Consider the following 57671-nt stretch of genomic DNA (forward strand, 5'->3'; position numbering starts at 1 on the left):
CGCTGCCGACTCGAGGAGGTCGCCGCGGAACTTCGGGATGATGACGCCGCGCGATATCTCGCCCACGGAATGACCGGCGCGGCCAACGCGTTGGATGCCGGCCGCAACGCTCGGCGGAGCCTCGACCTGCAGCACGAGGTCGACGGCGCCCATGTCGATGCCCAGCTCGAGGCTGGAGGTCGCGACGAGTCCGGGTAGCCGGCCGGCCTTGAGCGCATCCTCTACAAGGAGGCGCTGCTCCTTGGCGATCGATCCGTGATGGGCACGGACCAGTTCCTCGCCTGCCAGCTCGTTGATCGCCGCGGCCAGCCGCTCCGCCAGGCGGCGGGAATTCACGAAGATGATGGTCGAGCGGTGCTCGCGAACCAACTCGAGAATGCGGGGATGGATCGCCGGCCAGATGCTGCGGCGCGGTCCTTCCTGCTCAGCCCCAATCACGGCTGCGGGCCCACTGTACGTTTCAGTTCCCCGCTCGAGGTCCGCCATATCGTCGACGGGGACCTCGACCGTGATTTCCATCGGCTTGACGCGACCGGCATCGACGATGGTCACCTCGCGGTTGGTGCCGCCGAGGAAGCGCGCCGTTTCCGACAGCGGGCGCTGGGTTGCCGAGAGCCCGATGCGTTGCGGCTCGGTCTTCGTCAGCGCCGCCAACCGTTCCAGGCTCAGCGCGAGGTGCGCCCCGCGCTTTGTGTCGGCCATCGAGTGGATCTCGTCGACAATCACCCACCGGATGCTCGGCAGGATCTGACGGGCCGCGCTCGTCAGCAGGAGGAACAGGGACTCCGGGGTGGTGATGAGAATGTCCGGCGGATGGCGCTCGATCTGCCGGCGCTCGCGCGGCGGCGTGTCGCCGGTGCGGATCGCGATATTGAGCGGCGATAGCTTGAGACCCAGGCGCTCGGCCTGCAGCCCGATGCCACGAAGGGGGGCCTGGAGGTTCCGCTCGATATCAACCGTCAGGGCCTTGAGCGGGGACACATAGAGCACCCGACACCGCTCGGCCTCGGCCGGCACCGGCTCCGTCGCGAGCCGGTCGATGCACCAGAAGAAGGCGGCAAGCGTCTTCCCACTGCCAGTGGGTGCCGACATCAGGGTGTGCTGCCCGGCGGCGACAGCCCGCCAGCCGCCTTCCTGGACTTCGGTTGGCGCCGGGAAGGCGCCCGCGAACCAGGCCCGCGCCGCAGGCGAAAACAGGTCCAGGACAGTGGGCATAGGCTTAGTTTATTGCGGCGGGTCGGTGGGTCAAAACCTGAAGTGCTGTAGCAGCTCCTCTGGGCTCAGGTGGCGCCCGGTGGCGAAAACCGCCCGGCCTTGCTCCAGCAATCCGGTGTTGTATGGCGTCAGGCGGCCAATCTGTTTGCCGAGAGTGACGATCTCGCCGTTCAGGTAATCGAGCTCGCTACTCGAACCACGCTGAATGCTCTGCAGGGTTGACGGGCCATAGGTGCTGTCGGGTGGGAAATTGCCAGCGAGCCGCTTGCGGGAGATGCGGTAGCTGAGGGACATGGGAAGCGTCGACATCAGCCGAAAGGTCCGGGCCCGGCGGCTCTGGTCGAGACCGAACCCACCAAGCTGCGCCGTTCTGACACCTTCGCGAATCGTCGCGATCGAGAGCCGGGCGAGCCCTGGATGGCGAAGCGCTTTTCCGATCGGCAACCCGGTAATCGCCATGATCGCGTTGTTCAAGTTGGCCATCAGCTTGGTCCAACGGGCGCGGGCGATATCCGGGACGATCTCAACCCTCATAGCAGGGCTGAGCAGCGCCACCACCGGGTCGACCCGCGCGGCGGCCTCGGGAAAGGGCGCTCCCACCTGAAAGAACTCGCGGGTGTTCTGCTCGACCACGCCCGGTTCGAGATATGTCGCACTGATATTGAGGACGCAACCCACCACCCGACTACGTCCAAGGATGTCGGCCGCCTCGCGGTCCGACCGGACGCCATTCTGCATCGTGACGACAGTGGCATTCGAATTCTTCTGGGCAATGACCCGGCAGGCGTCCTGAACATCTTGAGACTTGACCGTGAGCAGAATGATGTCGGCTGCCCCCTCCAGCGTCGTCGTGGCAGGCAGTTGGACGACGTGCGACCCCTCAAGCGCTTTGACCAAAAGCCCTTTCGCGCGGATCGCGTTGACCTGAGCCTCGCGTCCGATCAGCTGGACACCGACGCCAGCATCGTGGAGTCGTGCTCCTACCAAACTCCCGATCGCGCCGGCGCCGTAGACGACAACCGTTTCAGGCATTTCCCCCTACAACTTACCGAAGCCTGGGACTGTGCCTCTTCACAACCCTTTGCTTGACCACCTGGCGCGGGGGGCGTAGAAGGGTAGGACACCTAGGGAAGGGTCGATCGTTAGAGGGGCAATCCATGGCGGGCACTGTGCCAGCATCGTTGCGGAGACGCTCGCGGCAATTGTTGGTGGGGATCACGGCCATCTCCTTACTGTCTGCCGTGTTGCCGCAGCCCGCACGGGCTAACTCGACGTCACATCTTGTACTGCGCGGAACAATTACAGGAGTCACCGTCAACCCCAACCTCAGTCTTACGCTCGCAGTCGACCGCACCACCGCGATTCCAGGCGACCGTCTGGCGTATTCGGGTTCCGTCACCCACACGGGAATCACTGCTTGCATTACCGGCAGCCTCACCGCCCAGAACACCGGGAGCGCCACTGCAACCATCGGCTCCTACTTCGAAGAGCTCGACTACTGGGATTCCAACGCGCTCAAATGGACGCCCGTCGTTGGGGTCCAAAACACCCAGACAGCGTTCGTTCCGGTGGTCACCCCCGCGGTTACCACTGGGATCACGCTGACCGTTGTAAGCGCGCCGGCCACCGGCGTGACCTATCCCACCCAGGGCGACCCGATCCTTGGCGCTCAGATTGGGTCTGGAGCGACTGCAGCCTGGTCCGGACAGGCGTGCCTGACACTAACGGCCGCGCAACTCGCCTCCATCCAGGCGTCGCCAAAACTACGCCTCCGCGAACATGCCGAGGATAGCCCAGGGGATCCCGCCGGTGAACGGTGGACCGACCAGCCAGAATGTCCCAACCCGATTCGGGCGGGTTTCTTCAACGCTCGAAATGTCATGGTCACGGTCACTCCGCCATCCGGTAGCGCCGTCCAGATCACAAAGACAACTGTGCCCGCGTTCTCTTCCCTGGCACCGGGAGCATCGGCCAACTATTCGACGAGCTACCAGGTTCCCGTACCCGCCGCCAAGGGAGCCTCGGAAACGGATACGGCCTACTTCACCCGGTTGAGTGCGCTCGACGTATCGACGCTCACCGCGACGGCGAGCGTTCGCGCGGATGGCCCAACGGGCCCGGTATCGGCAGCTGCGCCTCCCGCCGCAACCCTTGAACACTTGCCAATCGTCGGAATTACGAAAGCTGGCCCCGCCACCGCTGACGCGGGGAGCACGGCCACATACCCGCTCACCCTGAAAAACAGCGGCGGGGCGGTGGCGAGCAAATTGGCTATCATCGACGCTTTGCCCGGTGGGGCGACCGGAACGGTTTCCGGCGTGCCGCCGACGCTAGCCGCCGGCGCGAGCGGCACCGCGCAGGCGACCTACGCGATCCCGTCGAATCAGCAGCCTGGCAACCTGATTGACATCGCGGCGGTTACGTGGCAGGACGGCAACGGCAACGCATACGGCCCGGTATCGAGCAGCTTCAGCACATCGATCAACAACTCGCTGGTGGGCGCAACTCTCGCCCTCTCACCCAGGGCTGCAGGGCCGATCCTCACTGGCAATACCCAAGCGATGCAGGCGACCTTGCTCAATCGTTTCAGTCTCCCGGTTGCCAACCGCGCCGTCAGCTTCACCGTTGCGGGCGTCAACCCGACAACCGGCACCGCCACGACTGATACCAACGGCATAGCGGTCTTCACGTACACGGGGGCAAACGTTGGTTCGGACGCAGTGCTGGCTACAGTGCCATCGACCTCGCCCCCGTTGCAATCGAACACGGCGACTGTGTCCTGGGTCGCCTTGACGCGCCCGGTCACCACGTCGCCGGTGCAAGGCAACTTCTACGACCTTAACTTCGGCTACTCGATTGCGATCAATCCAACCTACACGCCGGCCTTCGGCCAAACGTTCCCGAACATCGCCTTCAATCCCCCACCGGGGATCGTGCCCAACAACGTGTCCGGGTTAGGCGTTTACAGCCATCCCTTCACCGATGTCACGACCGACGTCAACGGCAACTACAGCGGCACGATCGTCGCCCAGGGCAATGGCCGTATCGCCGGCGGGGACATGTATAACTTCCAGGCCAGCTTCACGGGCACGTTCAACGTCGCCGCTGCCGGCAAGGTCGCCTTCCAGATCCATGCTGCGGGAGCCATGATCTTCGGCATCGGTGGCGGCGCAACCCGGGTGACTGGACAGTTATACAATCCGCCGTCGGCCATGCCATTCACGGGCTACCCCGTGATGGGTGATCGGAATAAAGACTTCCCGATCGCCCCGATCAATATGGTCGTGAATTTCCCGGCGTCTGGCAGCTACCCATACGAGATCGACTATGCACCCTGCTGCGGCCAGGATTCACTGACCATGCGCGCCGTCGCCTACGCGGCCGATCCGACGGGCCTTGCCGTCTACACCGGCTATGCCGAGACCCATCCCGGTGGACCGGGTGGCGGGTTCACTCCGATGCCATGGCAGGGGTCACCGAATACCAACTTCATGGGTGTCCTCGGGCCGTTCAGCTGGGATAACAGCGCGGTCCGCATCGACAACCCCGGCACCAGCGCCGTCGTCCTTGATGGCGTTTCTGTCGATGTCGGAAATAAACACTACGACCAGTGGGGGTCGAACCTGACCGTTCCGGCCGGCGGGACCCTGATCGTCACGCAGATGGCCGATCAGACGATGGATACATCGGACATCAACGTGCCTTCGTGCACGATCTTCGGGACGATCCCCATCGTGCATGTGAAGCTCAATGGCGTTGTCCGCAACTACCCGGACATGTCGCAGGTCATCAACACGGGCGGGTCGGACATCGCCAACTGTGGGTTCGCGAATGAGTCACTGCCCTGGACGTCGGTTTCGTTCTCGCCGGTTGATGTCGGGCCGATCCCACCCGCAGCGACCATCGCGCTAACACCCGCCTCGGCTGCGAGCGATACCGTCGGTCAGACGCAGGTGTTTACCGCCGCAGCCATGGACTCGACGGGGCGTCCGATCCAGAACCTGCCGGTGACGCTTTCGGTGTTCGGGGCGAACGGCGGCCAGGTGAACGGTACGACCGATGCCAGCGGCCTGGTCAATCTGTCGTACGTCGGGATCAACGCCGGCACAGACAACGTGCAGGTCACGGCAACGATTGCGGGGGCACGCACCGTGTCGAACGTGACGGTGGTTTCATGGACGACGCCTCCGGGTCCATCGCCGGGGTCGCCTGGGCCGCCGCCGCCCTCTATTACCGCGCCCTCACCCGCCGACGGCACCACGGTGACGAAGCCAGTCCCGATCAGCGCGACCATCACGCCACCAGCCGGCCAGACGATCACTTCCTGGAGCGTTTCCTACCAGGACCTCGATCCGGCCCCGCCCGTCATGCTGGCGAGCGGCACGGGAACGCCTCCGGCAACGCTGGCGACATTCGACCCCACGCTCTTGCCGAACGATACGTACGGCATCAGCATTTCGGCGACGGCAAGCGGTGGGGGAACCCAGACGCTGACCACGTCCGTGATCGTCTTCGGCAACTTGAAGCTCGGGCGCTACGTCACGACCTACCAGGACCTCAACGTACCGGTCAACGGCTTCCAGATGCAGGTCCGCCGGACCTACGACAGCATTGACAAACGGGTCGGCGACTTCGGCGTCGGCTGGAAAGTCGAGATGGTCAACTTCCGCACAAGCACCAACCGAGCGCTCGGCGCCGGTGGCTGGACCCAGTACAACGCACTGTGCGGGGTGGGCCTTTGCTTGACAGCGTTCAAGAGTTCGTCCCCGCATTTCGTCGTCGTCGTATTCCCCGATGGCCACGACGAGATTTTCGACTTCACTCCGACCGGAGGCACGAATGTCTTTGTCGGCGGAGGCTCGGCCTTCACCGCGCGCCCCGGGACCACATCGACACTCCAGGCCGACGGCAACGGAACGCTGACTTATACCTTCGACGGGAACCTCTACGACAGCATCGGGCTGCCCTTTAACCCGCAGCGCTTCCGGCTGACGACTCACGATGGTCATGTCCTGCTGCTCGATCGGACCACCGGTCTGGTCTCCGAAACGGACCGGAACGGTAACTCGCTGACCGTGGACGGGACCGGTGTCCATTCGTCGTCGGGCGGCTCGATCACTCTGACGCGCGATGCCGCCAACGGAAATCGTATTACGGCCGCGACCGGGCCGAGCGGCCAGAGGCTCTCTTACAGCTACTCGTCGACGGGCGACCTGGCGACCTCGACCGATCCGAACGGCAACGTCACGACCTACGGCTACGACGCCGCACACGATTTACTCAGCGCGACGGGCCCAACCCAGACGCGCCCACTGACAACACTGACCTATGACAGCGGCGGGCGCCTGACCTCAATCACCGACGGCAACGGAAACACGACGCAGGTGACTTCGAATGTGGCCGGCCAGCAACAAACCGTGACCGACGCGGCCGGCCGGTTAACGACCGTCTACACCCTGGATGACATTGGTGACATTGTCCGCCAGGACCAGGTGTTCGACGCCAAAACACTGACAAGCACGGCGACCTACGATGCCGTCGGTCGTCCCTTAGGCCGCACCGATCCACTCGTCCACACATGGACTGGCAGCTACGACAGCAATGGAAACCTGTTGCAACTCTCTGGGCCGCTCACGCACAGTGTCCGGCTTGCCTACGATGCCTTCGGGGCGCCACTGAGCTTCAACGACCCCGTGGGCAACGGGACAAGCTACGGGTACGACGCGAACGGCAACCTGACCAGCTTCACCAACGCCCTCGGGCAGACAGAGGCGTACGCCTACGACGCCAATGGTAACCGGACGTCGCGGACCGATGCCTTGAACCACACCTGGAGGTACAGCTTCGACGGAAGTGGAAACACGACCTCGATGACGGACCCCTTGGGCAACGTTACGACCTACGCCTACGACGGTAGCGGACGGTTGATCGATAGCAAGGACCCGCTGCTGAACGACACGAGTTACGTCTATGACTCGCTCGGCAACCTGCTGTCGACAAAGGATGCACTAGGCCAGACCACGTCCCAGATGTACGACGCGCTGGGGCGAGTTACCTCACGGACCGATGCCGCGGGCAAGATCACGACGTATCAATACGATGGCACCAGCAAGCTGACGTCATCGACCGATCCATTAGGTGGCGTCACCAGGTACAGCTACGATGCGGACGGCCGTCTTGCCACCGTCACCGATGCCGCGGGCGGAGTGACGACCTATGGCTACGACGGCTCGGGGCAGCTCACGTCGCAAAAGGATGCGATCGGTCGCACCACCAGCTACGCCTACGACAATGCGGGCCGCCTCGCGACGAAGACGATGCCCAACGTAGGCGTGTACACCTATGCCTACGATGCCGACGGACATCAGACGACGGTGACCGATCCGCTCGGTCACGTCACTGCCACGGGCTACGACGCGAACGGCCACGCCGTCACGAGCGTCGACCCCCTCGGCAACACGACGAAATACTCCGTCGACGCGCTCGGGCGTCCAGTTCAGACAACCGACCCGCTGGGCCAAATCTCGACTGCGGCTTACGACGCAGCTGGCCGGATGAGTGGAGCAAACGATCCGCTGAGCCACTCCACGACATATGGGTACGACGCAGCTGGCAACCGCACCGGTGTCACCGACGCGCTAGGCCACACGACAAGTTACGCATTTGATGCCGCCGGCCGGACGGTCTCCACGACCGACGCGCTCGGACGCAAGACCCAGTTCGGCTACGACCCGCTTGGCCACCTGACATCGACCAGCCTGCCATCGGGAATGACCACGACGTATGGCTACGACGCGCTGGGCCGCGAAACCTCCGTCAAAGACCCGCTGGGTAATACCGGGACGTACGCGTACGACGCCGCGGGTCGACGGATCTCGTCGACCGATCCGCTAAACCATACAGCGAGTTTCGGGTATGACGCTGCGGGTCGTATGACCACGATTACCGACGCACTGGGCGGAAAGGTGACGATCACGTTCGATGCTGCCGGAGAGAAGACGTCGATAGTCAACCCGAGGGGCGACACAACCGGCTTCACGTACGACCCCTTGGGCAACGTGGCGACCCAAACGAACCCGGCGGGCAAGGCCACGACAATGACTTACGACGCGGCCGGTCGACTGATTACGAAAGTCAACGGTCGCGGTATTACCGTCAACTACGGATATGACGCCGGCGATCACCAGACGTCAACCTCGTTCCCCGGCGGGTCAATCGCCCAGGCCTATGACGCCCTTGGTCGGCGAACGACCATGACCGATCCGACGGGTACTACGACGTTCGCGTATGACGCCGCCTCGAATGTCACAGTTGTTGGAGCGCCGCAGGGCACCGTCAGCTACGCGTACGACGCCGCGAACCGGCGCGCGTCGATGACGTTGTCGGGCGCTCGAACGGTTAGTTACACGTATGATGCCGCGAACCAACTCGCGGGTCTGACTGACTGGTTCAACCAGACCACAAGCATCACCTATACCCCGGATGGTCGGCGCAGTGTGATGACGCGCCCGGCCGGCATCAAGACCAGCTACGGCTACGACAACGCCGACCGGCTGACCTCGGTGAATAACGATGGGCCTTCGGGGCCGCTCAAGGATTTCAGCTACGCGCTCGATGCGGCGGGCAACCGCACGTCGGTGACCTCGGCGGTAGGTACCGAGAGCTACACCCTGGATGCCCTGAACCGCCTGACGCAGGTCACGTATCCCAACGGCGACAAGGTGTCGTACGCCTATGACGCGGCTGGCAACCGCCTGACGGAATCGGTGAACGGCGTCACCACCAACTACGGCTACAACGCCGCAGGGCAACTGCAGACGGTTGGCGCGACCACCTACAGCTACGACGCCGATGGCAATCTCATAAGCGCTGGCGCCGACAGCTTCAGCTGGGATTCGGTTGGGCGCCTCAATAGCGCGACCGTGAGCGGCACAACTTCTAGCTATAGCTACGATGGTGACGGGACTCGCACCGCCGCGAAAGTTGGATCAGCTTCCGCAGCGAATTATCTTTGGGATCGGCAGGAGGCGTTGCCGCTTCTGGTCGATGACGGGAGCCATGGGTACGTTCAGTCCGGTGGCTTGCTGGAACAGTTGGACAGCGGCGGGATATCGACCGGGCAGTATTCGTTGCCCGACGCCCTTGGCTCGGTTCGCGGACTGGCTAACCAGAGCGGAGCAATTTCCGGCAGTGCGGACTATGACGTTTTTGGCCCGCTCCGGTCGCAAACCGGCATGTCAACCGTCTTCGGGTTCACTGGCCAGCAAACCGACCCCTCGAGCCTCCTTTACCTGCGCGCCCGGTACCTGACCCCTGCCGGCGGGCGCTTTCTGTCGGCTGACCCCATCCTGCCGAGCGCAGCCGGCACCCAGGGTTTCAATAGTTACACCTATGTCGGAGGTAATCCCTCTACCGCAACCGACCCTAGTGGCGAGCTCCTTGTCGAGGAAAGGCCAATCACCCAGGTTCCGGGTCGTGTGATCATCTCTGACCGTGGACCGGGTGGAACCATCATCGGCACGATTCTCCGTTATGCCCTATGGGCTCTTGTTCTCGGAATCGCCGCCTCGATTCCCTCAGATAAAGCGGTGTTAGCTCCCACCCCGCTGCCACCAACCCCAGGCCCGCCGGGGACCACAACAGACAATGCAACACCCCTGACGGATAAGACTACGGTCGCGACTACCAGCGGCGCACTAACCCTGAGTGAGCTCATTGTTCGCGCTCGTACTCGTTCCAAGCAGTCACTTTTCGTAGCTGTGGACGCAAGCGCGCTCATTGCCGGATTGCAAGAAGATCAGGGTCCGGAGCTAGAGGCAGCTCTAGCGACGCGACGTCCCGTGGTGTCGCAAACAGCATTCAACCAGGCGACCGTTAGAACTGGACCAGGCGCGTTGAGCGCGTGGCTGCAAACCCACCTGGGGCGCGAAGGTGCACCTGTCACGGATATCGAAGCGCAGCCCCTCGTAGACTTGGCACCACTGTTGAAGCCGGCACGACGACTTGGCCTTAGCGACGCAAAAATCGCACTATCAGCGATGAAGGAACTCCTGCCTCTGCTTGCTAGGGATGACCAGCTTGTCGGCTTTCTGCAGGCCATAGGGTATCCAGTGGAGCCGTTCCCTCGACCTTCCACGACTCCCTAGTCAACGGTTACGCTATTGATCCGTGGACGAGGAGCTAACGCGATGGCAGGCTGCCTTTGCCAGGTTGGTTAGCCAAGGCATCCACGCCGAAACAGCTTCGATGTTGGGATCTATACAGGTTCGGGGAACTGTACCTGACGGTGAGCCATTCTTCCTTCATAGTCACGGGGACGTCTGGTGGCTAGGCGTAGGCGGCGATGAGCCGGCCTCCGCGCCATATTGGCATTGGATGTTGCGTCGGCCAACTAAGGTAGCCGTTTCGGCCGAGGAAGGAGTGCTCCATTTCATGGAGCTTTACGAGAAATACTTGAGCGATCGCCACGGCGCACAGGATGCGGACACGACTTGGTGGAACCTCCGACACCGGCCGAGGCTTGACGATTCGTTACAACCCAACACCGGTGGGCTCGCGCTTAGCTGGCGTGGTGCCTCGAAAGAGGCGATTGAAGGCTTGCAGCGTAGCTTTAATCTGCGCTTTCCCGAGGACTACCTGCGATTCATCAGATCCTCCGACGGCGCCGTAGGTGAGGTCGGAAGTGCTTGGCTCGATATATGGAGCGTTTCCAAAGTTGAGCGCGAAAATGGGACAACCGAACGGGTCCAGGCCCGTGTTGCGTTCGGGTCCGGTGGCGACGGCCGGCGCTACGTTTTTGGCTCGGGGCCACTGACTAACATCATTGAAATCAGCCGCAAACCCTCACACGTGAAGGAAGTGGTTCGAGGTCGGAGTTTCGCGGAGTTTTTGAGTTCGCTCGTCATCCATCCGCCAACCGATCCAAGTTGAGTCGGATTTAGTGGTGTAAATTCCTGGCCCGTTGCGTCGTGACGCCTCCCGTGGTTGACAGTTCAGGCTGCGGATTGCGTTGATCCAAGCGCCTCCTGCCGGACCTCGGCCGGCGTCCGATATTTGAGCGACTGGTGGGGCCGTAGGGCCAGGCGGTCGACCACGCCATCTCCATCGCCGGACTGAAAATCGCGGGCGCGACAACGCGGGGTCATGCTCCAGCCGAGCATGGAGCGGTCGAAACACTAAAGACGCACCCGGCCGCTGCATGGCTTCCCCTCTTCCAGGATGACCGTGGTGCGTTGCGAGTCGTGTCACTCCAGGGCAATACTGGCTCCCTTCTATTAGTAGACTTTGTTGAGCCTCCCGAAACCGTCTTGGAGTTTTCAGACCTACGAGCTATGGCGGCGGCTCTGCTGAAGGGCTGGAAGGCGGGAGCCTACCGGCGCGGCGATCATGGCGATGTTTTAGAGGACCCGAGAAAATTGGCTACGCTCTACCGCGAGGGCGACTTCGGCCCGGTCGACATCGATGCTCTACTGCACGATCTGGCCGACGGTTTGCCGGAAGTACAAACCCAAGCTCTGGTCCTCGTGCGAACGCGGCTCTACCCCGATGCCGTGCCGGGCCTAATTAGGCTCCTGACGGATGGGTCCTACCAAGGCAGGCTGTACGCGGCGGAGCTGCTGGGGGACATCGGTGACCGAGCAGCGATTGGTCCGCTCGAGCGCATGGCTGAACTCGATCCTGATCTGACCATGAGGGGAATGGCAGTCAGATCGCTCAAAATGCTAGAGGCCTTGCCGGATCGCTAGCGGTCCAACCGGCTTGCGGCCGGAAATAGGTCCAAATAAATCGCCCTGGAACTGGTGGACGCTCAGGCGGCGAGCTCGTCCTGTCAAAAATGGTGAGGGTTAGTAATCTGCCTGACCAGCCTTGACCCAAGCTCCCCAAAGTCGTAAGAGGCAGAATCTTGCAGATTGCCCGCCGTTAGCATGATTAGGATATGTCTGAACCACCACTAGTAGCCGTCGATTTCAACGCCATGTGGGACCGTACGCATGTCTCTCTGGGTACGCTTGGCGTCAAGTGGGACCTAGAGCGTCAAGGCATCAAGATTGCGGAGGGACTTCGCTTGCGGGGGTACGACCTCGATGTCGACCAAGATGGGAAGCGCGACAACCTCGTCTGCGAGGGGGTGGTTGTGCGCCTGAAAGCTACAGAGCACAACCCTAAATTCGACTGGCTGCTTGCGACCGACCGAGTTGGTCACGAGTCAGACTTTCGCGACGATCCGGGCCACTGGGCACATCGCGTCGACTGGCGACACGAAGAGGAGATCCGTCAGCGCTGGCGCGAACAAAATCCTGGTTCGGATAGTGGACTCACCGCAGAAGGCCCCTAGTTGTCTGCCCACCACGGTTCCAGGCGGCCGATCGAGATACGTCGGTGGCTCGTCGACGGCGATCTATCCGCTGGCCGATGCGCTGGGCTCAATCCGCGTCTCGTCAACATCAGCGGCGCATTGGCTGGAGGCAGCGACTACGATGACTTCGGCGCGGTGCGTTCCCAGACCGGGAGCTCCAGCATCTTTGGATTCAGCGGTGAGCAGACAGATGGCAGCGGCCTGGTCTACCTTCGAGGACGCTATTACGGGCCCGTCGTCGGGCGCTTCCTATCGGCGGATGACCGTATGCCGAACGGGCCCGGGACACCGGGATACAACCTCTATGGCTACGTCGCGAATAACCCCACCACGCTGACCGATCCGAGCGGCCACGCGAGTGGCGTTGAGTACGCGGCTAATGTGGTCACAAAGACGCCGAAGCCATTCTGGTATGACGCGATGTGGGCCGGGAGGGTTGTGGAGGAAGCCGGACCAATGGCTCCTGGGTATGGGATTTACCTGAAGCTTCTTGCCCTCGGCTTGGCCCTGGCGATCATCCCGTCCGATCAAGGTCAGTTACGTCAAAGCCCTAGTCCCAAACTTCCACTTGCCCCGCCCAACGCATCACCCACCCCTTCAGGGTCGCCCGAGACTGCCACGCAAACATCTCCTCTTCAGGCACCTGCGCCGCTGGATACCACGAGTAGAGCTCGGACGGGAGAGCCAGTTTACCGCGTCTACCAATCCCGGGGGGAAACCCGTTCGGACTATTCTGGACGCCAGTAGACCCTACGCTTTACGGTCCATCAAAGTACCGGGTGGTCGCCGGCCTTCCCGACGTTCAAGCGTTGGGCAACTGTCTAATCTCGGGGACGCTCAGGGACACGAATGGCATCATTCCGAGCACGGCGAGACCAATCGGTAAACCGTTCTCCTATAGTCGGAATACTTGATTCCTTTGGCGGTGGTTCAGGTGCAAGGAGCTCATATCGAAACCCTTGATCCTCCCTATGGGGCGACCCGGCCAATCCGCCGAGGACCGTGCCCCAATGCCCCAGCACGCCGACGACCGCAATCGGCTCGTAGTGAGAACTGAAAGTGTGAGCTCGCAGTCGTTTTGGCTCGGTGATCGAGATAACATTCCGAACGACTTCGATGGCGTTCTGCGCACCTGTCAGATTGTTCGCCGTCTCTTAGTTGTGGACGACGATGACAAGCCATACGATGACCGCTACCTGTTGGTGATCGTTGATCCTGCATTTCCGCTCAAAGACGGTTCCATCGCGCCAGAAATCGCGCTTCTCGAACCAAGTGGGCATTCTGACCTGGGGGGGCTAGACAATGAGCCTGGTGGACAACAGCCATGGTGGACGGTGTTCATAGCACACGTTGTCGACCGGTCGCGGATCGATGATGGCATCGTTCCACTCCGGGGGCTGATTGCGCAAGCGTCTGGTCAGATCGCATTGCGCCCGGATCTCTTACCGACCTCTCAGCGAGAGTCTTTTGAGCGAGGGTTAGCATTCTTGCGACGATTCGTCGAACGAGAAGGGCACGCTGCAGTGCCATCGGATTACGTCGAGAACGGGTTCCCCCTTGGCCTGTGGGTCGAGAACATTCGCTTGTATACCGCCGAGGGCCTTCCATCTGATCAGGCGCAGGAGTTGAATGCACTGCCAGGATGGAGGTGGAACTAGAAAACAGCCCCGACCGGCGATCCGACCCCAGCTGGTCCAAATCGCTTGGAGTGCCGCATCTCAACCACACTGGAAATGGACCGAACCGTGGGGGCTGGACAATGACGTTATCGATCATCGAGCTGGCAGCAACTACCGAGCCACCCACCCGTGCCTTTTTGACGAAACTGATGACTAGCTAATAGATGCTATTCGAAGAAGCCAGCCTACGGATGCGTAGGTACCGTGGTGACAAGGAGCTTGGCGGCGGCGCCACTCAGGCCGACATGACGGAGGCCGAGGCTGCGCTTGGCACCACGTTCCCCGAAAGCTACAAGGCATTCCTCCGCGAGTTCGGGTGGGGAGGCGTTGGATCGTGGGAATTGTTCGGCGTGGGTCGCTCCGTCCCAGAATATCTCAACCTGGTACGGATGACGGGGATGGAACGCACGGTCGCGCACCCGCATATACCGCGAGCCTTGATCCCGATAATGAATGACGGTTTTGGCAACCACTACTGCCTGGCTACTGCATCCCTGAATAAGGGTGAGTGCCCAGTGGTTTTTTGGGACCACGAGAAGGATGCGAAACAAGAGCCCAAGGTGGTTTCACCACAGTTCGACCTCTGGCTGCTTGACCTCTTGCGAGAGTCGGGCATATAGCCTCCGTCAACCGCAGCATGTGGTACATGTCTACACGGGGGATGAGGCTGGGTCTCTCCGGCCCCGACCCGATCTCGACCGCCACTCAATGGAGACGCTGGCGGCCTGTTAAGGCAGCGACAAGAGCCATCCTTACTTAGACATCGCTCTTTTTATGAGCGGCAGCGATAGGATCGGGTTCTGAACAGCGAGGCCTTCGGGCAAATTCTCGTCGATCTCGAAACCGAGTTGCGCCAGCGCGCGCCAGCGCTCGCTAGAGCCCTCCGCCCAGGACTGACCGGCCCTAAGATTGCGGCGCTTCTCAGTGATTTCCCCTACCAGCTCCCGGAACTCGTCAAAATACTCTTCCGCTGGCATGACGGAGCCGACATTGTAGAGGGGCCGTACCGCGCCGAAATGTTTCCGGGCGGTCAGATGCTACCGCTCGATGTCGGCCTGTCCAAATGGAATCAGGCAATCGAGGGGGACAGACGAGCCGGCCGATCGCTATGGAACCCTGCATGGTTTCCCCTGTTCCAGGATGACCGTGGTGCGTTGCGAGTCGTGTCGCTCCAGGGCAATAATGGCTCGATTCTATTCGTCGACTTTGTCGAGCTTCCGGAAACCGTAATGGAGTTTCAGACCTAGGCGACATGGCCGCGACTCTGCTAAAGCGATGGCAGGCGGGAGCTTATTGGCAGGGTGATCGTGGCGATGTTCTGGAGGACCCGCGAAAGGTGGCGGCGCTCTACCGCGAAGCCGACTTCGCCCCGGTCGACATCGACGGTCTACTGCGCGATCTCGCCGACGGTTCGCCCGAGGCGCAAACCCAGGCTCTGGTCCGCATGCGAACGCGGCTCTACCCCGATGCCGTACCGGGCCTCATCAGGCTCTTGAAGGGTGGGTCCTACCAAGGTCGGCTCTACGCGGCAGAGCTGCTTGGAGACATCGGTGACCGAGCAGCGATTGGTCCGCTCAGGCGCACGGCTGAACTCGATCCTGATCTGACCATCAGGGGAATGGCAGTCAGATCGCTCAAAATGCTCGAGTCTTCCGCGGGTCGCTAGTCGAGGCCAACAGCTCGGACAGCCTTCCCGGGCAGCGGATTAGCCCTTCAAATGGACTGGACGCGGATCGGCCGAATGGAGCGCCCACGCTGCTATATAATATGCTATCATGTCTATAGCGTTTGAGCCACGCTCGGTACCCATCTGCGGGCTCAAAGGAGAATCATCATGGCCGACTCATACGATCGCGAAGTCGTCCGACAGGAGACGACGACAGGCGAGCCGGTTCGGCCGGTCGCGCCCGTTACGCCCGTAACGACCTCGTCGACCTCGCGAACGGCTGTCTACCGCGAGAGCGGCAGCAGCACGCGTGTAATCCAGGCCGTCTGGTGGATCGTCGGTTTCATCGAAGTCCTGATCGCGATTCGCTTGGTGCTCAAGCTATTCGGTGCGAATCCGGCGCCGTTTGTCCGCTTCATGTACGACGTGACCTGGCCACTGGTGGCGCCCTTCCACGGCATCTTCAACACCGCTCAGGAAGGCAAGTCCATTCTCGAGCCGGAGTCGCTGGTCGCGATGGCGATCTATGCCCTGATCGGATGGGGCGTCGTCTCGCTCATCCGGCTCATGTCCCGTCCGCGTTCGAGCACGACAGTCGTCGACTGACCGGCTGAGTCCGCTGTCTGAAGCCGCCCCACGTGGGGCGGCTTTTCTATTTGTGACGTCAACCTGCGTGGTCAATTTTTCGCGTTGAGTAGCGGCCGCTCCGACATATCGCTCCTCGTTTGGTTTTTCTATTGACACCGCCTCAGGTCCGCGTCATATTCCGATCACATCTTTCGGCATTAGCGGGGGTTCGGGGGAGGAAAGTCATGTCAACCAACCATCTATCGTTTGCACGTTCGCGCCTAGCGCGCCGCGTCTTGATCCGCGCGCCCGTGCTCGCCCTTGGTGCCGCCGTCGTCCTGCTTGCTCAGGTCGGTGCTGGTGCCGCGCCAGGCCGCTCCGTTTCAGCCCTGGGGGCGAAAACCATCCTTCATCCGGTTGGGCGTGCCCAGGTAACCACGATGCGGACGACAAACTCTTCGGCTCCGGTTCACGCAGGCGTGGTTCCCGTCCGCGCGATGAATCCAGCCGCCCTCGCTGCGGCAAAGCGCCGCGCCGATGCGGCGGCGATCCACGCCGTACCGACGATTCCCTCTCCAGTTGGACCGGGACCGGCGGCACGGAAGCCGTTGGCGGCGATCTTCAATAACGTCAATCAGCCCGGTTTATCGGCTTCCGACGAGGGTAACGGGGTTACCCCGCCGGACACCACGGGCGCGATCGGCCCCAACTTTTACGTGGAGTTTGTGAACCAATTCGTCGGGGTCTTCAATCGCAGCACGCTGGCCCGCGTCGCCGCGCTTGACCTGGCGAGCTTTGTCGGCGCCCCGTCCGGCCTCGCCACGACGGATGTGCAGATCCAATGGGATCCGCAGTCGAACCGCTGGATCTATGCGCTCATCGGCTTCCAGACAAGCAACAACTACGTGCTCTTCGGTTGGACGAAGACCGCCGACCCGAGCAGCCTGCCAGGAGGCTGGTGCCGCTACGGCGTCGGCACCGGGAGCAGCCTGAACGACTATCCCAAGCTAGGGCACGACGCCAACTTCATCACGATCGGCGCCAACGTGTCCAGCGACACCGTGCCGACCTACCCCTTCGTCACCGCCAACATCTGGGCGATCCCCAAGCCGCTCGCCGGCGACACGTCGTGCAGCTCGCCGGTGTCGGCGTGGTACTTCGCGGACGCGACGCACCTCCTGCACAACGCCGATGGCTCGCTGGCCTTCACCCCAGTGCCGGCCAACACCGCGGACGGATCATCGCCCGGATACATCGTCGGCGCCCACGACGATTCGACCGCGCCACAGTCGAAGGTCATGGTCTGGCATTTCGCCCCCGGACCGACGTTGGTTGCCGATGGTGACATAACCGTCGGAACGTTCAGCGTTCCGCCGAGCGTGCCCCAACCGGGCACGACCTACCTGCTCGACAGCCTCGATGGACGCCTGACCCAGGCGGTGCAACTCCGCGACCCGTCGGCCGGAGGCGTCGAGGCGGTCTGGACCCAGCACACTGTGGCCGGGGCAACCGGGCGCGCCGTGGTCCGCTGGGATGAGTTCGCACCGTCGACGCTTACCGTGCTCCAGGAGGGCGAGATCGGCAGCGCCACGGACCACGTCTTCAACGGTGCGATTTCGCCGTCGTCTGCCGGCAATGATGCCGGGGTCTTCTACAACCGGGGGAGTGGATCGACGTTGGCCGTGATCGGCGCACAGACCCGAGGGAGTTCGACACCGCTGGGCCAGATGGACGCCGGTGAAGTCGTCCTTGGGACGAGTGCGACCTTCGACCAGGAGACCCTCTTCCAGGGCAACTGCACGGCTAACCCGTGTCGCTGGGGTGACTACTCCGGCGCCTCGCCCGACCCGAGCAACGCGGGCGTCGTCTGGGGCAGCAACCAGTTGGCCGGGCCGGCCCTTCTCGGCCTCGCCCAATGGACCACGCAGAATTTCGCGATCAGCACCGGCCCGGTGTCGGCGCCCGATTTCAGCATGTCGGTCGCGCCGGCGAGCCAGACCGTCGTGGTCGGAAACCAAACGAGCTACACCGTCACGATCACGCCGGCCGGCGGTTTCAGCGGCCAGGTGGCCCTGAGCGTTGATGGTCTCCCAGGCGGGGCAAACGGGACGTTCACTCCTAACCCGGCGACGGGTTCGTCGACCCTCACCGTTACCACCGCGACGACGACGCCGACCGGTACCTATCCCCTGACGGTCAGGGGAGTGAGCGGCACGTTGAGCCATTCAGCCCCGGCCACGCTGGTGGTGAATGCCGCGCCAGACTTCTCACTGAGCGCCACGCCAGCGAGTGCGTCGGTTGGTGGCAGCGTCACGAGCACGACCTATGGCGTGACGATCACACCCATCAACGGCTTCAATAGCCCGGTCACGCTGAGCGCGAGTGGGCCGCTGATCGGGGCGCTGGGGACCTTTAGCCCGAACCCCGCGATTACCTCATCGACACTGACGGTCAGCATCATGTCGAACACGCCGGCCGGTACCTACACCCTGACGCTCACCGGAACCAGCGGCAGCCTGAGCCATTCGACGACGGTGACACTGGTCGTCAATTCGGACTTCTCGCTCAGTGCCTCGCCGACCAGCCGCACGATCAGACACGGCCGGTCGACAACGTACACAATCACCATCAACGCGCTCAATGGCTTCAGAGGGTCAGTCAACCTTGCCGTTGCGGGGCTTCCCTCCGGATCCTCGGGCGGCTTCAGCCCGAATCCGGCAACGACGTCTTCCGTGCTGACGGTGAACACCGGCGGTGGGACCACCGGCACCTTTACCCTTACGATCAGCGGGACGGGCGGCGGCAAAACGCACACGGTCACGGTCACGCTCGTCTTGAACTGAGGACTGGATCTCCCTCCCCCAATAAGGGAGGGAGATCTACCCATTCAACGCCAGAGCGTGGCTTAGCGCGCGGGCGCGCCGCCCCGGGTGACGACCCGCACCAGGGCGGCAAGGCCCCAGCCGATCAGCGCGTAGATGGCAATGGCGACCAGGGACTCGGGTTCAAAGACATTACGGCCGTTGGCCGCGGTGTTGAAGATCCCATGAAACGGGGCAACGAACACCTGCGTCAGGTCGTAGATGAAGGTGACGAAGCTTGCCTGGGTCGAAGCGGCGAGCAGCTTGAACAGAAGGCGGATGATCAAAAGCGCGATGACGATTCCCGTAAGCAGCCAGACAGCCTGCTCTGCCCGCAAGCTGTACGCTGGTCGATCGGTCGTCACAGTCGTAGTGCTGTTTTCGCGTGATTGTTGCATCCCCGTGTAACGGAGAATCTGTAGGCAGTCCTGCGGAGACTCAGCGCCTCCTAGCGATGCGGTTCACGCGGAAGCGCCGCCTCGGGTTACGACTCGGACCAGGCTGGCAAGGCCCCAGCCAATCAACGAGTAGATGGCGATGGCGACGAGGGACTCGGGTTCAAAAACACTATGGCCGTTGGCCGCCGTGTTGAAGATCCCATGGAAGGGCGCGACGAACACCTGGGTCAGGTCGTAAATGAACGTGACGAAGCTTGCCTGGGTCGAAGCGCCAAGGAGCTTGAATAGGAAGCGAATGGCCAGGAGTGCGTCGACCACTCCCGCGAGCAGCCAGACGGCCTGCTCTGCCCGCAAACTGTACCCAGGTCGATCGGTCGTGACAGTCGTCGTGCTGTTCTCGTGTGCTGCTTGCATCCCGTCAGTCTTACCGACTGGCAGGCGCCTTGCCTCCTGCAAATGCCGGGGGACCGGCCGCTATTTTGCCCGGATGACCGCTTCCAGGAGCCCGATCAGTTCGACTGGAAGACGCGGATATCGCTCGAAGATCCCGGCAATGAAAGAGGCCCCCGAAGGGGCCTCTGGCGTCTAACTACTTACTTATCGCCACCATTGTGGTCGCCACCATCGTGCTCGCCACCATCGTGGTCGCCACCATGATGGTCGCCATCATTGTCATGATCGCCGTGCCCATGATCACCTTCGTGATCCTTGTCCTTGTCCTTGTCCTTGTCCTTGTCTTTGTCGCCGCCGCCGCCGCCGCCGCCGCCGCCGCCGCCGGCACTAGTTCCGCAGGCGGAGATGGTGGTGCCGGTCATCGTTACGGCTGTCTTCGCCAAGGCACGGCCCATCAGGCTGGAGCCTGTTCCGGTGAAGGTGACGGCCGACCCCGCGAGAATATTTCCCAGGAACTTCGTGCCCGTCCCAATGGTCGCGGTTGTACCGAGTACCCAGTAGACGTTACAGGCTGACCCGCCGCCGGCCATGACCACCTGGGCGGTGCCTGTTGTGATGCCGGTCCCGACCTTGAATACCCAGACCCCCGATGACGGCCCATTGAGCGTCAGGATGCCTGTGGTGAGGTCCGCCGTTGTGTCGAAGCAGTACACACCGGGGACCAGTGTCTGTCCGCCGAGCGCCTGCCCGGTCAGGTTCTTGCCAGGGTCGCATGGCAGGAGGTTGAACTTCGTGTATGCGGTGTTGAACGCGTTGAACGCGCTAACGGCCGTCGCGTCCCCCTGGTGAATGGCTCCAGCGATGCTGCACGTTGGGGTCCGGGTCACCGTGAGCTTGGAACCCACGTTTCCGGTGACGCTGGACGCGGTGCAAGTCACCCCGGCCCCGCCCAAGACCACGAAATTCGCCGCCGCGCCGAGAGAGGGCGGGGGGGCTGCGGAGGCCAAAAGGGGAGCCGCGCAGAGGAGCGCAAATGTGCCGAGGATTCCTGCTGCGAATCTAGTCATGCGGTTCATGGTTTCTCCTCTTGTCACGTGATCGAGGTAATCGGGGAACGTGTTAACCAGGTCATAGGGGTTCCCTCCTTGAGTCCTTCCACCAAGAAACCGGCGCGGCGCCGCGGTCAACGAAGAGGACACCACTGGGCCCGGACTCAAACCAGAGCGACAAGGCGCCCGCTTCACGGTCCGAAAGCAAGCTCATCCAAAGTGCGTCGTCGCGCTGTTTTCGGGTGCTGCATGCATCCCGTCAGTCTTACCGACTGGCGACCGCCCCGCCTCCTGCAAATGCGGGGGTGTTGGTTGGTTAGCGCGCCTGGCGAAGCGCCTCGGCAAGCACGTCGATTCCCTCGTCGAGCTGGGCATCCTGGATGAGAATCGATGGCAGGAACCGGATGACGGTTCCCCCTGCGGGCAGGACGAGCACGCCGGCCTCCTGCATCGCCTTGATCACGACGGTCACCGGCTTCTTGAGCTCGACGGCCTGCATCATGCCCCGGCCGCGAACCTCGCGAATCAGCGGCAACCGGAGGTCGCGAATGCGCTCTTGAAAACGCGTTCCCGCCTGGGCTGCGCGAGCATGCAACGTCTCGTCGGAGAGGACACGGAGCGTCACGGCACCGGCGGCGCAGACCAACGGATTACCGGCAAAGGTGCTCCCGTGGCTGCCCTTAGGCACTCGGTCGCTGACTGCCTCAGTGGCCACGGTCACGCCCACTGGCAGGCCGTTGGCGATCGACTTCGAAAGGCACAGGATGTCGGGCACGATGTCCTCGCGGGTGAAGGCAAACGGGCTCCCAGTCCGAAACCCGGTTTGGATCTCGTCACATATCAGAAGGATGCCGCGCGCGTCGCATCGTTCGCGGATCCCTCTCAGATAGCCGTCGGCGGGCACCCGGATGCCACCCTCGCCCTGGATCGGCTCGACGATCACCGCCGCGACCGAGTCGTCCAGCACCTTGTCCAGTGCCTCGAGATCATCGAACGGGACGTGACGGACGCCTTCGAGCATCGGGGCGAACGGGTCACGATACTTCGCGTCAGCAGTCGCGGAAAGGGCGCCAAAGGTACGTCCGTGATAGGCGCGGTGGGTGGCGACGATGCCGATGCGTCCGGTGGCGACGCGCGCATACTTGAGCGCGGCCTCGACGGCCTCGGCGCCCGAGTTCCCGAAGGAGATCCGGCTCAGGGGTGGGGGCAGCAGCGCACCCAATGCGTCGAGGAAATCCTGGCGAGCCGGCGTGTCGAAGCTCTGGTGGGCATTGGTCAGCTGCGACGCCTGCAGCTTGATGGCATCGGTCACCAGCGGGTGGGCGTGCCCGAGGAGATTCACACCATAGTTGGTCATCAGGTCGAGGTATCGCCGGTCCTTGTCATCCCACAGGTACGACCCCTCGCCGCGAACGAGGGTCAACCCCCGGCTCGCGTGCAGTGGAATCGGGCTGAGCTGGGTGTGCGTCGCGGTCAGGTCGTGACCCATGTCCCCGCTCCTTCGAAGGCGCGCATCAGCGGGTGCTCACCGCGCCCATCGAGCAGTCCGACCGCCTTGATGCCGCGGCGGATGGCCTGTGCCGCCGCCAGCAGCTTGACGCGCGCCCGTCCCTTGCCATATTCCGATATCCGCTCGACCTCATCGAGGTGAATCAATGGGATCACACTTCGCTCGTCGCTGACGTCGCGCATGAAGCCGGGGGTGTCGGCAAAGATCAGCAGACGCTCGGCCTGCAGCGCGCTGGCGATCTCCATCGCTAGGCGGTCGCCGTCGATATTGATGGCGACGCCCTCGTGGCTGATCGCGGGTGGTGTGATGACCGGCATGTAACCATTGTCGAGCAGCAGCCGCAAGAGCTTCGGCTCGACCCGCTCGATGCTGCCGCTGTGATCGCCGTGCAGGATTTTGACCTTGTCGCCTTCCTTGATGCGCAGGTCCGGCTTACGCCGGCCGATCGCGATGCCTCCGTCCATCGCCGTCAGGCCCACCGCGTTTGAACCCAGGGCGCGAAGCCGCTCCACGATGCGCTTGTTCTGCTTGCCGGCGTAGGCCATCAGGAAGTGATCCATGGTGATCGCGTCGGTGAAGCGGCTGATCTCGCCTCGTTCGGAGGTGACCATTCGTGGCGGATGGCTCAACCGCGCGGAAAGCTCATTCAGCTCCTTGTTGGCGCCGTGCACCAGCACCAGCGGCTCCTCGCAGGCGGCGACATCGCGCAGCAACGGGTCGAAGTCGGTCAGGCTGCCGCCGATCTTGATGACCAGCACGGCTAAATGGGGTACAGGCCCGGGAAGTCGAGGCCGGTTCGCTCGTCCCATCCGAAGCGGATGTTGAGTGCTTGCACCGCCTGGCCGGCCGCGCCCTTCATCAGGTTGTCGAGCGCACTCATGACGACCACGCGACGCGAGTGCGGGTCCCGCTCGAAGCCCACATCGCAGTAGTTCGTACCGGACAGGATCTTCGGGTTGGGATAGCGGTGGATCCCCTGTGACTCCTTGATGATCCGCATGAACGGCTCATCGGCGTAGGCCGCACGGTAGATCTTCCAGAGATCTTTCTCGGTGAGGTCGTCGCTGAGGAACACGTGGGCTGTGACCAGGATGCCACGGACCGCCTCCACGGCGGTCGCCGAGAAGGCGATCTTGGGACCATGGCCGTTGGGAGATTGAAGACCCAGCTCCTGGATGATCTCGGCGCTGTGCCGATGCGCGGTGGGCGCGAACGATCGCATCTCGCCGCTGCGATGGGGGTGGTGCGACGCCGGTCCCGACTCCGCGCCGCCGGCAGAAGACCCGGTCTTGCCTTCGATCACGATCGGCATCGAAGGGTCGACGACGCCGGCGCGCGTCAGCGGATAGAGGCCAAGAATGGCGGCGGTCGCCAGGCAGCCACCCGCCGCCAGGCGGTCAGCGGTGCGGATCTGCTCGCGGTGCAGCTCCGGAAGCGCATAGACGAAGTCATTGAGCAGGGCGGGCTGCGGATGCTCCCAGCCGTACCAGGTCGGGTAGCCGGCCCGGTCACGCAAGCGGAAGTCCGCCGAGAGGTCGATGATCGTCGGCGCCAGCGTCTGCAGCTGGTCGATTTCCTTGCTGGTCTGGCCGTGGGGCAGCGCCAGGAACAGGACATCGACCGGCTGTAGCGATTCTCGCGACTGGAACTTCAGCTCGGTCCGCCGCCGGAGATGCGGGTGCACCGTGTGTACGAACTTTCCGCCGAGGCGTTCGGACGTCACCTGCGTCACCTCGACCTCCGGATGCGACAGGAGGAGTCGAAGCAGCTCTCCGCCGGCGTAACCGGCCCCGCCGATAACCGCGGTTTTCAACGCGCCAGCTGGTTGAGCGCCGTGGTCAGCACATTGACCCCACGGGCGAAGTCCTCGAGGTCCATCGCCTCGTCCGGCGTGTGGTCGAGCTTGGAATCGCCGGGTCCATAGGCGAGCGTCGGGCAGCCCCAGACGGGGGCGAGGATGTTCATGTCAGAGGTTCCTGTCTTCATCTTGAACCGCGGCGTGCCACCAGCGTCACGGATACCTTTGAGAAAGGCTCGCACAACCGGCGTGTTCTTCTCCGCCCGAACGGCGGCATCCGCATACTCGAAGCGCAGCTCGGCGCCTTGCGCCCATTGTTCCAACTCTTGCTGAAAGGACGGCACATCGAAGTTCGGGGGCAGGCGAAACCCGACCGTCATGGCGGCGGTGTCGCGGAAACCGTCGTGGTCGGCATGGAATCGAAGGATGCGCGCGTCGAGCCGCTCGAAGGTCCCGAGCCCCTCACCCTGCGCGGCCGCATGATCCTGCACGCGGCGCACGAAGGCGGTAGCCCGATCGGCCGCACTCTCGTTGGGTCCGGCGCCATGGCCCATCGGCTGGGAGAGCCGGTAGCGGAGCTTGAGGCTGCCTTTGTAGCCGAGCGTGACGGCGTCCCACCCGCTCGGTTCGAGGATCACGAGCTGATCGGGCGCCTTCCGGTTCACGAGATGACGGGCCCCGCGCGAGCTGCCCTCTTCCTCGACGGCGCCGATGACGGTGAAGCGACAGGCGGCTCCGTCGGGTTGCCGCGCCACCGCCGTGATAGCGGCGGCCAGCGGGCCCTTGGCGTCGACTGCACCGCGGCCGAATAGCCGATTCCCCTCGCGCCGCACCGGGATGAACCCGGGGACCGTATCCATGTGTCCGAGGAGCAGCACTTCGCGCGGCCCGCTACCCCAAAAGGCGATGACGTTGCCGGCTTCGTCCCGTCTCGCGGCGAAGCCCATCGCCCGCAGCCGTGACACCAGCCACTGGCCCAGCTCGCGCTCCTGCGTGGAGACGCTCGGGATCGACACCATCTCCTCGAGCAGCTCGATGCCGGATTCGGTGACAGGCTCGGTCTGCGCGGTCAGCTCGGTGATCACGCCGGCACCGCCTCGAGCGCGCCGACCCGCAGCACGTAATCGACGATCCGGCCGGGGATGTCGACGCCGGTGGTGTCGATGCTGTTGCGGAACTCCATCGTGTAGTTGACCTCGCTCACGACCATACCGTCCGGGTGCTCGAGCAGGTCGATGGCCAGTACGCCGCCACCGACGGCGCCGGCCGCGGCGCGCGAGAGACGGTCGATCTCGGGGGTCACGGGGCAGTTGCGAGCCTGGCCGCCGCGGGCCGTGTTCGTGATCCAGTGAGACGACTCGCGGTAGATGGCGCAAATGGTCTCATCGCCGACCACGAAGCTGCGGATGTCGCGCGACGGCTTGTCGACGTACTCCTGGATGTAGAAGATCGCGTGCTGGTAGGAGCCGAGCGTGTCCTTGTGCTCGAGCAGCGCTTCGGCGGCGTCGCGGTCCGAGATCTTTGCCAGCAATCGCCCCCAGGAGCCGACCGCCGGCTTGAGCACGACGGGATAGCCCAGCGTCTCGATCGCCTCGAGCGCCGATTCGGGCGTGAAGGCGATCAGCGTGCGAGGGCTGGGAACGCCGGCGGCGATCAGCGACGTGGTGGTGTTGATCTTGTCGCCGCAGGTCAGCGCCACCTCGTAGGTGTTGACCGTCGGCACGCCCCACTGGTTGAGGATGCGCAGCGAGTAGAGCGCCCGCGAGTGGTGTAGGCAGCGCTCGAGCACCACGTCGAAGTGCCTCGGCTGCGCCGCCAGGTCGAAGACCAGCTCCCGGTCGTCGATCTTCTCGATCTCCAGATGACGGCGGGCGAAGCCCTCGAAGAGCAGTTTCTCCTCGGCACGGATGCGGGAGCACAGAACGCCGATTCTCACGTCACTCGCCCCAGTCTTCCTCTTCCTCGGGCGCCAGGCGGAGCTCGGCCGGGTCCCGCTCGACCACTTCCAGCTCCGCGCCGCAGTCGCTGCAGGGTACGATCTCGCCCTTCTCGACGTCCGCCGCGAGCTTGACATCGGCCGCGCACTCCGGACACTTCGCGGTTACTGCAGTTGCCATTTACGACACCTCCTCGATCGCGGCCCAGCCGCGTGTTTTGATCAGGTCGATCAGCGTCCCGGCTTCCATGATGGCGACCGCCACCGGCCCGGGTGTTTCCCCCTGGAATATCTTGCCACCGACATCAATGCCGCCGGAACGGATGTCGATCGAGACCGGGTCGCCGTCCTGGACCGCGTCGTAGACCGAATCGCACTGGATCACCGGCAGGCCAATGTTGATCGCGTTCCGGTAGAAGATCCGCGCGAAGCTGCGCGCCACGACCGCCTGGACGCCGGCCGCTTTGATCGCCATCGGGGCATGCTCGCGCGAGCTGCCGCACCCGAAGTTGCGGCCGCCGACGATGACGTCGCCCGCCTGGACGCTGCCGGCGAAGTCGGGCCGGGCCTCGATGAAGCAGGCCTTGCCCAGCGCGGCCGGATCGGTGGTGACGTTGTAGCGGCCCGGGATGATCGCATCGGTCGAGATCCCGTCACCGAACTTGAAGACCCTGGCCATCAGTTCCTCACTCCAACCAATTCCCACACCCGCCTGGGGAGGTCGGGGACGGGGAGCAGGCGGGGATCGGCGATCGCGCCGGCCAGCGCCGAGGCCGCGGCGACGGCCGGGTTCGCGAGGTAGATCTCGGCCTGCGCACTGCCCATCCGACCGGCGTAGTTCCGGTTGCTAGTGGAGAGCGCGCGTTCGCCGGCGCCGAGCACGCCGTGCTGACGGCCGAGGCAGGGGCCGCAGCCGGCGTTCATCACGAGCGCGCCGGCCTCCATGAAGGTCTGGATGTAGCCGCGGGCCAGCGCCTCCATGTAGATCTGCTTGGAGGCGGGGACGACGATCGTCCGGGTGCGCGGGTGAACCTGCTTGCCCTTGAAATAGCCGGCGACGATCGCCAGGTCCTCGATCCGGCCGTTCGCGCAGCTGCCGACGAACACCTCGTCGAGCTCCGTGCCTTCGACCGCGCTCAGGTCCTGGACGTTGTCGATCGCCGGCGGGCAGGCGATCTGCGGTTCGAGTTTCTCCGCGTCAACCTCGATGACACTGCGGTACACGGGAGCGACCGGGTGCAGGTCGAGCACCGCGGCCTCGCCGAGGTAGGCCCGAGTGTGCTCATCGGGCTCGCACAGACCCGCCTTTCCGCCGAAGTCAACCGTCAGGTTGGCGAGCGTGAGGCGTTCGTCCACGCTCATGGCCTCGACGGCCTGACCTCCCCACTCCACCGCCAGGTAATTGGCGCCCTCGGCGCCCAGCATTCGGATCACCTTCAGCGCGAGGTCCTTGGGGAAGATGCCAGGAGGCAGTGCCCCACGAAGGTTGATCCGGATCGTCTCCGGCACGCGGAACCAGGTCTTGCCGGTGGCGAAGGTGACCGCGATGTCCGTCGATCCGAATCCCGCCGAAAAACAGCCGAGCGCGCCATAGGTGGTGCTATGCGAGTCGGCGCCGACCACGATGCCACCCGGCCGGATGAATCCCTTCTCCACCATCAGCTGGTGGCAGATGCCTTCCTGGAAGACGTGCGTCACGCCGTACTCGTCGGCAAAGTCGCGGACGATCTTGTGGAGGCCGGCCGACGCCACGGTGTTCGCCGGCAGGATGTGATCGAAAACCATGATGACGCGCTCCGGATCCCAGAGCGGGACCCCGAGCTTGCGGAAGGCCTCGATCGCCAGCGGGCCGGTGACATCGTGCGCCATGGCGTAGTCAACCGGTGCGACCACGATCTCACCGGCATGGACATTCCGTCCGAGCCGTCGCGAGAAGATCTCTTCGGTCAGTGTTCCCATTGGGTTTCCCTCTCCTATGCCGGGACCGAGCCCCGAAGCAGATCGTCGAGTTCGTCGTTGCTGAGTGGTCCCGCGTCCGCGCGGCGCTTCACCTCGTTTGTGAGCGTCCGCAATTCGTGGTCCGTCAGCGTCAGCCCCAGCGCGGTGGCCCGGCTGGCGATCGCGTGGCGGCCGGTCAACCGATGGCCGGCCATCACCGTGCGCTCCCGTCCGAAGCGCGCCGGATCGAAGATCTCGTAGCTCGAGGGGTCGTTCAGCACCGCGTTGGTGTGCATCCCGGCCTTGTGATGAAAGGCGGTGTCGCCGGTGATGGCGGCGTTGAACGGGATCTCGACCCCGACCATGTCGGCGACCATCCGGTCCAGCTGGGGCAGGATCTCGAGCCGGTAGTGCGCCACCAGCTCGGGCTTCACACTGAGCAAGCGGGCGATCATGCCGCTCAGCGGCACGATGCCGTTGCGTTCGCCGATCCCGAGCACGGTGGTGTCGATATGCGTGGCGCCCGCCTCCAGCGCCGCAAAGGCGTTGGCGATGGCGCAGCCGGTGTCGTTGTGGGCATGGAACTCGATGTCGCAGTCGACAGCTTTGCGCACCATCGAGACCATCTCGAAGACTTGGTTCGGTGTGGCGATCCCGACAGTGTCGGCCAGTCCCACCCGCTGCGGGTGCAGGCGGTCGATCGCCTGGTAGACGCGCAAAAGGTCGCGCGGCTCCGAGCGGAAGGAGTCCTCGCTGCTGAAGCGCACCTCCAGCCCCCGCGACTGGATGTACTGGACGACCTCGGTGCCGGCTTCGATGATCTGGTCCACCGTCTTGCCATGCGAGAACTCCCGCATGGCCGACGAGGTGCCGAAGAGCACGTCGATCCCGTCCGCGCCGGTATCGATGGCGACCCGGGCGTCATCCAGATGACAGCGGACGTGGGTCAAGACCTTGGCCCGAAGCGGGAGCGCCGCGACCGTCCGCAGGTCGGCCTCGGACTGCGGCGAAGCGCACGGCGAGGTCAACTCGAGATACTCGACCCCGAACTCATCGAGCATGTCCGCGATCGCGATCTTCTGCGAGCGAGTGAAGTGCGCCGGGGCGAACTGCTCGCCTTCCCGAAGCGTCGACTCGATGATGTTGAACGCTTGAATGGTCATGGCACCTCCGAAAAATAAAAAGCCTTCGTCCACCGGGACGAGAGGCCTTCTCTCGTGGTACCACCCGACTTTGCCGCTCTCTCGCAAGAACGACCTCTTTGAGTCCGCGGCCCGCTGCCTGAAGACTCCAGCCCGATCACGGGGGCCATCCGGCGAGGCCTACTGCGGATTGCTCCGTTCGACCTGCGGCTCCGAGGCCTTTTTCGGCGGTGCCCTGGATTCTCCTTCTCAGCTGCCGGAGACTCTCTGTAATCCCAGCGTCCGCGTACTCGCCCTCATCGACGCCTTTCCGTATGAACTTGTAAGTGTCAACCATAACCGTCAGGCCGCTAGGTGTCAAGCCGCCGTAGGCTTTGCGGCAACCTCTATCAAGTAGTCGATGACGTGATCCGCGACCTGGATCCCGGTCGCGTCCATGAAGCCGTGAAATTCGGGTGTGTAGTTGAGCTCGTTGACCAGCAGCCCGTCCGGATGCTCGAGCAGGTCGACGGAGAGGAATCCACCGCCGACCGCGGCCGCCGCTTTGCGGCAGAGCTGATCGATCTCGGGGGTGACCTCCATCTGGGAGGCGATACCGTTGCGCGCCGTGTTGGTGATCCAGTGGTCGGAGCTCCGGTAAATGGCGCCGATCGTCTGCTCCCCCACCACGATCGCCCGGATGTCGCGATCGGGTTTGTTGACGTATTCCTGGATGTAAAAAATGCCGTGCTGGTAGGAGCCAAGCACCTCTTTGTGCTCGAGCACCGCCTCGGCGGCATCCCGGTCGTTGATCTTCGCCAGCAGCCGGCCCCACGAGCCGACCATCGGCTTCAGCACGACCGGGTACCCCATCGCCTCGATCGCTTCCAGTGCGGCCTCCCGGGTGAAGGCAACGACAGTCCTTGGGATGGGCAAGCCGGCGCGCGCGAGGGCGGCAGTGGTGAGGATCTTGTCGCCGCAGATCCGTGCCACCCGTGGCCGGTTGACGGTCGGCACACCGGCCGCTTGCAGCAGCGTCAGCGCGTAGAGCGACCGCCCGTGGTGGATGGAGCGGTCCAGGACCACGTCCGGGGCGTTCGGAAAGGGGCTGCCGATCGGGAACTGGATGAGGTCTTCGTCGAGGCGCTCGAAGGGGATGGCGCGCTGGCGGAGCGCCGCGAACAGCGCCTTCTCCTCGATGCGGACACGGGAGCAGAGGATGCCGATCATCGTTTGTTGCGTAATCATACAGGTTTCCGTATACTTATGCGACTACACCCGGTCAGGAGGCTATACAACATGCTGGCTTTGAAGAGCAAGTTACTGGAGAAGGTCGACGCGACGCCGGTCAAGACCGCCAAGAAGGTCGCGCTCGCTTACTCCGGAGGATTGGACTCATCCCTTTGCGCGGTCCTGGCGAAAGAGAAATACCAGGTCGAGGAGCTGTTCGCGATCACGGTGGACGTGGGCCAGGGCCAGGATGAGATGGATGCCGCGATCTCGAAGGCCAAGGTGCTGGGCATCACGCCGATCGTGATCGACGCCAAGCAGGAGTTTGCGGACCTGTGGCTGACGAAGGCCATCCAGGCCAATTCCAGCTACGAAGGCTACCCGGTCTCCACGTCAATGACGCGCCAGCTGATTGCCTCGAAGATCGCCTTACTGGCGCTCAAGCTCGGCTGCGACGCCATCATGGAAGGTAGCAGCGGCAAGGGCAACGACCAGTACCGGATGCACAACGTTTTCAAGCTCTTCGCGCCGCAGCTCGAGGTCCTCGTGCCGGTGCGCGACTTCGACCTGACGCGGGGCGAAGAGGAGGAGCTGTCCAAAGAGCTCGGGATCCCCATCACCGAGGTCATGCAGGGCGGCGACGACAAGACGCTGTGGTGCCGCAGCTTGGCCTCCGGTGCGGTTGGACTCAACCAACCGATTCCGGATCATGCCTGGCTCTGGCTGAAGACGCCGTCGCAAACGAGCTCGACGCCGACGCAGGTTTCGGTCACGTTCGAAGGCGGCGTCCCCGTGGCCCTCGACGGCACCAGGATGCCCCTGCCGGAGATCGTGGCGAAGCTCAACGTCATCGCCGGCAATCATGGCATCGGCAAGATCGACATCTTCGAGGACGGCATCATGGGCCTGAAGTCGCGCGAGCTCTACGAGGCGCCCGCGGCGGCCGTCCTCCTGAAACTGCACCACGACCTGGAGCAGTTCACCCTCACCAAGGAGGAAATCGACTACAAGGCCGGGGTCGACCAGAAGTGGGCCCACCTCGTGTACCACGGCGCCTGGTTTAGCCCGCTGAAGGAAGCGTTGGACGCCTTCATCGCGACCACCCAGACCAACGTCAACGGCACGGTGACGGCCAACCTGTTCCATGGCACGATCGACCTGGAGTCGCGCCAGAGCAATAACTCGCTCTTCTTTCCGGAGATCCGCGGATTGCAGAGCCGGAGCTTCAACCAGCAGTGGTGCGGGCCGGCCGCGCAGATCGGTGGCTTGCCGTGGGAGATCCTGGCCAAGCGGAACGCGAAGGTCGCGCACTGAGCAAACAGCCGTGGGGTGGGCGATTTGGCGAAGAGCCGGATCCGCTGGTCGACGAGTTCACGCGATCGCTCGATGTCGACAGCCGGCTCTATCGCGAGGACATCGCCGGTAGCCGCGCCTGGGCGAAGGCGCTCGTCCGCGCGGGTGTGCTGACGCCGGAGGAACAGCTGCGCATCGACCTGGCGCTCCAGGAGATCGGGGCGGAGCTCGCCTCCGGCGCCCCGTCGGCCGGAAGCGAAGACATCCACATGGCGGTCGAGAAGCGCCTGCGGGAGAAGCTCGGTCCGCTCGGCGGCAAGCTGCACACCGGCCGGAGCCGCAATGACCAGGTCACCCTGGATCTGCGGCTGTATGTCAGGGCCGCCGGCGCCCAGTTGCTGGAGGCGCTGGCTGGGCTCGAGTCGGCGCTGATCGCCCGGGCCGAGGAACACCTCGACACCGTGATGCCAGGTTACACGCACACGCAGCGGGCGCAACCCGTTCTACTCGCCCACCATCTGCTCGCCTACGTCGAGATGCTCCACCGGGACGGCGGCCGGATCGCGGATGCGCTCGGTCGGGCCGACGTCTCTCCGCTGGGCGCGGGTGCGCTCGCCGGGAGCGGTTTTCCCATCGACCGCGCCGAGCTAGCCCATGACCTCGGCTTCGGCATGGCCAGTGCCAACTCGCTCGATGCCGTCGCCGACCGCGACTTCGTTCTCGAGCTACTGGCGGCGTGCAGCATCGCGATGATCCATCTCTCCCGCCTTTGCGGGGAGATCGTGCTCTGGACCAGCGTCGAATTCTCCTTCGCGGCGTTGCCCGACGCGCTCGCCAGCGGCAGCTCGATGATGCCGAACAAAAAGAACCCGTGCGCCGCCGAACTCGTCCGCGCGAAGAGCGGGCGGGTCGCCGGCGACCTGGTGAATCTCCTGATGGTGCTCAAGGGCCTCCCGCTCGCCTACAACCGCGACTTGCAAGAGGACAAGGAGGCACTCTTCGACGGCGTCGATACGACCATCGCCTGTCTCAATGTGACCGCGCGCCTGGTGCAGGGCCTGCAATTCGACCCGGGCGTGATGCGCAAGGCGGCGCTCCAGGGATACACGCTGGCGACCGAGCTCGCCGATTACCTGTCCAGGAAAGGCATGCCGTTTCGCGATGCGCATCACCTCGTGGGAAGGATGGTGGCGGACGCGATCGCCACGCATCGCGGTCTGGAGGACTACACCCTTCCCGAGCTGCAGCAGTTTTCGCCGCTCTTCGCTGCAGACACGATCGACCACCTGACGCTCGAAGGCGCACTCAACTCGCGCGACGTTCTCGGAGGCACGGCGCCGGCACGCGTGAAGGAGGCGCTCGCGCATGTCAAAGCGTAAGCGGCAGGAGGCAATCCTCTCCTTGATCGCCAAGCACCAGATCGCGACCCAGGAAGAACTGGTCGAACGCCTCGGCCGCGTCGGCATCCACACGACGCAGGCAACCGTGTCGCGTGACATCGCCGAGCTTGGGCTGGTTCGCGTTGGCGGGCCGGAGAGCCACTATGTCAAGCCAAACGACGGCCTGGGGGCGGCCTCGCCGGCTGGTCGCGAGGACCGGCTTCGCCGCTTGCTGCGCGACCTGCCGCTGACCGTCCGTCGAGGGCAGGGGATCGCCGTCCTGACCACGACGCCGGGCTCGGCGAATTCGATCGCCTCGGCCATGGACGCGGTCGCATGGCCGGAAGTGATCGGGACGCTCGCCGGCGATGACACGATCTTCGTTGCCCTCGCGCTCCATCCACGCGCCTACGGCGGGCTCGCCCAGCGGCTGGCTGGCCTCGGCGCCTACATTCAACCAGAGGACTGATGCCAGAGAAGATCGTCCTCGCCTTCTCCGGTGGCCTCGACACCACCGTGGCCGTGAAATGGCTCCAGGAGACCCGCGGCTTCGACGTGGTCGCTCTGACGGTCGACCTTGGCAGCCAGCCAAACTTGAAGGCGATCCGCGAGCGGGCGCTTGCCGCCGGAGCGGTCCAGGCGTACGTCCTCGACACCCGGCAGCCCTTCATCGACCGGTTTTGCTGGCCGGCCCTGAAGGCGGACGCGATCTACCAGGGCCAGTACCCGCTGGCAACCGCACTTGGCCGTCCGCTGATCGCCCAGCTCCTCGTCGAGGTGGCAGCCCGGGAGGGAGCGACCTGGGTGGGCCACGGTTCGACCGGGAAGGGAAACGACCAGGTCCGCTTCGATGTGGCCGTCGGAGCCCTCAACCCGAATCTGAAGGTGCTGGCGCCGCTGCGGGACGGGATGTCGATGACTCGGGAGGAGGAGATCGCCTACGCCCGCGCCCACAAACTCCCCATTGAGGTCAAGCCCGAATCGCCGTACAGTGTGGACGAGAATCTGTGGGGGCGATCCATCGAGGCCGGGGTCCTGGAGGATGCTCTCCTCAAACCCCCCGAGGACGCATTTCTCTGGACCTCGTCGGTGGACACCGCCCCCGCCAGCTCGGCGGTCATCGAGCTGACCTTCGAGAAGGGCGTTCCCACAGCGCGCGATGGGCGCCAACTCGGGGGCGTGACTTTGGTCGAGGAATTGAACCGGCTGGGAGGCCTCCACGGGGTCGGCCGGATCGACATGATCGAGGACCGCTTCGTGGGGATCAAATCGCGAGAGATCTACGAGGCGCCGGCGGCGGTCATCCTCCACGCGGCACACCGGGCGCTGGAAGACATGGTGCTCGATGCCGAGGTCGCGCGCTTCAAGGCTTCAGTCGCGGCGGAGTACGCGCGCATGGTGTACCAGGGCAAGTGGTTTACGAGCCACCGGCGCGACCTCAATGCCTACGTCGAGAGCACCCAGAGCGCCGTCACAGGAACGGTCCGCGTCAAGCTCCACAAGGGAAGCGTGCAGGTGATCGGCCGGTCGTCGCCCTACTCGCTCTACCGCCCGCAGCTCGCCACCTACTCATCGGGCGACCAGTTCGATCACCAGGCCGCGGTCGGGTTCATCAAGCTGGTCGGCCTACCTGTCCGCACTCAGGCCGAGGTGCAGGGGACCGCGCTCACAGAGCCCCTACTTGAAGACGATCGCCATGTTGTTGAAGTCGGCCCAGGAGCGCTCGAACTCGGCCTTGCTGAACCAGTACTGGGAGCCGCTGTGCCAGGGGTCGTTGACCCGGACCTGCGTCGCTGACACGCCGCTCAACGTCACGACGTGCTCGATCAGCGAGTAGCGAATCTTGATCTTCTCGTCGAACGTCGTCCAGTAGCCAACGTAGGGTCGGTCCCAGCCTGTCTCGGTCCAGGCCATCACCGGATGGCCGGCGGCGAGATCGGCGTAAATCTTGGCGGCCGTCCAGCCTTCACCACCCTCGGCGTTCGGAACGCCGTGCGACTGCACGAGCGCCAGAAGAGGCGGATAGTAGATCCCGTAGCCCGTCGGGATAAGGTCGGCGCCGTCGATGTTGCCGACGAAATTCTTGTATGGGTTGCCCCATTGAACGACGACCTTCTGGCCATTCGCAAGTCTTCCCATGACCGGAGATCGGGTGTCGGGCGGTGGTTGCATCGCGATCAATTGGTTTTGCGTGTAGTTGATGCCGAGCGCGCCGAGTGCCATTTGCAGCGCGGCTGTTTCGCAGTCCAGGTTCCGCAACTGCTTGTAGACCGGCACGTAGAACGCGACCGTGCCATTTGGCACCGGAGCCGCGGTCGGTGTGGGTGTCGGCTCTGGCGTTGGGCTCGGCGTCGGTGGCGGATTCCCGACGACGAACAAGGGCGATGGGGTCGGCCGGGCGGCCGAGAGCTTGTAGGTTGGTGATGCGACGACGGTGAGCGCGCCCGCCACCAGTACCACAAGCGTCGCCAAGAAGAGGATCAGCGTTCTCATTGCTTGTTCGTTTCTATCTCCCGCCCCCTTTAGGGGGAGGGTCGGGGAGGGGGCTCACTGGTACGTAGTCCCGAGCTCCAGTCTGGGGATTGTACCTGACCTTCATCAGCTGTCCCGTCGTCGGATCGACGAAACGCTCCCCGGTTTCTTGCCAGGAACCGCCAGGGGTGACAGCCGGATGGTAGCGCCCACGCTCGAAAAGCACCGCCGCGACAACAACCGCGCCGTTCACGAACAGGTAAAAGACGAGGCCTACGACGACCCCGGCAAGTGCAAGGGCGATCGCGCCAACCACGGCGAGTACGCCGTAGGCGAGAATCGCCTTGCGCAGCATCGACTCAGCTCTGGAGCGGCTCGATGACGGCGGCCGTCCCGTAGGCGACGATCTCGCTCATCGTATTGCCGATCTCCGACGAGTCGTACTGCATCCGGATCACCGCATTCGCCCCCATCGCAGTCGCGTTCTGGACCATGCGGTCCACCGCATGCCGCCGGGCGTCCTCGAGGAGCTCGGTGTACTCGACGATCTCGCCGCCACCCAGCGAGCGCAGCCCGGCCATGATGTTGCCGCCCAGCCCGCGACTTCTCACCACGAGTCCGAACACCTGCCCTTTCATTTCCACGATCCGATGCCCAGTGACTTCCTCGGTTGTGACGACGATCATCTTCGCTCTCCTCTTGTGATGGTCAAAGCCATCCCAGGTCCTCGGCGATTCGAGCCGCCTCGGTGCGGTTGCTGACTTCGAGTTTTTGGATCGCCGACGATAGGTAGTTGCGCACGGTTCCCTCCGACAAGAACAGGGCCTTTGCGATCTCCGCGATGCCCGCGCCGTTGCGGCCCGCCACCAGCACCTCGCGCTCACGGTCGGACAGAGGGCTGATGCCCGTGCTCAGCGCCGCTGCAGCCAATCCGGGGTCGACCACGCGCTCGCCCGCCATCGTCCGCCGGATCGCTAGCGCCAGCTCGTGCGCCGGCGCGTCCTTCAACATGAATCCCGATGCGCCGCTCTCCATGGCGCGCCGCAGGAAGCCCGGGCGCCCGAAGGTGGTGAGAATCAGCGTCCGGCAGGCAGGGAGTTCCTTGCGCAATTGGCCCGCGGCCGTGATGCCGTCGCCGCCGGGCATCTCGATGTCGAGCAGGGCCACGTCGGGCCGCGCCTGCAACGCGAGCGGCAGCACCTCGTCCGCCCGATCGGTCTCGGCCACGATCTCGATGTCGCCCTCCATCGCGAGCAGTGCTTTGAGTGCGCCACGAACCATGCCCTGATCCTCGGCGATCAGAACACGGATCACGCGGTCACGCGGTCGACTGGGATAGCCACCTCGGGCAACGGAAGGGAGACCCTGAGCCGAAATCCTTCGTGTGGCAAAGGCTCGGCGGTGAGGGTTCCGCCGCGCTCGAGCACGCGCTCGCGAAGTCCGCGCAATCCACTGCCTGGCTGTAGCGTCCCGCCGCGGCCATCGTCCACCACCTCGACGGTGGCACGACCGTCTTGGTTGGTGATGCGGATCGAGCAACGCGTCGCCTGGCTGTGCCGCATCACGTTCGTCACCCCTTCGCGCACCGTCCAGGCGAGAACAGCCTCCACGGCGGGCGGCAGCGGGGCATGGTCCTGGTCGACGTGATATTGAATTCCAGCGGCGGTGAGGGCCTCGTGAGCGCCCGCGAGTTCCGCGGCAAGGGTGGGCTGACGATACCCGGCGACTGCCTCGCGAACTTCGCGCAGCGCTTCGCGTGCCACCTTCTCGATGTCTTCGACTTCGTGGGCTGCCAGACCAGGCGTGTTCTTGATCAACCGGCCCGCCAACTCGCTCTTCAGCGCAATCACGGACAGGCTATGGCCGAGCAGGTCGTGCAGGTCTCTTGCGAACCGAAGGCGCTCCTCGCCCACCGCCAGCCTGGCGATCTGTTCGCGGGCGAGCGAGAGTTGCCGGTTGGCCTGCAGTAATAGGTGGCCGGCCACGGCGGCGAGCCCAACGATGGCGTCGTTGAGCACCTCACCGCTGGCCTGTAAGGGTGAAACGCCGCGAAGGACGTCGAGGATCCCACCGGTCAGCGCGACAACAGCGATCAAGGGTACGGCCACCCGCCAGCGGAAGGCTGCGCCCGCCATCACGGCGACGCAGACCACCACCGTGCCGTACTTCGCGGGCGTCATCAGCGTGAAGCTGCCGATGAAGAGGGCGTTGAGGGCGACCGCGACCACACGAAAGCGCTGGTCCGGTCCTGCCAGGATGCGCGTCCAGAACCAGATCCAGACCGCGCCGCTCGCGATGAGCAGCCCGAGCGCCAGCGCCTTGCCGTCCGGACTGAAGGGCCCGCTGAGGATCACGCCGATCGGATAGAGGTAAAAAGCAAGCCAGGCCACCATGAAGAGGCGGCCCAGCTTGATTACGCGAGCGTTCAGACCCATCCGCTCCCAGCCTAGGCGATCACTCCCTGGAGGTCGACCGTCCCCAGGAACCGCTGCTCCGGGTTCGCTTTCACGTCAGACAGCACCTTGCCATCCTTGAGCCGGACGACGCGATCGGTCTGAGCGGCGATGTCCATATCGTGGGTGACGAGGATAAAGGTCGACCCGAGCTCCCGGTTCATCCGCCGCATCAGGGCGACGAGCTGTTGGCTTGTCTCACTATCCAGCTCGCCGGTGGGCTCATCGCCGAGAACGATTTCCGGCCGGCTGATCAGCGCTCGGGCGATTGCGACCCGCTGCTGTTCGCCGCCTGACAGCTGATCGGGCCGGTGATGCATGCGGTCCTTGAGCCCGACCTCCTCCAGCAGCGTCGCCGCCCGCGCCTTGCCGTCCTTGCCGTTCTTGTGGTACCGCAGCGGCAGCATCACATTCTGGATGGCGTTCAGGCTTGGCAGCAGGTTGAACTCCTGGAAGATGAAACCCAGTTTCTTGCCGCGAAGGTCGGCCCGGGCTCCATCGCGGAGCTTGCCGGTATCGACGCCGTCGAGGAGGACTTGGCCGCTGGTGGGTCGGAGCAGCAGACCGAGCAAATCCAGCGTCGTCGTTTTGCCGCTGCCCGACCGGCCGACGATGGAGATGAACTCCCCGGATTCGATTCTCAAACTAATCCCGTCGACCGCCTTGACGGTCGTTGAAGCTTGCTTGTAGTGCTTGGTCAGCTCGTGAAGTTCGATGGTTCCCATATGGTTGCCTCCTACGCCGCCCGCAGCGCCCGCACCGGATCCATCCGGGAGGCACGAAGGGCAGGAATAATGCCGGCGGCGGCGCCCAGTCCGACCGAGAACAGGATCGCCACGATCACGAGGCGCCAGGTCAGCAGGAAGAGCGTCAGATTGGCCGATGCCGTCGCCGCGTTGATCAAGCTGGTCAGACCCCAGCCGAGGAGCAGCCCGATGCCGCCGCCGATCCCGCCGATCACGATCGCCTCGAGCAGGTACTCGCGGAGGATGTGTCCCACCTTGGCGCCAACGGCCTTCTTCAACCCAATCTCACGGACACGCTCGGTGACCGCCATCAGCATCGTGTTGATCACGGACAGGCCGCCGACGACGAGCGCGATCAGCGCCGCGCCGGTGGTGATGGCGGTGAAGATCGCCCCGCCTGCGTTGAAGCTGGCGACAATCACGCTCGGCTTGGTGGCCTTGACGCCGGGAACTTCAGCGTTGATTTTGTCCGCGAGCTTATCGAGGTCGACGCCCGGCTTGCCGTATACGGTTGCCCCATTGACGAGCTTTGTCGTGTCGATGCTGCTCCGGATGCTCGCCGGCAGCGTTTCCTTCAGAAGCATCTGCGAATCGGCGAGGCTGACATACGCCCCGGTGTCGGGAGCGGTCTGCGTCTTCGCCAGGACGCCGACCACGCTGAAGGTATGGTTGATGAAGTCGGGCGGCGCGTCCTTCGCCCGGATGGGGAGGTCGATCGTGTTGCCGACGTTCTTTTTGAACTCGGTGGCGAAGTCAGATCCCAAGACCACCTCGCCGGTGGCGTTCGGGTTGAGGTCGCGACCCTGCGCGATGTGGAGCTTGAAGGCGCTATAGTCATTGGCTCGCGGATCTAGGTTCGAGATATAGTCCGGGATCCCGAATGAGACGGTGTTCGTGCTGCCCGGCTTGGCACTCACGCTCACGTCCGGAAATGCCGCGGCGACTCCGTCAACTTTTTCCAGCGCCGCAACCCGGTCGAGCGTGAGCAGGCCGCCGCCGAAGCCGCCGACCGCGCCGCTGGAGCTGTCTGCGACCTGGACGTTGGACCCAAAGTAGGTCGCGCCCCCGGAGAGCAGCGCGTTGAACTTCTCCGCCATCGCACCCATCGTGACCAGGGCGAGCACGCCGATCACGATTCCGCTGATGGTCAGGATGTTGCGCAGCTTGCGCCGCGTGAGATTTCGAATGATTTCCATGAGATCCTCCTCTTCTGTGGCCGGCTATTGAATCGATACTGCCGATCGAGTCTGTCCGAAAGATGTGGCAGGTTGATGCCGAACCATGCGCGATTTCATGTCACGACGGTAGCGCCCCACCGTCTTTCAAACCAGTCGCAGGGGTCAGCTATTCCGCGTGACTTGTGTAACAGTTATCGAGCGGGCCGAGTCGCGCTTGACTGCGCCATAGAAAACGTCTATAGCTAGGACGTGCTGCTGGCCCAGGTCGAGGGGTTTCTCGAAGTCGCGCGCCGGGGAAACGTGAGTCGGGCGGCCGAGGCGATGTTCGTCACCCAGCCGACGCTGACCGCCCGCCTCCACGCGCTCGAGCGGGAGTTGGGCGAGCCGCTCTTCGCGCGGACCCGCCGTGGCATGCGCCTGACCGACGCCGGCCGGGCTTTCCTCCCCTTTGCCGAACGCGCCATGCGGGCGGTGCGCGATGGTCGCCAGGCGCTGAATGACGCCCGCTCCGCCTCCGCCGGCCGGCTGGTGCTCGGAGCCGCCCCGGCCGTCAGCACCTACATTCTCCCGGCACTCCTCCAGCGGTTTGCGGCCGCCTACCCGCGGATCGAGGTGGCGGTCCGGACCGGACATTCGGAAGACGTCCTGCAGATGTTGCTCCGCGACGAGGTCCAGCTGGCCATGGTGCGGACCATGCGACACCCGGACATCGAGTCGATCCCCCTGTACGAAGAGGCGCTGGTCCTGGTCGTGCCGCCCGGTCACCCCTTCGCCGAACGATCGAGCGTCGGCATCGCCGACGTCGCCTCGGAGCGGCTGATCTTCTTCGACCGCACCTCGAGCTACTACGAGCTGACCCAGTCCTTCTTTCTCAGCTTGGGCGTGACGCCGCGCGAGGTGATGGAGCTGGACAACATCGAGTCGGCGAAGAAGATGGTCGAGCGCCGCCTCGGCATCGCCCTGCTTCCCCGTTCGGCCGTCGCGGGCGAGCTGGCCGCGAAGACCCTGACCCAGGTCGCTGTCACCGACGCGCCGGCGATGTCGCAAAAGATCGTGGTGATCCGCCGCCGCGACCAGGGCCGGCCATCAGGAACGGTCGCGGCCTTCCTCAACCTGGTGCGCGACTCCGATCCTGCCGCCGACGCGCATCTCCTCTCCACAGTTTGAAAATGGGCGGCACCTCAAGGTCAAACGCCCGGCATAGGGCGAGGACATCTCGATAATCCGTCTCATCCGGCGTGTATGTCATATGGCCTCTGACTTGGAATGCCGCCGTCTCACACTTGACTGGTCTGTCGGCGATTGTCCCTCGTCCCTCGAGTGAACCCACCTCGAATGGCAATCCCGCTGGACCATACACACTAACCCCGGTTGCCGAGATCAGCGTTTCGCTGAAGTCCACTAAGTGGGCGTCGACCAGGCGTCCGCGCCCGTCACGGAGCACCCAGTTGAAGTCGTTATCCACACGGTGGGTGCTAAAGCCTGCCGCTTCCATGGCCGCCGCATAAGCCGCGCGGTCCGCAGCCGAGATCGTGATGTCGAGATCTTCGTGTGCACGACTTTGATGGCCGAGAAGCGCATCAACCCCCCAGCCGCCATTTAGCCATACGTCGATTCCGTGCAGCTCAAGCCAGCCGAGTAGCTCGACTACATCCGAGGCGTTCATCATCGCCATCATCCATTGTCTGTCTCCCCAGCGGGATCGAGCCGGGGCTTAGACGACGCGGTCTTCGGGAAGGGTCTCGACGAACTCCTGGCCGAGACGGGCCGCGTCGTACGCCTTACCGACCAGGTGGTGGTAGGGCACGCCCGAGAAGAAATGGTGGCTCTTGGTGGGGAAGTCCTGGCCTTGCTCGAATTCCTTCCGCTGCAGCGCGATGTACCCGTCCTGCTGGTCCGTCGACATTGCCTGGAGGAGCACACTCAGGCCATGCCCTGCGGCATGCTGCGCGCCCAGGGTGATGAAGATGAACTTCACGCCCATCTCAGCCAGCTCGGCAAAGGTCATCGGGTTCGGCTCGCTGATCCACTTGAACGACGATGACCAGTTGAAGGCGAAGCGCGCGTCCGGAAAGCGCTTCTTGATCTGCTCGGTAAAGGTTTCGACGGCGCCGCGATCGGCCGTGGGGAACTCGCACCAGAGCAGGTCGGGAATGCCGCTGTCGAGGTAACGCAGGCCGCGATCGACGGCTAGCTCCATGTGCCGCAGCGGCTCGGGCGCGTCAACGGCGCTGAGGCCGTCGGTGCGGGCAATGATGACGAAGTCGCGGTTGCCCAGGTCGTCGGCGACCGCCCGCGCCATCCGCAGCTTGCCCACCATCTCGTTGACCGGGATGAGCGCCTTGCCGCCGATGTGGCCGCAACGCTTGGGGAGCACCTGGTCTTCGATGTGTGCCGCTGCCACGCCCGCGGTCACGTAGAGCTCGGTGGTGCGCTGGACGTTGAAGATGTTGCCGTAGCCGCCGTCCATGTCGACGATCACCGGCGGGATGTCGAGATGCCTTGGCGCAACGCCCTTCTCCGGATCGCCTACCGCCATCGTCAGCTGGAATTTGCGCAGCGCGCCCACTGTCCGCCGGGCAGCGTCCGCGATCTCGACGTTGGAGTAGAGGTCCATGTCGGTCGTCCCCAGGTGCCCAATGGCGAAGGAGTAGCCACTGAAGTAGACGGCCTTGAAGCCGTAGTACATGACGAGCTGGGCGCCCATCGGGTCGTAGACCCCCGGTCCGAACAGGAACGGCTCCGTATCGAGCAGCTCGCGCATCCGGGTGCTGGGATGGACGAAGCGTGAAGCCGGCACCTTGAACCCCTCCGGCAACAGCGGGCTGGGGGCGAGCTTGCTGGTTTGCGGCACGGCGATCCGGGACATCAGTACCGGCTTATTCGTTCCCGTGATCGCGTTCGCAGTCGTCTGGGCAGCCGCACTCCACGACCTCGGCCCGACACTGGTAGTCGTCGCGCGCCGTCTGGATGACTCGCCCTTCCATGCTGATCATGGGTGAAACGTTATCAACTAACGAGTCATCAAGTCCAATCGTTTCTGGCGATTGGGGCGATAAACGACTCCTATATCACGTGGAAGCTGGCCGCCATCTCCAGGCCCAGCGCTACGGCCGCCAGGAGCAGCAAGATCGCCACGATCCGCGCGTCATTCGTCGCCGCGATCGCGGCGAGCCGGGCCTTCCCCAACCGGGCAGCGACCTCCAGTCCGGTGGTGCGCAGGACCGCTCCAGCCGCGAGCGCCAACCGCGCCCGGACGGCGCCGAGGCGACGCAGAACCTCCGAGTGGATTCGAACCGGCGACGCGCGTTCGGCCTGCTGCGGCAGCGGACCACGCACCGAAAACATTCCCATCTCGCTTCCCTCCTTCCCTGAGTTCGCCGAGCGAACGGGGCTCCTGATCGACACCGTAGCAGATCACCCGCGGTCCACGCCCAGGCGGCCCGGGGTCCTGGGTCAGGCGAGGGGCGGCTGGTTCCAGAGTCGGATCACTGGATCGGCGTGCTCGTAGCCCAGGACGCTGACGGTCGCGGTCTGCAGCGCATAGTGGCGGCCGCCTTCGGGTGGCTCGCCAAGCCAGCGGGCGGCGAGCACACGCAGCACGTGTCCGTGGGCAAAGAGCAAGACGTCACCGCGAACCGCGCGGACTTCGGCGACCACGCGGTCGGCGCGGCGGCCGACATCGGCGGCCGTCTCGCCGCCGGGGCAGCCGTCCCGCCATAGGGACCAGTTGGGGTGGAGCTCTTCGATCTGCTGGGAGGTGAGACCCTCGTAGCGGCCGTAATCCCACTCGACCAGATCGGGTCGCACCTGGGCCTGCTCGCCATAGCCCGCGAGGCGGCAGGTTTCGAGGGCGCGCTGGAGCGGGCTCGTGAGGACGAGCGCAAACCTCCAGGCGTGCAGCCGCGGGCCGAGCGCGCGGGCCTGGCGTTCTCCCTCATCCGTGAGGGGAAGATCGGTTTTGCCGGTGTGGCGAAGACTGAGACTCCATATCGTCTCCCCGTGGCGCGCCAGCACCACCGACTGGGCCAACGGGATTGGCCTCAGCCGGTCCGGAAGTCGACGCGGGAGGCGCCGCCGCTGATCTCGATGTCGTAACGGTCGGAGGCCGACGCGTAACCGGGGCTCTGACGCTGGAAGTCGCCACCGATCGCCGCGTACGAGGACCCGTTGATGTGGAGCCCGCTCACCCCGCCGCTGGCCGCCACATGCCACTGGGTGCCGGCCGGCGCCCGGAGCGTCAGGTTGCTGACGCCTCCTGAAATGTTGATCACGACGGTGCCCTTCGGGCTGGGCAACTGTGCGTCCATCCGGCTGAAGCCGCCCGAGATGTCCATCTTGGCCAGCTGCAGATGGCGCAGGTCGAGGTGCGCGTTGGTGGTGCCGCTGCCGATCGTGATGCTCCAGGGGATGCGATCGGTCAGGGTGACCACGACGTGCCGCCGTGACGCACCGAGCAGGTTGAGAGGAACGAAGCCCGAGCTCTGCTTGATCTGCAAGGTGCCGCTCTCGTGGTCGAGGCTGATCGTCGGCGGGTAGTCGCTGCCCGGGTAATCGACCCGCGCCTGGTAGAGCGAGTCGCCCAAGCTGCCCGCTTGAATGTCGACGGTCGCCCCGCTGTAGTTCAGGTCCAGGGTCGCCGCCGTCAGGCCGCCGAGGCTCTCCGAAGAGTTCGCCTGCCGCGTGCCGAAGGGGGCCGCCGGTGCCAGGGCGGCATAGGCCACGGCGGCGCCCACGATCACGACCGTGGCGCCCAGCCCGGTCAGCGTGGCTTGCTGGCGTGGCAGCGTGTGATTGAGGATCAGTTGCAGTCCGAGAATGACGAGCAGCAATGGCCACAGGTCACCGAGCCGCAGCAGGGCGTCCGAAGAGAGGACGCCGGTATTGGACAGCAGAACGACGACGCCGATTGCGATCAGGACCAGCGGGAACAGCAGGCCGCGGCTCCTGTACATGGCTGCCTAGCGGCGGCGAGCCAGAAACAGCAGCCCGGCGGCGATCAGGATGACGGGGCCCACGATCTCCCAGTGGATGAGGCGGAACCATCCGAGATTGGCGGCCAGGAAGTACGCGCCGATCACGATCAGGATGATGCCGAGCCACAGCCCCCTGGGTCGGTCACCATGGGTGGCTCCTGGCCCGCGACCCTGCGAGGGCGGGGATGCCGGCACGCCAGCCGGCGATGTGGGAGTCGCGGCGCCGGTGGGGTGCGTACGAAAGCCGGTGCGAAAGTCCTCCCGGACTTCGTCACCCATCGCGCGCAGGCGAGCACCGATGTTTCGCGTGGCCGATGTCGGCGCACCCTCCGGTGGCTCCATCAGGAACCAGAGGGCCAGGTAGAGGAGGACGCCGATACCAATTCCGGGTGGGATCAAGGCAAGGATGACGAAGACGATGCGGACCAGCAGGGGGTCGACACCGAAGTAGATGGCGAGGCCCGAACAGACGCCCCCGATGATCCGATCCGGTCCACGCCGCAAGACGCCCCCTGTCGTCTCACCCATGGCCCCGGCAATTATCCCACGTCGTGTGAGCGCGAAAAAAGAGGGCGCCCAGGCGCGCCCTCGTCGAGTTCCGCGTTCCTAGACGGCTCGCCGGCCGACCAGCAAGTTGTAGACGATCCCGATGATCGCGAGGATCAGAAGCAGGTGGATAAGGCCCCCAGCGACGTGCAGCGAAAGGCCGAGCAGCCACAAGACGAAGAGGACGACGACGACGGTCCAGATCAAGCTAACCATGAAGAACCTCCCGTAAGGGATATCGTGCTACTTGATAACCGCGATATCATATTAGCGCTAGGCGATCATGGTGTCAACCTGGGTGGTGGTGACCCGGACCCGGGCCTTCCGCCGGCTCTCAACAGCCGGGCTCGCCGGGGTGACCGCAACAGGGGGTGGGAGGAAATCGAAGTCGGTTCCGAAGGAGAATACGGAGCTTGCGACCGAGCGGCATCGGCTGGCGAAGATTGCCGATGAACGCGTCTCCGGATCCTCGGTGGTCCCTCATCCTCCCCATCCTAGGAAAGCGCTCAGCCGCCGCTAATCCAGGTTTTTGACGACATCCCCGCCGCGGACCACCATCCGCACGTGGGTCGGGTCGGCGAAGATCGCGGGGTCCTCGAGTGGGTCGGCGTCGAGCACGATGAGGTCGGCCCGCTTGCCCTCTTCGACGGTGCCGACCTCCTTCTCGATGCGCATCAGGGCCGCGTTGGTGCGGGTGGCCGCGATGATCGCGTTCATCGCGCCCATCACACGAGCCTGGCAGGCGATCTCCTTGCCTTTCTCACCCTGCATCTCGGCCAGCACATCGGATCCAGATCCGATCCGCAGGCCCTTTTCGAAGGCGAGGCCTAAGGAGTCGTAGGCGCCGGTCAGTCCGTGGCGGATCTTGCGCACCATGTCCGGGGTCCAGCCGTCGCCCGCTTCGCGTGCCGCGAGGAGCTCGTAGGTGATGACCGTCGGCACCAGGTAGACATCGTTGGCGGCCAGCATCTGGTCGGCGGTGGCCTCGTCGAGGAAGTTGCCATGCTCGATGGAGCGGACGCCCGCATTCAGGCAGTTCTGGATCGCCCGCGGCGCGTAGGCATGCGCCAGCACGTAGGTCCCGACGGCACCGGCCACGTCGACGGCGGCTGCCAGCTCCTCGACGGAAAACTGGACATGGTCCAGCTCATCGGTGGGTGAGGCCGCGCCGCCGCTTGCCATCATCTTGATTTGGTCGGCGCCGCGACGGATGACTTCGCGGGCGGCCCAACGCACGGCATCCGCGCCGTCCGCGAGGATCGACTCCGAGGCCAGCCCGGGCGCGACCGGAAAGCTCGCGCGCGAGGTGCGTGGCCGATGGTCGCCGTGTCCGCCGGTCTGCGAGATGAATGCGCCACTGATGAAGATCCGCGGGCCGCGGATCAATCCAAGGCGGACGGCTTCCTTGAATCCCCAGTCGAGGCCGCCCGCATCGCGGACCGTCGTAAAGCCGGCGTCGAGCGTAGCTTCGATCACCTTCGCGATCCGCAACGCCAGGACGGCGGGTGGAAGGGCCACCTCGGCGGCGGCATCGAGGTCGATGATCGCCAGGTGCACGTGGGCGTCGAGCAATCCAGGCATCAGCGTGCGCCCCTGGCAATCGATCACCTGGGCGCCGCGCGGCCCGGCAGGCCCGCTTGAGGCGCCGATCCGCCGGATCCGTCCGTCCTCTACGACGACCCGCGCATCTGGCTGTGGATCGCGGCCGGTGCAGTCGAGGACGGTGGCGTGCTCGAAGACAGCGTTCACGGCTTGACTAGTCTATCTACGACCCGACGTACGTCAGAAACAGATCGGTGCCGTAGGCAAGCAGGAAACCGAACAGGAGTCCCCAGGCCATGGCGATCGGGGAATTGAAGCGGCGGCCGAGGTGAAACATCTCGCCGATGACGTAAAAAAGCGCGCCCGCGGCGAGTGCCAGGAAGAGCACATAGACGTAGGTCGAGGTGAACGCATAGCCGATGACGGTGCCAAGGAAGGTGGGGCCGCCGCCGATCAGCCCGGCCGTGAATAAGAAGCGCCAGGACGGCATCGCCTCGTCGGCCGCCAGGGGCGCCGCGATGCCGAAACCCTCGGTCACATTGTGGAGCGCGAAACCGATCACCAGCACCACCGCGAAGGCGACCGCGCCGGTGGCGGCAGACTGGCCGATGGCGAGTCCCTCCGAGAGGTTGTGCAGTCCCAGCCCGGTGGCGATCATCATCGCCAGCATCTTGGGAGGCGGCGGCGCGGCGTCCTTCGTCCGGCCGAAGAGGCGGGCGTTGACATAGATCAGGCTGAGCAGCCCGACGGCGAGGCCGGCCCCGAAGATCAGCACCAGCGCGAAAAAGCGACGATCACCCTGGTGCAGGCCCGAGAGCGCCGTCTGGACCGGTTCCGAGGCGTGCGTGAGGATATCCCAGAGCAGGAACAGCAAGACGCCGGTTGCCACGGCATTCAACAGCCCGCGAACGGTGCGCGAGACGCCGCGGATCCGGCCGACCGGGAGACCGATGAAGATGGTGGCGCCGGCGATGGCGCCGAGCAGGGCAGCGGTGCCGTGACTCACGGTTATATATTGTTAGTAGGTGCGAAGCTCACAATTAGATAACGCTAACACACGCTTCCGCCCACCCTCGGAGGTCATCGCTCACTACCTGGAGGCGATTTATTACATCCGGGCGGAAGGCGAGGTCGTGCGCAGTGCCCGCCTGGCGGACTGGCTCTCCGTCAGCCGGCCGACGGTGACGGTGGCGCTTCGGCGTATGACCCGCGACGGAATGGTCCGGTTGAACGCGCACAAGGAAATCCAGCTGACGGCGCGCGGCGATGCTGCCGCGGCGGCCATCGTCCGGCGGCACCGCATCGTCGAGCGCTGGATGACCGACATCCTGGGGCTCGACTGGGTCGCCGCCGACGCCGAGGCCGAGCGGCTGGAGCACGCGGTGTCGGAGGTGGTGGAGGAGAGGCTTTACCGCAAGATGGGGAGACCCAAAACCTGCCCGCATGGCAACCCGATCCCGGGCCACTCGACGATGCGGGCGAACGAGCTCCGCTTGTCAGCCCTTGGGGCCGGAGAGACCGGGACCATTACGAGGATCTCGGAGGTGGCGCAGCGCGAGGCACCCCCGCTGCTGCAGTACCTTCACGAGCGAGGCCTTCACCCCGGAACGCGAATCACGGTCGAGGAGGTCGACACGGTCGGGCGGACGATACGACTTCGGGCGGCTCGGATGCTGACGCTCAGCACCGAGACCGCCTCAAAGCTTTCGGTTGTGCGCTCGCCTACGCGGAGACCGGAACGGGCGTCCGCTCCTCGCTGACGACGGCTGCGACTTTAACTTTCGTCGTCGCCGAGTGCGGCAGGACGAGCCAGCCGGCGAAGACGATGGCGCTGCAGATCACGGCCAGAACGGTTGTCGCATCCATGAGTTTTCCTCCTCCCTTACTTAAAGGGCGTACGCGGGTTCGCCGTGTTGCGAGATGTCGAGGCCAAGGAGTTCTTCGTCTTCTTGCACGCGGAGCGGAACGAAGATGTTGACGACTTTGAGGATCACGAAGGTGCCGCCGGCCGCCCAGGCCCAGGAGGCGCCGATCGCGGCAAGTTGATACAGGACCTGCTTCGGGTTGCCGTAAAAGAGGCCGTTGGCGGCGGTTGAGTTGATCGCGACGGTAGCGAACAGCCCGGTCGCGAGCGCGCCCCAGGTGCCACCGATGCCGTGGACCGCCCAGACGTCGAGGGCGTCGTCGACGTGGATCCGCTCGCGCAGCTGAATCGCCATGTAGCAGAACACCCCGGCGCCGAATCCGATCACGATTGCCCCCATCACGTTGACGTACCCGGAGGCCGGAGTGATCGCCACCAGGCCGGCGACGGCCCCGGCGGCGGCGCCGAGCACGCTCGGCTGGCGCTTGTGGTACCAGCTGACCGTCATCCACGTGAGGGCGGCCATCGCGGTCGCGGTGTTGGTGACGACGAAGGCGCTGGTCGCCAGGCTGCCGGCCGCGACGGCGCTCCCGGCGTTGAAGCCGAACCAGCCGAACCAGAGGAGGCAGGCACCGAGGACCGTCATGGTGGCGTCGTGTGGCTCGACTTTCTCCTTACCAAAGCCGAGCCGCCTCCCTAGTACCAGCGCGGCTACGAGAGCCGAGACGCCGGAACTGATATGGACGACGGTCCCGCCGGCGAAGTCGAGCGCGCCGAGGTTATGGAGCCAGCCGCCGGCGCCCCAGACCCAGTGCGCGATCGGGTCATAGACGAAGGTCGCCCACAGGAGGGAGAAGATGACGAAGGCCTTGAAGCGCTGGCGTTCGGCGAACGCCCCGCTGATGAGCGCGGGCGTGATGACGGCGAACATCATTTGAAAAACCATATAAGCCTGATGTGGGATGGTGGGCGCGTAATCCGCGTTCGGCGTGAAGCCCACGTTGTTCAAGCCGACCCATTCGAGGCCGCCGATGAGATGGAACTTGTCCGGTCCGAACGCGAGACTGTAGCCCCAGAGAACCCACTGGACACTGATGAGGCAGAGGATGAAAAAACTGTGCATGATTGTTGACAGGACGTTCTTGCGGCGGACGAGCCCCCCGTAAAAGAAACCGAGTGCCGGCGTCATCAACATCACGAGCGCAGCCGAAGCAAGGACCCAGGCGGTATCGCCACTATCGATTTTCATGCCGGGATTGTCCGACGATTGGACCCACTGAGGTAATGGACCGAGGCCACGGAAATCGCCGCCGGACCTCGTGCACCCAGCACAAAACAAGATGTTCCCTCCCCCTCTGGGAGGGTGGGGAGTTCGCGGTGCGTCGCCAGGGCGAACGAGGACCTAAGGAGAGGTCCTCGCTGGAAGGAAGGCCGTCCCGAACACGCTGATCTGCGGGATGCCTGGATATGCCCTCTCATTCTCAGGGTCGTCGCCCGTGAGCGCCATGGGCGTGACGCGACAAATGCCTCGAATCGTCTTGTGCGGCGTGGCTCAGACGGGCGTCGGACGGCGCCAGGTGCGGTTGTCGTGGCAGAAGTGGATGGAGGTGGGCTTCAACCGCCGCAGCTTGTCCAGCGACTGATGGAAGGTCGGGACGTCTTCCATCATGCCCTCCTGCGGCGCCTCGCCCTCGAACATCCTGACCGTCCAGCAGGCATCGCCCGTCAGCAGGGCGGGGCCCGCGGTGGTATCGACCTCGATGCTCTGGTGGCCGGGTGTATGGCCGGGGGTGGTGAGCACCCGGACGCCGGGCATGATCTCGCGCTCCCCGTCCAGGAGTTCGTAGCGCGCGCCGGCGAAGTCAAGCCACTCCGCGGGCGTGTCCGGATAACGGTGTCGCCGCTCGTACTCCAGTCGCTGCACGTAGAAGGGCGCCTGCGGAAACACGGCGTTCTGCCCGCAGTGGTCGAAGTGGAGGTGCGAGTTGATGACCCAGCGAATGTCGGAGGGATCCACGTCATGGGCGCGCAGCGCGTCCGCCACGGAGGCGTTGACCGGGCGGTAGTCCTTGATCAATTCCAACGGCGTGCCGTAACCGGTATCGACCAGTCCCGCGCCGCTGGGGTGCTTGATCAAGAAGCCGTGCACCGGGATCTGGAGCGGGTACTCCGCCAGCCAGATGTGGCCGAGATTCAGTCGGACGATCGCATCCGGCGGGAGCGGCACCCCGCGATGCTACACGCGGCCTATGCCTTGAGCAGCGGCAGGATTTCGTAGGTGCCGCCGAGCAGGTCGGAGGCGGGCGCTTTGAGATATCCCTGCAGGACGGAGGCGTACACCGAGCGGAAGTCCGTGGTGAATTTCAGGTTGCCGTTGTCCAGGGCGCTGAGGCTCGGCTGCTGACCGTAGAGTCCACCTTTGACCGGCGCGCCCAGCAAGAACATCGGCGCCGCCGTCCCGTGGTCGGTGCCGGCGCTGCCGTTCTCCTTGACGCGACGGCCGAACTCCGACCAGGTCATGACGAGCACCTTGTCGCCGTAACCATGACCCGCGAGGTCCTGCATGAAGGCGGTGAGCGCCTGGTCGAGGTCGAGCAGCAGCTTGTCATGGACAGGCTTCTCGTTCGAATGGTTGTCGAACCCACCCAGGGTGACGTGTGCCACACGCACGCCCAGTCCGGACACGATCGTCTCCGCCACCAGCTTGAGCGAGCTCGCGATTGCGCTCTTGGCCGGATACGCGGCCTTCGCCACGTAGCTCGCATCGGTCGCCTGGAGCGCGTGCGAGGCTTGCAGCGCCTCGTTCAAGGTCGCGTCGAACAGTGCCCCGAAGGGCGCCGGGCCGGCGCCTTTGAACGCGCCGTAAAACTTCATCAGCGGGTTTTCGACGTCGACCTGGGTGCCGTGCTCGTTGACCGGCTGCAGGCGGAACGTCTTCAAGGATTGCAACGCGGTCACGGGCGCCTTCGAGCGCAGCTCCGGTGGGACCAGCGAGCCCGCACTCACGCCTTCAAGCGCGTGGTTGGGAGACTCACCCACCTGGTCGAGGTAGTTGAGGTAGCGGCCCAGCCAGCCGTCGCCAATGCCGCTGTTCACGTTGGCGGTCTCCCAGATCGACATCGAGGCGAAGTGGGAGAGGTTGGGGCTTGGATAACCGACGCCCTGCACGATGGCGAGCTGTCCGGCATCAAAGCTTGCCTTCAGCCCCTTGAGGTTCGCGTGCAGGCCAAGCTGGCTATTCAATGGCAACACGCCCTGGTCCTGGCGAAGCGTCGGCCGGGCGTCGTGGTAGGCGCCGTCGGTGAAGGGGATCACGGTGTTCAGCCCGTCGTTGCCCCCGGCAAGCTGCACCAGCACCAGAATCCGGTCGCTGGGTACGGCGTTGGGGGAGTCCGCGGCGGCCGCCGCCACGCCGTTGGCGAACACCGACGGCACGGCCGACCCCGCGAAGACCGGGATCAGGCCCTGCTTCATGAAGTCGCGGCGGCTAAACATGGTGGTTCATCTCCATCAATTCAGTTGGAATTCCGGCGTCGCCAGCACCATGAAGAGCAGGCCAGCCCGGGTTGTGGGATGCGCCGCGGCGAACGCCTGCAGCCCATCCTTCGTTGTGGGGCTGAGGTTGCCGTCCACCAGGGTGCTCGTCAGTTGGTCGAGGGTCGAGTTGGTCAGCGATGACGCCATCCGCTGCGTGGCGGCGTTGACGAAGTTAACCCGGGTCAGCAGCGTCGAGCTATTGATCCAGGAGGTCCCGGCGGGCCAGCCCGCCACATTGGGCGGGTAAAAGAGCATCTGGCCCATGGAGGCTGTCGCCGCCACGGCGGCGCCGTAGGTCTTGGCGTCGCTACCGGTCGTCCTCAGGGTCTGGGCTGCCAGCTCAGCCGGGCTCTTGATCAGGGCGCGGTACGCCTTCGGTGAGTAGAAGGCGTCCATGGAGAAGATTTCCCGGACGACGGCCCCCACGTTGTAGTGCGATTGCTGGAAGGTGTCGGCAAGGTGACGCACGATCTCCGGCTCGGGATTGGAGTAGGCGAAAAAGCTGAACAGGCGGGTGGAGAGGCGCTCGGCCGTCGCGCGGAGCGGCACCAGCATCTCGACGATGTCGTCGCCCGTGAAGTTGCCGGTTTTCCCCATGAAGGTCTTCTGTCCGCTGTCGAAGTATTTCGGGTTGAAGGCGGACACCGTCGTGTAGCGCTGTTGCTTGGAGCCTTTGAGGGTCCAGCCGGTGAACGAACGCGCCGACTCGCGCACGTCGTCCTCGGTGTAGTGCCCGATGCCGGTGGTAAAGAGTTCCATCAGCTCCCGGGCGTAGTTCTCGTTGGGCTTGCCTTTGCGGTTGTTCTCCGTGTCGAGGTAGACCATCATCGCGGGGTCTTTGGACACCGCCTTCAGCAAGTCGTCGAAGTTGGCGAGCGCCATCTTCCGAAAGAGCTCGTTCTGCGTATAGAGCTGCGTGGTACCGGCTTTGTCCAGCCCGCTGGTCAGTAGGCTGTGCCAGAAGAGGGTCATCTTTTCCTCGAGGGGTCGCGTCGTCTGCACCATCCGCTGCAGCCACCATGCCTGCAGCGCACCCGCATTTGGGCCCTTTTCCGTGCTGAAGTCGAGCGTCGGGAGCTGCGCCTCTAGCGCGGCATTGGACGTCTGTTGGTAGTTCAGCACCGACTGCGTCATCATCGTGCTGGTCATGGCCGCGTAGTGATCGAGCTCCGCGCTGGTCGCTCCGAAACCGGCCCGGCGAAGCAGATGAGCCGCCCGAACGCGCGGGGTGCTGAGCGCACCCTGGTAGCTATGGGTGTAATCCCGCACCCTGTCGAGGATCTGTGACAGGTCATTGCCTTTCCAGAGCGCGGCGAGCGCAGCCGCGGTCGCGCCGGCGGCTCCGGTCGCGAGCACGGCTCGCCTCGATACCGGCCGCTGCCAGATCGGCTTTGACGTCGTCACGGGCGTCGGCGCGATCGGAGCGTCGTCCATGGTCATTTGTAGCCTATGGCTCGAGCGTGAACTCGGCCTGAGAGGCCCCTTAGAAGGTTCAACGGCGGTTCGCCACCCGCTCCGGCGGGCGATCGTTCTAGATGTAGTTCCCACTCAGGTTGTTGACAGCCGCTAGCGGAGCTTTGCCTCCCAGGGCGGTGTGGGTCCGGCGCGCATTATAGAAGTGAACCCAGGGCTGGAGGGTAGCGAGGCGCCGTTCATTGCTGCGGTAGAGGCGGACGTAGGCCCACTCGCGGATCAGCGTCTGGATGAAACGCTCGGCTTTGCCATTCGTCCCCGGGTGATAGGGACGCGTGAGCACGTGGGAAGCGTGCACCTCACGCAGGGCATCTTTGAAGAGGCGCGAGGTGCGAAAGGAACGAGCGCAATCGGTCATAATCCGCTCGACCTGAATCCCGTGCCGCATGAAGAAGCTCGTCGCCTCCACCAGGAAACGAGCCGCGGTCTCGCCCCGTTCGTCTGGATACGCCCGGACAAAGGCCAGCCGGCTGGCGTCGTCGACAGCCACATGGACGAAGTCAGTCCCGAGGCGGCTCGGTTTGTGTGGCCGCACGGCCTCACGACCCCACACCCGGTGCCCACCACCAGGTGGGATTCGACCAAGCTTCTTGACGTCCACGTGGATTAACTGTCCCGGCCGCTCCATTACGGAGCGCAGCGGGGTGCCGGTCGGCGGGTCAAAGTCCCGCAGGCGCGCGCCCTGGTACCGACGGAGCACGGCGTAAATCGTCGAGCGTGGATGTCGCAGCACCGGCGCCAATCGGTGTGACCCCAGTGTTGCTGGCGGCGGGCGGCCAGAATCCGGTTGACCTGGTCCGAGCTCAGCCGACGGGGCGACCGCTGCGGCCGCGAGCTCCGATCTTCTAACCCCGGCTGGCCTTCCGTCCGGAATCGGGCCAGCCATTTGTACGCTGTTGCCCTCGAGATCCCCATGGCCTCGGCGACCCGCACCGTCGGCCAGCCACCTTCAACGATCCGTCGCACCACGAGTTCCCGCCCCGCCACGGTGAGCTTCGCCCTACGATGAGCCATGAGAGCCTCCTGTCGGTCTGGATTTGGACACCCAAACCGTGCAAGAGGCTCTGTCGTTTGTCAACAACGTCCGTGGGAACTACATCTAGATCAGCTGTACGGTCCGGATGAAGCAGGACCCGGCGCCGGCGTCGTCGGCAGCACCTGCCCGGGGCGTGGTTGCTGGGTGAAGTCGAAGTCGTTGATCAGGTTGCCCAGCTGGGACGCGTTCTCGCGAACGCCTGGACGTGGGTCCGGCCGCCCGTCTGTCTTGGGGTCGAGTCGCTGGCCGCCGAGAAAGTCGTCCTCGATGAATTTCACGTAGGCGTCGAAGCTAAGGGTCTGGTGATCGATGTACCCCTGGCGGGCGTAGGGGCTGATGACGAGGCCGGGCACCCGCAGTCCATAGCCGTTCTGGTCGACGACCGGCGGCTTGACGTGGTCATAGAAGCCGCCCCAGTCGTCCCAGGCGAGGAAGATCGCGGTGCTATCCCACTCCGGGCCCTGCATCGCGGCATTGATGAGGCTGGTGACCCAGGCCTGGCCCTGGCTCACCAGCGCCGGTGGATGTTCGCTGTCCGGCCCGCTCGGCGCGATCCACGCGACGGCCGGCAGCGTCCCTTCTTTGGCCGCCGCGAAGTAGTTCGAGGCGTCGGTCACGTTCGGCAGCTCGCCGTCCGCCTTGACGGTGTCGAAATAGGGCAGTGGGTTCCAGATGCCCGGTGTCTTGGCTCGCTGCAAGGTGGGCGGGCAGGCCATGGTGTCGTCCGCGCAGTCGGGCTCGGTCCCGCCCTCGACGTAATACTTCCAGCTGACCTTGCTCTTGTGCAGCAGGTAGGTGAGATCGGTCCACGCATAGTCGGGAGGTTGGACCGGTTTCCCGGCATGCTTCTTGAAATCCGGTGGGGTGCCGGGGTTCTGCAGCGCATTGACGCAGCTCGTTGGGTCGCCGGGGATGCTGCAGTGCGCCGACCACTCCGAGACCATGAAGAGGTGCTCCGGCAAGCTCCAGGAGGCGTTCGGCTCGAACATCCGGTCCTGCAGCACGAAGTGCTGGGCGTAGAACCAGTAGTTCGGGATCTCGCGAGCGTCGTGGAATCCCATCACGTCCGTCTTGTCACCGCCGCAGGCCGGGTTGTCCGTTTGCGAGCAACCCTTCTTCCCCTTCGCCGCTTGTGCGACAAAGCCGTCCATTTTGCCGCCGTTGATATCCGCGATCGCGTCGGTCTGGCCATGGGGGCCTCCGCCGTTGAGGTCGTTGGCGTTGTGATACGGCGTGACGCAGCCGCCGGCGGGATCGGGGACGCAGACATTCTTGGGTAACCCGTTGGCGCCCGGATAGGTGCCGAAGTAGCTGTCGAAGGTCCGGTTCTCCTGCATGATCACGATCACATGCTTGATCTTGTGGATCCCTGTATCCGCCGTCCCCGGACCGATGACGAGGCAGGAGCTGAGCACCGAGGCGGTGCCGAGCAGCGCAACCAGGCGAATCGCCGCCTGTCGATGGTGCATCACCGGATGGAACGGTCGCGTTGGCCGGCTCTTTCGGTTACGACGCAGCGTGAAGCCGGCTCGACCCGGCTAGTAACCCGGGCGTGCGCTGGATGACGTCGTTCCCCCGGAGCCGTTTGACGTGCCGCACCCGGCGATGCCCACGACGAGGAGCATGGAGCCGAGCAGCAGAACGATGACGCGCCTCATCTCTGGCTAATTACGCCGGCGCGTTACGCTCGGGGTCGCGGCGTTGCACGAACTGGAAGCCAAAGCGGCCCTTGACACAGAGATGGCCGCGAGTGACGTCGTGGTCGAGTGGTGAGGTGACTTTCACGATCGTGTTGTCCTGTACGTGCAGGTCTGTGGTACAGCCGACCCCGCAGTAGCCGCAGATCGTGGAGGTCACCGTTTGCCGTGATTCGTCCCAGGTGCCGCCTTCCCGCATGTCGTACTCACTTTTGAACATCAACGCGCCGGTCGGGCAGACGCCGATACAGTTGCCGCAGTAGACGCAGGCGGATTGCGGGAGTCCGACGGCGAATTCGGTCGATATCCGTGCTTCGAAGCCCCTTCCCGCAACCGTGATCGCGAAGGTGTTCTGCGCGTCGACCCCGCACGCCTCAACGCACTTGTAACAGAGGATGCATTTCGAGTAGTCGCGAACGTAGAGTTCGTTGTCGATCTTGACCGGCTGCCGCACCGAGGCCGCCGCTCCGGATTCGGGTGCTTCGTGACGGCCGGTGCGAGCTCCATCGCGCTCACCGGCCCGGCTGGCGGCCGGCGGGCCATAGCGTTCCGGCCGGACCTTGTATTCGTTCATCCACCGCTTGACCTCGGGGGCCGTGAGCGACATGTCGGCGGACGAAGCCAGGAACTCCAGAACCATCCTTCGGCTGTGCTGGACCCGCTCCGAGCCGGTCTTGATCTTCATACCCGCCTCGACCGGCCGGGAGCACGCCGGGACAAGGGTACGTGATCCCTCGACTTCGACGACGCAGACCCGGCAGA

Annotated in this window: 55 protein-coding genes, 1 pseudogene and 1 other annotated feature (1 of these 57 running past the window's edge); of the genes and pseudogenes, 16 read left to right on the plus strand and 40 right to left on the minus strand. The window is 64.4% G+C overall.

Annotated elements, in window-relative coordinates; all coding sequences use genetic code 11:
• Window positions 1–1215 (minus strand): DEAD/DEAH box helicase (locus VHK65_02110; protein ID HVS04944.1); only part of this gene is annotated, 1215 nt, incomplete at its 3' end.
• A gap of 30 nt (window positions 1216–1245) precedes the next feature.
• The gene (locus VHK65_02115; GenBank protein HVS04945.1) at window positions 1246–2247 is read right to left on the minus strand and encodes a 2-dehydropantoate 2-reductase; all 1002 of its coding nucleotides are present in this window, start codon (window positions 2245–2247) and stop codon (window positions 1246–1248) included.
• 125 nt (window positions 2248–2372) lie between these two features.
• Here VHK65_02115 and VHK65_02120 point away from each other — a divergent pair, with 125 nt between their 5' ends.
• From VHK65_02120 to VHK65_02145, 6 genes are all read left to right on the plus strand, one after another.
• Window positions 2373–10361 carry an RHS repeat-associated core domain-containing protein gene (locus VHK65_02120; protein HVS04946.1) on the plus strand — a complete coding sequence of 2663 codons (7989 nt, stop codon included), beginning with the start codon at window positions 2373–2375 and terminating at the stop codon, window positions 10359–10361.
• 286 nt (window positions 10362–10647) lie between these two features.
• Window positions 10648–11145: an SMI1/KNR4 family protein gene (locus tag VHK65_02125; protein ID HVS04947.1), complete on the plus strand. Its 498-nt coding sequence runs from the start codon at window positions 10648–10650 to the stop codon at window positions 11143–11145.
• A gap of 401 nt (window positions 11146–11546) precedes the next feature.
• Window positions 11547–11960 (plus strand): HEAT repeat domain-containing protein, encoded by a 414-nt coding sequence (locus VHK65_02130; GenBank protein ID HVS04948.1) that lies wholly within the window; start codon window positions 11547–11549, stop codon window positions 11958–11960.
• Window positions 11961–12151: 191 nt separating this feature from the next.
• Window positions 12152–12550 (plus strand): hypothetical protein, encoded by a 399-nt coding sequence (locus tag VHK65_02135; protein HVS04949.1) that lies wholly within the window; start codon window positions 12152–12154, stop codon window positions 12548–12550.
• 1082 nt (window positions 12551–13632) lie between these two features.
• Complete coding sequence (locus VHK65_02140) at window positions 13633–14229, plus strand: helicase associated domain-containing protein (GenBank protein HVS04950.1); 597 nt, start codon at window positions 13633–13635, stop codon at window positions 14227–14229.
• A gap of 185 nt (window positions 14230–14414) precedes the next feature.
• Window positions 14415–14870 carry an SMI1/KNR4 family protein gene (locus tag VHK65_02145; protein HVS04951.1) on the plus strand — a complete coding sequence of 152 codons (456 nt, stop codon included), beginning with the start codon at window positions 14415–14417 and terminating at the stop codon, window positions 14868–14870.
• 132 nt (window positions 14871–15002) lie between these two features.
• Here VHK65_02145 and VHK65_02150 read toward each other — a convergent pair whose 3' ends face one another.
• A complete protein-coding gene (locus VHK65_02150) occupies window positions 15003–15227 on the minus strand; it encodes a hypothetical protein (GenBank protein HVS04952.1) in 225 nt (74 codons plus the stop codon).
• 275 nt (window positions 15228–15502) lie between these two features.
• Here VHK65_02150 and VHK65_02155 point away from each other — a divergent pair, with 275 nt between their 5' ends.
• From VHK65_02155 to VHK65_02165, 3 genes are all read left to right on the plus strand, one after another.
• Window positions 15503–15916 (plus strand): HEAT repeat domain-containing protein, encoded by a 414-nt coding sequence (locus VHK65_02155; GenBank protein ID HVS04953.1) that lies wholly within the window; start codon window positions 15503–15505, stop codon window positions 15914–15916.
• Window positions 15917–16084: 168 nt separating this feature from the next.
• Window positions 16085–16522, plus strand: a complete 438-nt coding sequence (locus tag VHK65_02160) for a hypothetical protein (protein ID HVS04954.1) — start codon at window positions 16085–16087, stop codon at window positions 16520–16522.
• Window positions 16523–16779: 257 nt separating this feature from the next.
• Window positions 16780–19326 (plus strand): hypothetical protein, encoded by a 2547-nt coding sequence (locus VHK65_02165; GenBank protein HVS04955.1) that lies wholly within the window; start codon window positions 16780–16782, stop codon window positions 19324–19326.
• Window positions 19327–19388: 62 nt separating this feature from the next.
• Here the strand turns inward: VHK65_02165 and VHK65_02170 are convergent, their stop codons facing one another.
• The 13 genes from VHK65_02170 to lysX (VHK65_02230) form a co-directional block, all read right to left on the minus strand.
• Window positions 19389–19709, minus strand: a complete 321-nt coding sequence (locus VHK65_02170) for a YggT family protein (GenBank protein HVS04956.1) — start codon at window positions 19707–19709, stop codon at window positions 19389–19391.
• 96 nt (window positions 19710–19805) lie between these two features.
• Window positions 19806–20156 (minus strand): YggT family protein, encoded by a 351-nt coding sequence (locus VHK65_02175; GenBank protein ID HVS04957.1) that lies wholly within the window; start codon window positions 20154–20156, stop codon window positions 19806–19808.
• Window positions 20157–20335: 179 nt separating this feature from the next.
• Window positions 20336–21202, minus strand: coding sequence for an ice-binding family protein (locus VHK65_02180; protein HVS04958.1), 867 nt, complete (start codon window positions 21200–21202; stop codon window positions 20336–20338).
• A gap of 298 nt (window positions 21203–21500) precedes the next feature.
• Window positions 21501–22673 carry an aspartate aminotransferase family protein gene (locus tag VHK65_02185; protein HVS04959.1) on the minus strand — a complete coding sequence of 391 codons (1173 nt, stop codon included), beginning with the start codon at window positions 22671–22673 and terminating at the stop codon, window positions 21501–21503.
• The gene (locus VHK65_02190; GenBank protein HVS04960.1) at window positions 22658–23452 is read right to left on the minus strand and encodes a [LysW]-aminoadipate kinase; all 795 of its coding nucleotides are present in this window, start codon (window positions 23450–23452) and stop codon (window positions 22658–22660) included. Before VHK65_02190 ends, VHK65_02185 begins: the two co-directional genes overlap by 16 nt.
• 2 nt (window positions 23453–23454) lie before the next feature.
• Window positions 23455–24507, minus strand: a complete 1053-nt coding sequence (argC, locus tag VHK65_02195; GenBank protein HVS04961.1) for an N-acetyl-gamma-glutamyl-phosphate reductase — start codon at window positions 24505–24507, stop codon at window positions 23455–23457.
• Window positions 24504–25577: a [LysW]-lysine hydrolase gene (locus tag VHK65_02200; protein HVS04962.1), complete on the minus strand. Its 1074-nt coding sequence runs from the start codon at window positions 25575–25577 to the stop codon at window positions 24504–24506. Before VHK65_02200 ends, argC begins: the two co-directional genes overlap by 4 nt.
• Window positions 25574–26428: a lysine biosynthesis protein LysX gene (lysX, locus tag VHK65_02205; protein ID HVS04963.1), complete on the minus strand. Its 855-nt coding sequence runs from the start codon at window positions 26426–26428 to the stop codon at window positions 25574–25576. The genes VHK65_02200 and lysX (VHK65_02205) overlap by 4 nt, the downstream gene beginning before the upstream one ends.
• 1 nt (window position 26429) lies before the next feature.
• Entirely contained in the window at window positions 26430–26609 is a 180-nt protein-coding gene (gene lysW / locus VHK65_02210) for a lysine biosynthesis protein LysW (GenBank protein HVS04964.1), read from the minus strand.
• Window positions 26610–27107, minus strand: a complete 498-nt coding sequence (locus VHK65_02215) for a 3-isopropylmalate dehydratase small subunit (GenBank protein ID HVS04965.1) — start codon at window positions 27105–27107, stop codon at window positions 26610–26612.
• Window positions 27107–28387: a 3-isopropylmalate dehydratase large subunit gene (locus VHK65_02220; protein HVS04966.1), complete on the minus strand. Its 1281-nt coding sequence runs from the start codon at window positions 28385–28387 to the stop codon at window positions 27107–27109. The genes VHK65_02215 and VHK65_02220 overlap by 1 nt, the downstream gene beginning before the upstream one ends.
• 14 nt (window positions 28388–28401) lie before the next feature.
• Window positions 28402–29529, minus strand: coding sequence for a homocitrate synthase (gene lysS, locus VHK65_02225; protein ID HVS04967.1), 1128 nt, complete (start codon window positions 29527–29529; stop codon window positions 28402–28404).
• A gap of 30 nt (window positions 29530–29559) precedes the next feature.
• Window positions 29560–29820, minus strand: a binding site (T-box leader).
• Window positions 29821–29865: 45 nt separating this feature from the next.
• Complete coding sequence (gene lysX, locus VHK65_02230; protein HVS04968.1) at window positions 29866–30735, minus strand: lysine biosynthesis protein LysX; 870 nt, start codon at window positions 30733–30735, stop codon at window positions 29866–29868.
• A gap of 51 nt (window positions 30736–30786) precedes the next feature.
• Here lysX (VHK65_02230) and VHK65_02235 point away from each other — a divergent pair, with 51 nt between their 5' ends.
• The 4 genes from VHK65_02235 to VHK65_02250 are packed head-to-tail and all read left to right on the plus strand — an operon-like array spanning window position 30787 to window position 35186.
• On the plus strand, window positions 30787–32031 hold the full coding sequence (locus VHK65_02235) for an argininosuccinate synthase (GenBank protein HVS04969.1): 1245 nt from the start codon (window positions 30787–30789) through the stop codon (window positions 32029–32031).
• Complete coding sequence (argH, locus tag VHK65_02240; GenBank protein ID HVS04970.1) at window positions 31989–33389, plus strand: argininosuccinate lyase; 1401 nt, start codon at window positions 31989–31991, stop codon at window positions 33387–33389. The genes VHK65_02235 and argH overlap by 43 nt, the downstream gene beginning before the upstream one ends.
• Window positions 33376–33858, plus strand: coding sequence for an arginine repressor (locus VHK65_02245; protein ID HVS04971.1), 483 nt, complete (start codon window positions 33376–33378; stop codon window positions 33856–33858). The genes argH and VHK65_02245 overlap by 14 nt, the downstream gene beginning before the upstream one ends.
• Window positions 33858–35186, plus strand: coding sequence for an argininosuccinate synthase (locus VHK65_02250; GenBank protein HVS04972.1), 1329 nt, complete (start codon window positions 33858–33860; stop codon window positions 35184–35186). The genes VHK65_02245 and VHK65_02250 overlap by 1 nt, the downstream gene beginning before the upstream one ends.
• On the opposite strand, the gene VHK65_02255 is transcribed toward VHK65_02250, so the two are convergent.
• The 7 genes from VHK65_02255 to VHK65_02285 are packed head-to-tail and all read right to left on the minus strand — an operon-like array spanning window position 35067 to window position 40256.
• Entirely contained in the window at window positions 35067–35882 is an 816-nt protein-coding gene (locus VHK65_02255) for a C39 family peptidase (GenBank protein HVS04973.1), read from the minus strand. The two genes, VHK65_02250 and VHK65_02255, sit on opposite strands and share 120 nt — an antisense overlap.
• Window positions 35883–35895: 13 nt before the next feature.
• On the minus strand, window positions 35896–36216 hold the full coding sequence (locus VHK65_02260; protein HVS04974.1) for a hypothetical protein: 321 nt from the start codon (window positions 36214–36216) through the stop codon (window positions 35896–35898).
• A 4-nt stretch (window positions 36217–36220) separates the two neighbouring features.
• On the minus strand, window positions 36221–36547 hold the full coding sequence (locus tag VHK65_02265; protein HVS04975.1) for a heavy metal-binding domain-containing protein: 327 nt from the start codon (window positions 36545–36547) through the stop codon (window positions 36221–36223).
• A 22-nt stretch (window positions 36548–36569) separates the two neighbouring features.
• Window positions 36570–37175: a response regulator transcription factor gene (locus tag VHK65_02270; protein ID HVS04976.1), complete on the minus strand. Its 606-nt coding sequence runs from the start codon at window positions 37173–37175 to the stop codon at window positions 36570–36572.
• On the minus strand, window positions 37172–38296 hold the full coding sequence (locus VHK65_02275; GenBank protein HVS04977.1) for a sensor histidine kinase: 1125 nt from the start codon (window positions 38294–38296) through the stop codon (window positions 37172–37174). The genes VHK65_02270 and VHK65_02275 overlap by 4 nt, the downstream gene beginning before the upstream one ends.
• Window positions 38297–38307: 11 nt before the next feature.
• The gene (locus tag VHK65_02280; protein HVS04978.1) at window positions 38308–39039 is read right to left on the minus strand and encodes an ABC transporter ATP-binding protein; all 732 of its coding nucleotides are present in this window, start codon (window positions 39037–39039) and stop codon (window positions 38308–38310) included.
• An 11-nt stretch (window positions 39040–39050) separates the two neighbouring features.
• Complete coding sequence (locus VHK65_02285) at window positions 39051–40256, minus strand: ABC transporter permease (protein ID HVS04979.1); 1206 nt, start codon at window positions 40254–40256, stop codon at window positions 39051–39053.
• Window positions 40257–40487: 231 nt separating this feature from the next.
• On the opposite strand from VHK65_02285, the gene VHK65_02290 reads away from it, so the two are divergent.
• Window positions 40488–41405, plus strand: coding sequence for a LysR family transcriptional regulator (locus tag VHK65_02290; GenBank protein ID HVS04980.1), 918 nt, complete (start codon window positions 40488–40490; stop codon window positions 41403–41405).
• Here VHK65_02290 and VHK65_02295 read toward each other — a convergent pair.
• From VHK65_02295 to VHK65_02325, 7 genes are all read right to left on the minus strand, one after another.
• Window positions 41347–41916, minus strand: coding sequence for a hypothetical protein (locus VHK65_02295; protein HVS04981.1), 570 nt, complete (start codon window positions 41914–41916; stop codon window positions 41347–41349). The genes VHK65_02290 and VHK65_02295 overlap by 59 nt on opposite strands.
• A 36-nt stretch (window positions 41917–41952) precedes the next feature.
• On the minus strand, window positions 41953–43107 hold the full coding sequence (locus VHK65_02300) for an isocitrate lyase/PEP mutase family protein (GenBank protein ID HVS04982.1): 1155 nt from the start codon (window positions 43105–43107) through the stop codon (window positions 41953–41955).
• A 197-nt stretch (window positions 43108–43304) separates the two neighbouring features.
• Window positions 43305–43592 (minus strand): hypothetical protein, encoded by a 288-nt coding sequence (locus VHK65_02305; protein HVS04983.1) that lies wholly within the window; start codon window positions 43590–43592, stop codon window positions 43305–43307.
• Between the two features lie 102 nt (window positions 43593–43694).
• The gene (locus tag VHK65_02310; GenBank protein HVS04984.1) at window positions 43695–44270 is read right to left on the minus strand and encodes a histidine phosphatase family protein; all 576 of its coding nucleotides are present in this window, start codon (window positions 44268–44270) and stop codon (window positions 43695–43697) included.
• Window positions 44271–44281: 11 nt separating this feature from the next.
• Window positions 44282–45193, minus strand: a complete 912-nt coding sequence (locus tag VHK65_02315) for a DUF5668 domain-containing protein (protein HVS04985.1) — start codon at window positions 45191–45193, stop codon at window positions 44282–44284.
• A 6-nt stretch (window positions 45194–45199) separates the two neighbouring features.
• Complete coding sequence (locus VHK65_02320; GenBank protein ID HVS04986.1) at window positions 45200–45742, minus strand: PspC domain-containing protein; 543 nt, start codon at window positions 45740–45742, stop codon at window positions 45200–45202.
• Window positions 45743–45820: 78 nt separating this feature from the next.
• Entirely contained in the window at window positions 45821–45976 is a 156-nt protein-coding gene (locus tag VHK65_02325) for a lmo0937 family membrane protein (GenBank protein ID HVS04987.1), read from the minus strand.
• A gap of 67 nt (window positions 45977–46043) precedes the next feature.
• On the opposite strand from VHK65_02325, the gene VHK65_02330 reads away from it, so the two are divergent.
• A complete protein-coding gene (locus VHK65_02330) occupies window positions 46044–46280 on the plus strand; it encodes a hypothetical protein (protein ID HVS04988.1) in 237 nt (78 codons plus the stop codon).
• On the opposite strand, the gene VHK65_02335 is transcribed toward VHK65_02330, so the two are convergent.
• On the minus strand, window positions 46277–47509 hold the full coding sequence (locus tag VHK65_02335) for an amidohydrolase family protein (GenBank protein ID HVS04989.1): 1233 nt from the start codon (window positions 47507–47509) through the stop codon (window positions 46277–46279). The genes VHK65_02330 and VHK65_02335 overlap by 4 nt on opposite strands.
• 16 nt (window positions 47510–47525) lie before the next feature.
• Window positions 47526–48308, minus strand: a complete 783-nt coding sequence (locus VHK65_02340; protein HVS04990.1) for a ZIP family metal transporter — start codon at window positions 48306–48308, stop codon at window positions 47526–47528.
• Between the two features lie 19 nt (window positions 48309–48327).
• On the opposite strand from VHK65_02340, the gene VHK65_02345 reads away from it, so the two are divergent.
• Complete coding sequence (locus tag VHK65_02345; protein HVS04991.1) at window positions 48328–49062, plus strand: metal-dependent transcriptional regulator; 735 nt, start codon at window positions 48328–48330, stop codon at window positions 49060–49062.
• On the opposite strand, the gene VHK65_02350 is transcribed toward VHK65_02345, so the two are convergent.
• The 8 genes and pseudogenes from VHK65_02350 to VHK65_02385 form a co-directional block, all read right to left on the minus strand.
• Complete coding sequence (locus tag VHK65_02350) at window positions 49025–49168, minus strand: hypothetical protein (GenBank protein ID HVS04992.1); 144 nt, start codon at window positions 49166–49168, stop codon at window positions 49025–49027. The two genes, VHK65_02345 and VHK65_02350, sit on opposite strands and share 38 nt — an antisense overlap.
• 20 nt (window positions 49169–49188) lie before the next feature.
• Window positions 49189–50415 carry an ammonium transporter gene (locus VHK65_02355; GenBank protein HVS04993.1) on the minus strand — a complete coding sequence of 409 codons (1227 nt, stop codon included), beginning with the start codon at window positions 50413–50415 and terminating at the stop codon, window positions 49189–49191.
• Window positions 50416–50718: 303 nt separating this feature from the next.
• Window positions 50719–51393, minus strand: a complete 675-nt coding sequence (locus VHK65_02360; GenBank protein HVS04994.1) for an N-acyl homoserine lactonase family protein — start codon at window positions 51391–51393, stop codon at window positions 50719–50721.
• 20 nt (window positions 51394–51413) lie between these two features.
• Window positions 51414–52661 carry a DUF1501 domain-containing protein gene (locus VHK65_02365; GenBank protein HVS04995.1) on the minus strand — a complete coding sequence of 416 codons (1248 nt, stop codon included), beginning with the start codon at window positions 52659–52661 and terminating at the stop codon, window positions 51414–51416.
• Window positions 52662–52676: 15 nt separating this feature from the next.
• Entirely contained in the window at window positions 52677–54137 is a 1461-nt protein-coding gene (locus tag VHK65_02370; protein ID HVS04996.1) for a DUF1800 domain-containing protein, read from the minus strand.
• Window positions 54138–54234: 97 nt separating this feature from the next.
• Window positions 54235–55190: pseudogene (locus VHK65_02375) on the minus strand (IS481 family transposase).
• Between the two features lie 90 nt (window positions 55191–55280).
• The gene (locus tag VHK65_02380; protein ID HVS04997.1) at window positions 55281–56681 is read right to left on the minus strand and encodes an alkaline phosphatase family protein; all 1401 of its coding nucleotides are present in this window, start codon (window positions 56679–56681) and stop codon (window positions 55281–55283) included.
• Between the two features lie 199 nt (window positions 56682–56880).
• A protein-coding gene (locus tag VHK65_02385; protein ID HVS04998.1) for a 2Fe-2S iron-sulfur cluster-binding protein crosses the window boundary here: on the minus strand, window positions 56881–57671 show its 3' portion. 160 nt of this gene lie beyond the right edge of the window; the window shows 791 of its 951 coding nt (coding positions 161–951); its start codon lies off the right edge, out of view; its stop codon occupies window positions 56881–56883.

The sequence above is a fragment of the Candidatus Dormiibacterota bacterium genome, from assembly GCA_035544955.1.
Taxonomy (GTDB): Bacteria; Chloroflexota; Dormibacteria; order CF-121; family CF-121; genus CF-13.

Excerpts from the sequence above, each read along its gene's own strand:
- VHK65_02115 (HVS04945.1), bottom strand. The coding sequence starts at position 2,247 with ATGCCTGAAACGGTTGTCGTCTACGGCGCCGGCGCGATCGGGAGTTTG.
- VHK65_02120 (HVS04946.1), top strand. The coding sequence starts at position 2,373 with ATGGCGGGCACTGTGCCAGCATCGTTGCGGAGACGCTCGCGGCAATTG.
- VHK65_02125 (HVS04947.1), top strand. The coding sequence starts at position 10,648 with ATGGAGCTTTACGAGAAATACTTGAGCGATCGCCACGGCGCACAGGAT.
- VHK65_02130 (HVS04948.1), top strand. The coding sequence starts at position 11,547 with ATGGCGGCGGCTCTGCTGAAGGGCTGGAAGGCGGGAGCCTACCGGCGC.
- VHK65_02135 (HVS04949.1), top strand. The coding sequence starts at position 12,152 with ATGTCTGAACCACCACTAGTAGCCGTCGATTTCAACGCCATGTGGGAC.
- VHK65_02145 (HVS04951.1), top strand. The coding sequence starts at position 14,415 with ATGCTATTCGAAGAAGCCAGCCTACGGATGCGTAGGTACCGTGGTGAC.
- VHK65_02150 (HVS04952.1), bottom strand. The coding sequence starts at position 15,227 with ATGCCAGCGGAAGAGTATTTTGACGAGTTCCGGGAGCTGGTAGGGGAA.
- VHK65_02155 (HVS04953.1), top strand. The coding sequence starts at position 15,503 with ATGGCCGCGACTCTGCTAAAGCGATGGCAGGCGGGAGCTTATTGGCAG.
- VHK65_02160 (HVS04954.1), top strand. The coding sequence starts at position 16,085 with ATGGCCGACTCATACGATCGCGAAGTCGTCCGACAGGAGACGACGACA.
- VHK65_02175 (HVS04957.1), bottom strand. The coding sequence starts at position 20,156 with ATGCAAGCAGCACACGAGAACAGCACGACGACTGTCACGACCGATCGA.
- VHK65_02180 (HVS04958.1), bottom strand. The coding sequence starts at position 21,202 with ATGACTAGATTCGCAGCAGGAATCCTCGGCACATTTGCGCTCCTCTGC.
- VHK65_02185 (HVS04959.1), bottom strand. The coding sequence starts at position 22,673 with ATGGGTCACGACCTGACCGCGACGCACACCCAGCTCAGCCCGATTCCA.
- lysW (HVS04964.1), bottom strand. The coding sequence starts at position 26,609 with ATGGCAACTGCAGTAACCGCGAAGTGTCCGGAGTGCGCGGCCGATGTC.
- VHK65_02215 (HVS04965.1), bottom strand. The coding sequence starts at position 27,107 with ATGGCCAGGGTCTTCAAGTTCGGTGACGGGATCTCGACCGATGCGATC.
- VHK65_02220 (HVS04966.1), bottom strand. The coding sequence starts at position 28,387 with ATGGGAACACTGACCGAAGAGATCTTCTCGCGACGGCTCGGACGGAAT.
- lysS (HVS04967.1), bottom strand. The coding sequence starts at position 29,529 with ATGACCATTCAAGCGTTCAACATCATCGAGTCGACGCTTCGGGAAGGC.
- lysX (HVS04968.1), bottom strand. The coding sequence starts at position 30,735 with ATGATTACGCAACAAACGATGATCGGCATCCTCTGCTCCCGTGTCCGC.
- VHK65_02235 (HVS04969.1), top strand. The coding sequence starts at position 30,787 with ATGCTGGCTTTGAAGAGCAAGTTACTGGAGAAGGTCGACGCGACGCCG.
- VHK65_02245 (HVS04971.1), top strand. The coding sequence starts at position 33,376 with ATGTCAAAGCGTAAGCGGCAGGAGGCAATCCTCTCCTTGATCGCCAAG.
- VHK65_02250 (HVS04972.1), top strand. The coding sequence starts at position 33,858 with ATGCCAGAGAAGATCGTCCTCGCCTTCTCCGGTGGCCTCGACACCACC.
- VHK65_02255 (HVS04973.1), bottom strand. The coding sequence starts at position 35,882 with ATGAGAACGCTGATCCTCTTCTTGGCGACGCTTGTGGTACTGGTGGCG.
- VHK65_02260 (HVS04974.1), bottom strand. The coding sequence starts at position 36,216 with ATGCTGCGCAAGGCGATTCTCGCCTACGGCGTACTCGCCGTGGTTGGC.
- VHK65_02265 (HVS04975.1), bottom strand. The coding sequence starts at position 36,547 with ATGATCGTCGTCACAACCGAGGAAGTCACTGGGCATCGGATCGTGGAA.
- VHK65_02275 (HVS04977.1), bottom strand. The coding sequence starts at position 38,296 with ATGGGTCTGAACGCTCGCGTAATCAAGCTGGGCCGCCTCTTCATGGTG.
- VHK65_02280 (HVS04978.1), bottom strand. The coding sequence starts at position 39,039 with ATGGGAACCATCGAACTTCACGAGCTGACCAAGCACTACAAGCAAGCT.
- VHK65_02285 (HVS04979.1), bottom strand. The coding sequence starts at position 40,256 with ATGGAAATCATTCGAAATCTCACGCGGCGCAAGCTGCGCAACATCCTG.
- VHK65_02295 (HVS04981.1), bottom strand. The coding sequence starts at position 41,916 with ATGATGGCGATGATGAACGCCTCGGATGTAGTCGAGCTACTCGGCTGG.
- VHK65_02300 (HVS04982.1), bottom strand. The coding sequence starts at position 43,107 with ATGTCCCGGATCGCCGTGCCGCAAACCAGCAAGCTCGCCCCCAGCCCG.
- VHK65_02305 (HVS04983.1), bottom strand. The coding sequence starts at position 43,592 with ATGGGAATGTTTTCGGTGCGTGGTCCGCTGCCGCAGCAGGCCGAACGC.
- VHK65_02315 (HVS04985.1), bottom strand. The coding sequence starts at position 45,193 with ATGTACAGGAGCCGCGGCCTGCTGTTCCCGCTGGTCCTGATCGCAATC.
- VHK65_02320 (HVS04986.1), bottom strand. The coding sequence starts at position 45,742 with ATGGGTGAGACGACAGGGGGCGTCTTGCGGCGTGGACCGGATCGGATC.
- VHK65_02325 (HVS04987.1), bottom strand. The coding sequence starts at position 45,976 with ATGGTTAGCTTGATCTGGACCGTCGTCGTCGTCCTCTTCGTCTTGTGG.
- VHK65_02330 (HVS04988.1), top strand. The coding sequence starts at position 46,044 with ATGGTGTCAACCTGGGTGGTGGTGACCCGGACCCGGGCCTTCCGCCGG.
- VHK65_02350 (HVS04992.1), bottom strand. The coding sequence starts at position 49,168 with ATGGATGCGACAACCGTTCTGGCCGTGATCTGCAGCGCCATCGTCTTC.
- VHK65_02355 (HVS04993.1), bottom strand. The coding sequence starts at position 50,415 with ATGAAAATCGATAGTGGCGATACCGCCTGGGTCCTTGCTTCGGCTGCG.
- VHK65_02365 (HVS04995.1), bottom strand. The coding sequence starts at position 52,661 with ATGTTTAGCCGCCGCGACTTCATGAAGCAGGGCCTGATCCCGGTCTTC.
- VHK65_02370 (HVS04996.1), bottom strand. The coding sequence starts at position 54,137 with ATGGACGACGCTCCGATCGCGCCGACGCCCGTGACGACGTCAAAGCCG.
- VHK65_02380 (HVS04997.1), bottom strand. The coding sequence starts at position 56,681 with ATGCACCATCGACAGGCGGCGATTCGCCTGGTTGCGCTGCTCGGCACC.